The sequence below is a fragment of the Streptomyces sp. NPDC006283 genome (genome assembly GCF_040613325.1).
In the GTDB taxonomy this organism is placed as follows: domain Bacteria; phylum Actinomycetota; class Actinomycetes; order Streptomycetales; family Streptomycetaceae; genus Streptomyces.
Genome location: NZ_JBEXRZ010000015.1, coordinates 1 through 55,180 on the forward strand (window position 1 = coordinate 1; position 55,180 = coordinate 55,180).

Below are 55,180 nucleotides of genomic sequence, written 5' to 3' on the forward strand. Positions count from 1 at the left end.
CTCCGCGTTGCCCTGGCTGATCCTGGCCGCCTACACCCAACTCCGCCTCGCCCGCCCACTCGCAGCCGACCTACGACGCCCCGGACGGCTCCGGCGGCCGGCCGGCGCGGCCGACACCGCTGCCTTGCCGCGAATGCGGCCGGCGTCAGCGCGGGAAGAGCTCAAACGTGACAGCGGGACGGCCTCCGAAGCGCGGTGCCGCCATCTCGGCCATACCGGTGAGGAACGTGCGGCAGTACGCCTCCGGGTCCTGCTCCGTCAGGCCCTCGATGTACAGCCGGTGCTCCAGCAGCGACGCCACCGACCGCTCGAGGCCGGGACCCGCGTCGACGGCGTGCGTGGGGCTCGTCGAGCCGGCGACCGCCACCCAGCGCACCCCGTCCCACGGCTCGAGGCCCTGTTCGGAGACGAGCTCGGGGAAGATCCAGCGGTTTCCCGCGTCGCCGGCCGCGTCGAGGGTCGCCCGTCCGACGGCGCGGTGGTCGGGAGTGTTCCAGGCCGTGCCGCCCCATGTGTCGCGGTGGTTGAGAGTGATGACCAGTTCGGGCCGGTGGCGCCGGATCGCCGCGGCGATGTCCCGTCGCAGCGCCGTGCCGTACTCGATCACACCGTCCCCGTGATCCAGGAAGTCCACCGTGGAGACACCCACGACGGCGGCACTCGCCCGCTGCTCACGCTCGCGCAGCGGTGCGCACTCCGCGGGCGCGATGCCGTCGATCCCGGCCTCGCCACGGGTGGCCAGCAGATACGCGACGTCGCGGCCTTCGTCGGTCCACCCGGCGATGGCGGCCGCACAGCCGTACTCCAGGTCGTCGGGGTGTGCGACGACGGCGAGCGCGCGCTGCCAGTCGGACGGCATCGGTTCGAGTTGTTCGCTCTTCTGATCGGTCATGTCCCGCAGGATACGGATCCATTGATCACGACTCAGAGCTCTTGGCGAGCCAGCGCCAGCAGTCGGTCCACCACCCGCGGCCCGCTCGCCCGCACACCGTCGTGCTCGTACTCGTCGGTGACCCAGGTGCGCAGACCACGGATGCCGCGGGCGGTGCGCAGCGAGTCGTCGGTGTCGACGTACATGTCGTCGTGGTAGACGGCCGCGGCGACCGGTACCTCGTTGGCGGCGAGGCGGACCGGGTCGTACAGCGGCGCCCAGTCGGTGCGGTCGGCGAGCAGCTCCGCCGTCTCGCGCAGCGGCCGCAGGGCGGGGTCCACCTGGAAGTGCCAGGGATGGACGGTCTCCCCGGTGAACATCAACGGCTGGTCGTCCGCGAGGGCCTTGGCGGCGTCGAACTCCGGAAACTGTGCGCGCATCCGCTCGGCGGCCCAGCCCGTGGGTTGCCCGCCCTGCGCGTAGATGGCCTCGTGCAGCACGGCGTACAGCGGGTTCGTGGCGAACGAGAGGATCGGGCGTACGGCTTCCTGGAAGGCGTCGGAGAGTACATGACTGGCGGCGGTGCGCACGAAGGCGTTTTCCAGCAGGTAGTGCAGCTGATGGCTGCCCTCGCCACCGCCGAGCACGATGCCCAGCGACTGGAACGCCTCCACGGTGAGGGTGTAGCCGCCGGGCAGCTGCGCCGGCTGCTCGGCGAGACGTTCGGCGATGCGCCGGGCACGGCCCACGTCCTGCGGGTAGCGGGCGTAGTGGGCCTCGACCTTGCGCCGGATGCGGGGAAAGGCGGCCCGGTAGACGTCGTCGGCGTGGGCGTCGAGGGAGGGCAGCCCGCCGGTGACCAGCACCGTGTGCAGTCCTTCGGGCGCGGTGGAGAGGTAGTGGGTGGCGCAGAAGCCGCCGAAGCTCTGGCCGAGCACGGTCCACGGCGCTCCGCCGGTGAGCCGCTGCCGGATCGCCTCGCAGTCGCGGACGATGCTGTCGGCGCGGAAGAGTGCCAGGTGGTCGGCCTGTGCCTGCGGCCCTCCCCGCAGCGGAAGCGTCTGGCGGTTCTGCGGTGCGGAGCGTCCGGTGCCGCGCTGGTCCAGCAGCAGGACGCGGAAGTCCTGCACCGCCCGCCCCAGCCAGGCCTGCCGGCCGACGAAGCGACGGGCGGCGTTGCCCGGCCCGCCCTCCAGGTAGACCAGCCACGGAAGGTCCGCGTCCGCGTGGGCGGCGGAGGCGACTTCCCGGCCGTACAGCTCGATCTGCTCACCGGCGGGATCGCCGTGGTCGAGCGGGACGGTGAAGTGATGGTCGGTGAGAACGACTCCCGGCTGCCGGTAGCTGGCCACTGCTGCTCCTGTTCCTGTGCGCCCCCGCCCGTCCAGTGGATCACGGCGGACGGACGGGGACGCGGACAGGTGCCGAATCAGTCGGTCGGGAAGTCGTCCGGTGTCCTGATCCGGTCACGGACCCAGACCCCGGCGGGCTTCAGCGACGCGGTCCCGGCCCAGGGGCCGTTGTTGTTGCAGATGCCGCTGTTGAAGACGGCGCCGGACCTGTTGTCGTCGGAGAAGTTCCAGTTGACCCAGCTGATCTTCTTGCTCGCCATCAGATCGAGGTACCGCTGGGCCATCGAGAAGTCGTTGGCTCCCTCGCCGGCGTAGTCCTGGGTGCCGAACTCGGTGACGAACATCGGGATTCTGTCGGCGGCGCGGGAGAGCGTGCTCAGGTACTCGTCCCGGTGCGAGGCCGCGTAGAAGTGGAAGGTGTACATGATGTTGGAGGCGTTGACGGGGCTGTTCACCACCTCGGACTCGTCGGCACCCTCGGAGACACCGAGGGAGGACCATGCGCGCGTGCCGACGAGGACCGGGGTGTCGGGGTCGATGCGGCGGATGACCGGGATGAGCTGCTCCGCGTAGCTCTTGATGCTCGACCAGCTCACCCCGCTGGGCTCGTTGGCGATCTCGTACAACAGGTTCTTCTTGTTGCTGTGGCGCTGGGCGATCTCGGTGAAGAAGGTCTTCGCCCGGGCGAGGTTGTGATGCGGGTCGCCGGGGCTCAGCATGTGCCAGTCGACGATCGCGTACATACCGCGGGCAGTGGCCTGCTCGATGATGGAGTGGACCTTGTCGGTGAAGCCGCGCGGGTCGGTCTCGTAACCGCCCTCCTGCACGTACATCGAGATCCGCAGGACGTCGGCCTGCCAGTCGGTGGCCAGGGCGTCGAGGGAGCCGTTGGTGACGCACTGGCTGTACCACTGGAGGCCGTGGGTGCTCATGCCGCGCAGCTGGACGGGGTTGCCGTACTGGTTGCAGAGCTTGGTGCCGCAGACCTCGAGCTGTCCGTTGACCGCCGCGGGTGTGCCGTCGGTCGTGGGCACTGCATCGACGACGAGGTGGTCCACGTTGGGGCCCCCGGTCGCGGTGGTCGCGGTGGCCCTGATGGTGTTGGTTCCCGCCTTGAGGTCGGCGGTGACGGTGACCGTCGACCAGGAGGTCCAGGAACCGGTGCCGGGAAAGGCGCGGTCGTCGGCGGCGATCCTGCCGTTGACGGTGATGTCCATCGGCCGGTCGGCGGTGGTGCCGTTGGCGAAGCGCAGGGCCAGCCCGGCGCGGCCGGCCTGCGCCGCGTTGACCGTCCACTGGACGTAACTGCCGCTGGCGTTGTCGTAGTTGACGAACCCGCTGCCGGTGAACCCGGTGTGGTTGGACTCGACCAGTCCTCGCGAGACGGCCGCGTGCTCCGCCTCGTGGGTGACGGCTGCGGCGGTCGTCGGCGGTGTGGGGGCGGGGGCCGCCGGGGCGGGGGTTGCTGTGGTGAGGGCAAGAAGCAGGGCGGCGCCGAGGACGCCGACGCTGCCAAGGGGGCGTAGCCAGAACCGTGCCGGTCTCATGGGGGACTCCGTTGGCTGGGCGGAAGGGCCGGATCGGCCGTGGGGACGGCCGATTGATTGGAAGGAAACTTTCCTAACCGAGAGGAATAGCAGGACACCAGGGCGGCGGCAAGGCTCATGACAGAAACAGGAGCCCTGCGAGGGCGAGCGATGTGGTGGCCGGTGGCCGCGTACGGACACCGGGAAACTTCCCGCCCGCCGCCACCGCCGCGCGGCGCTCGGCGCACACCGCCCGAAGGCGGAAGATCCGATGAACTTCGGCGATGCGTAGGGTCGTATTGGGCAGACACGCGCGTTCTTGATGAAAAGGGTGATCTCCATGGCCTTCACGCATGTCCTCGCAGTCGCCCCGGTCAAGGACATCGAGGCCGCGGTGATCTGGTACGAACGACTTCTGGGCCGCCCCGCCGATGCGAGGCCGATGGACGGGCTCGCCGACTGGCACGTCGCACCGTCCGGATGGATCCAGGTCTTCCGTTCGCCGGAACACGCCGGGGGCGCTCTGCTCAACCTCGTGGTCGACGACCTGGAGAAGGCACTGGCCGACCTCGCGGGCCGGGGGATCGCGGCCGGCGATGCTCAGCCGGGCAGCCAGGGAGTGCGATTCGCCGCTGTCCACGACCCCGACGGCAACCGGATCACCCTGATCGAGAACCCCGTGTCCTAGCGCACCTCGACCGTGGGCCCTCGGTACGCGACAGCTCCGGGCCCGGCCCGGAGCGCCGCCGGCACGCCTGCGTCCGCACGTCGGCCACGGACCGTCCGGCCCGTGTGCGCTGCCGCACCCGCGCCTCGAGCGGGCACGCCGCCCGGTCTTGACCGTCTCGCCGGGAAGGCCTAACTTGCGCATGGAAAGCGCTTGCTATCGGGCTGAGGGCCCGCCGTCCCGTCCGAAGGAGCTTCCATGGCGAGCACGGCCGACATGTCCGCCGTCGGGTACGACGGCCTGCCCGGCGGGATCGGCGTCTCTCGGCTGAAGGTGTACGACTGGGAGGCTGCCGACGGCCTGCGCGGCGGCACGCCCCACGTCCATCTGAGCTGCTCGGAGGGGTACGCCGTGACCGGCGGCCGGGGCATGGTGCAGACCCTGACGGCATCCGGGTTCGAGCAGACCGAGCTGACGCCGGGCGCGCTGGTCTGGTTCACGCCGGGGACGATCCACCGGCTGGTCAACGAGGGCGGGCTGACCATCATCGTGCTGATGCAGAACTGCGGTCTGCCGGAAGCGGGCGACGCCGTGCTGACCCTGCCGCCGCCTCTGCTCGCCGACCCCGTCGCCTATCGCGCGGCCGTCACCCTGCCGGAGGCGGGGTCGGAGAAGGAGTTGGAAGCCGCGGCACGTCGGCGTCGTGATCTGGCCCTCGAAGGGTTCGCGGCGCTGCGCAGGGCGAGCGAGGCCGGCGATCCCGAGCCTCTGGCGGCCTTCCACCGAGCCGCCGCGGCGCTGGTGCGGCCGTTCGTCGGCCGGTGGCGCGGACGCTGGCGGGACGGGGCGGTCGCCGCGTCCGCGGCGACCGGCGCACAGCTGGACCGCCTCGAACGCGGCGACGCCGGCCATCTCGCCCACGCGCGGCTCCGGTCCGAGCAACCCGCCGCGCGGGGGCGTTACGGCATGTGCGGCCGGCTCGACGTGTACGACCTCGACTGAGGGGGCGGCTCCCCCGGCCCCTCACTCCCCCGAGGCGATGGAGCGGCGGGGCAGGCGGCGGCGAGGAGCACGACCGCGACGGGGAGGGGGGCTTTCTCATCAGGCCTCCCCGGCGACGCATGCGGGGAGCCTCTGCACGGCCTCCAAGACGCCTTCGACGACGAGCGCGAAGGCGGCAACGAGAACGGCGCCCGCCACGACGGGGACGGTGGGCCGGGACCGAGGGCCTCTTCCCGTTGCGGAACGAGGGGCGGCCCCGCCTCCCGGGGGGGGGATGGGTGACGGGGCCGCGACGGCCCGTTACCGGCCAGGGGGGTGGGCCGGTCGAGCTCGCTCGACCATCGCATGCCCCGTCCGGCGCGGGGTATGCACGAGATTCCGGACGTTCTTTCGGTGCGGTTCAGCGTGCCGCGTGCCCCGTCGAGTGGGGAGTCGGCGGTCGGGCGACCACAGGGAACGGGTGGACCTGGTGTCCCCCGCTCGCCATCATGCGCACTTCTCCCCGTTCGCTGATCTCCGCGCGCACGATCCCCGTGTCGTCCTCGTAGATCGGGTAACCGCCCGCACCGACTCTCTCGGTGCGCCTTACCACGACCACGTCGTCCTCCACTGCCGGTTCCTGGAATACGAGTTCGTAGATTTCCGGACTGTCCATGAGATCCTCCCGGCCGCTCCGCGGGGCCGGGAAAACGCAGGCCGACCACGCCGCGACCTGCTTCCATCGTCCTCCCGTGGCGGACGCCGCGCCTGCTCTGCAGAACCCGAAACCCGTTTGGGTCCAGTGGTCGGCGCATGGAAGGGTGAGGCCCGTGACGGAGACGGCTACGGGCGACGAGCGGCTGCTGTACGGATGCATGGGCCTTGGGGGCAGCTGGGACACCACACCCCACTCCGCGGCGGACGTCGCCGCCGCCGAAGCGGCGGTCGAGGCCGCCCTCGACAGCGGCATCACGACGTTCGACCACGCGGACATCTACCGCCACGGAAAGGCTGAGGCGGTCTTCGGCGAGGTCCTCGCCCGCGCGCCCGGGCTGCGTGAGCGCATCGTCCTGCAGACCAAATGCGGCATCCGGCTCGCCGACGGCGACCGCCCCGGCATGTACGACCTGCGGGGACAGACCGTGATCCGGCGCGTCGAGGAGAGCCTCGGCCGTCTTCGCACCGACTTCGTGGACATCCTGCTGCTGCACCGGCCGGACCCCCTGGCCGACCCGGACGAGCTCGCGGGGGCCCTGACGTCGCTGCACGGCCAGGGCCTGGTGCGCAGCTTCGGTGTGTCGAACATGAGCGCCGCGCAGATCTCGCTCCTGCAGTCCCGGCTCGACCTGCCGCTGGTCGCCAACCAGCTCGAAATGAGCCTCCATCGGCGCGACTGGCTGGAAGCCGGTGTGCTGGTGAACACCCCGCAGGCGGCGTCGGTCGGCTTCCCGCTCGGCACGGTCGAGCACGCCCGGGCGAACAAGATCCGGCTGCAGGCCTGGGGTGCGCTCGCCCAGGGCCGTTTCAGCGGCAATCAGGAGACACCGACCGAGCAGGCGACGGCCCGGCTCGTGGCGGCGCTGGCCGACGCGAAGGGCACCACGCCGGAGACGATCCTGCTGTGGTGGCTTCAGCGGCACCCTGCCGCGATCGCACCGGTCGTCGGCAGCGTCCGGCCGGAACGCATCCGTGCCTGCCGGGACGCCGCCCAGGGGGAACCCCGTCTCAGCCACGAGGAGTGGTACGAGCTCTGGGTCACGGCGCGGGGCGCGGCCCTCCCCTAGGAAGCGGGGGCGCGGCCCTCGCCCGGGCAGCGGGCGCGGCCCCTGCCCCGGGGAGGCGCACCGTCGTTTCGCACATGAGCCAGTGAGGGCCGCGCCGTCGGTCGCATATCCGGGGACGTGGTGTGACGCTGGAGTAATGACCTGGGCTTCTTGGACAACTCGCAATGTGTACACAGGGCGTGGCGGTGCGCTTTCCGAGGAGGCCGGTGTGATGACCGGGAACCTCACCGTGCACACCACATGGGCCGATGGCACTGCGCATGTCGCTCTGCAGTTCACCGGCGCGACCGACTGGTTCACGATGACGGGCAGCCCGACACCATGCCCTTCGGAGGAAGCGAGCCGGGCACTGCACGACGCGGTGGTGCAGGCGGTCCGGAACGGCACCGGTGCGGTCGTCCCCCCTTCGACGGCGTACGAGGGACAGGGGCAATGACGGCGATCAGAGGGTTACCCCGGCGGGCCGGATCAGCCGCCCGGGCAGCGGGGCCGGCCGCTCCTGCCTGATGAACCTGATGAACGCGGCTTCCGCTTCCTCGAAGCCGGAGCCGGGGACTCCACGCGGTCGGCGATGAACCCCTCGTGAGGGAACGAGCTGGGCGGAGTCGGCCACATCACTCTGCCGGCTCCGCCCGTGCATCAGGCTGTGCCGTTGCCGTCGGACAGACGGCTGACCTCGGGCAGGGGGTTGCCGTCGGACGCGGCGCGGGCATCTGCGCCCACCACCTCCGTACGGCCGCCCTGCGGGGGCCCTGACGAACGTCGGGCGTCCGGCGATGCCGCGCCTCGGGCGGCTTCTGCGCGGATCAGGGCGTTGAGTACAGCGAAGGGATCGTTGGGCATGGCGGTTGCCACCTCTCGGGGCAGGGGTCGGCTGCTGTCTGCGGACTGCTCCGGCACCGGCGGACACCGGACGGAGCGGCGCTGTCAGCACCTCAGAACCACACACCTCACGGCAGACAGCCGAGACGGCTCCCCGGGGGCAGGCGGGCCGTGGGGCGGCCGCGACCGGGGGCAGGAGTGCACGGAGCGCGGTCCGGGGCAGGAACAGAGACCGCTGAGGCGACGGGTACGCGGCCCGCCGGCCCGGGCCGATGCCTGCTGCCCCACGTCGGCCGACTCCGCGCACCTCTCCCCCGCCGGATCGGCGGGGGCCTGTGCGGGAACACGCGGAGCGTACTGCTGGGCAGTGGCCGGATCGGCAGCGATCAGCGAGACCAGAACCGTCACCACGACCAGCACAGCGGTGACGGCTGCTCGTGCAACCGGAACCGTCGAACGGTCGCCGGGACGCAGGACTCGGCCGTACGCGGGCGGTCTCATGGGGCACAACCTCCTGAATGTGCCTCCCTTGCCCGCAACGGGCCCGTCGGCGTTGCGCCACGGCGAGAAGTCCCTCCAACGAGGGACACGCATTGGGCCGAACGCGTGCAAAAGATCGAATCGGCCGGGAAATGGAACGCGTGAGGGAGCCCGAGCGTTGGCAGGGTGACACGACGCGGTGCGTGTCACGACGACCGAACGACCTGAACAGAAGCCGAGGTGGCACCAGTGGCAATGTGGGACCGGATCAAGGACCAGGCCAAGACCCTGCAGCAGTCCCAGGGCACCCGGAGCGCGGGCAGCCACGCCCCCGGCGCGCGGCCCGGAGGCGGCTCGCGCGCCCAGCTGGTGAACACATTGAAGTCACAGCTCACCTCCCTGAAGACGGAGTTGAAGAGCGGTGCCTTCAGGGACGCGTCGATGGCCATGTGTGCGCTGGTGGCCGCCGCGGACGGGCATGTGGACGCGAGCGAGCGGCAGCACGTGGAGTCGCTGATCCTCACCAACGACGTCCTGCAGAACTTCCCGTCGGAGCAGCTGCGCGAGCGGTTCAACAAGCACGCCGACCAGCTGTCGGCCAATTTCCACCTGGGCAAGGCAGCGGTGATGCAGGAGGTCGGAAAGGCCGCGAAGAAGCCGACGGAAGCCCGGGCCGTGATCCAGATCGGCATCGTCATCGCCGGCGCCGACGGCTACGTCGAACCGGCCGAGCAGGACGTCATCCGGGAGGCCTGCGCCGTACTGGGCGTCTCCCCCGCGGAGTTCGGCATCTGACCACGCGCCGGGCCGTCGCCGGGAATTGACCGGACCGATCATGCTTTACTCGTCCACGCGGATCCTCTCGGCGGCCCAGCGCAAGTCCGGCCGTGACCGGCGCCGCCGCCGCTGTCTTTACGTGACATGGTGGACATCGGCGGCACCGTGTGGCGGTATCGGTACGACCAGTTCGGCTGGCCCACCAGCTCCGCCGAGCTGTACGGGTCGCGGCCGCTGCGCATCGGCAGTCCGCTCTTCCACTTCGGCATCCTCGTGGTGGTGATCGGCCATGTGATCGGGCTGGTCGTTCCGGAGAGCCACCCGACCGAGTTACCTCAGCGCATGTTCGTTCGGCGAGGGATGAACCTCTGGCAGCCTTTGGGCGTCTGGTACTTCGACGCTCCTGCTCGCGGCGCGCACCGCAGGCAGCAGGCATGAGAATCGTCAATGATCGAGCGAGAGGAACGGAACGCATGGTGACATCCGATCCGATCACCCGTCGGCTGCGGCGACTCTTCGCGGTCCTTGACGCCGACGAAGAAGGCTTCGTGACCTGGGGTAGCTACCAGCGGATCGTGGACAGGTACACGGTCGGCTACGCGTTGGCGAAGAGCGACGCCAGGATCAAGGACCTGCAGAGGGCGTACTGGGCGCAGTGGCTGGGGCTCCTGTCGCAAGCGCCCCCGGGCCTGGATCGTCTGTCCCGAGAGGAGTTCGTCGCGGCGAACCGTGCACTGGCTTACGGCTCGCATGCAGCGCAGCTGCTGGAGGACCTCGCGCAGGCCGTTTTTAATGTCCTGGACGTCGACGGCGACAAGCGGATCAGCAGGGACGAGTTCGCCAGATACCTTGAGTTCTGCGAGATTTCCAGCGCTGACGCCGCGGTCGTCTTCCGTCGGCTGGACCTGGACGGCGACGCATTCATCTCCCAGGGAGAGGTTGCCCGGTCCCTCCGTGCCTTCCACCTGTACAACGACGACCTCAACACGTCGGGCGGCATCTTCCTCGGGCTCTGCTGAACGAGTCCCATCGAACTCGCGACGCATCAGCCTTGCGGGGGTGGGGTCACGGGCCGCGTCGTACTGGCGCCCTCCCCAGGTCACGCCCCCTTCGGTCTTGTGGGCCGCTTCATGTGGCTGCGACCATCCCGGCATGGTCTCGCGAGTAGTCGGAATACCCGAGGTGGACGGCACCGAACAGGTGGCCGTTGTGATCGATGTGATGCGGGCGTTCACCACCGCCGCATGGGCTTTCCACCGCGGGGCAGTCAAGATTGTTCTCGCTGCCGACGAGGACGAGGCACTGGCGATCAAAGCGGGTCACCCGGGCTGGCTTGCGCTCAAGGACGGGGCACCGGTCAGCGGGTTCGACCTGAGCAACTCCCCTGGCCTGATCCAGGAGGCCGATGTGGCCGGCCGCACCGTGATTCAGAAGACCACTGCGGGAACGGTTGGGGCCCTGGCGGTTGTCGAGGCGAAAATGGCGCTGTGCGCCAGTTTCGTCGTGGCCGGCGCGACGGCCCGGGCCCTGGCGGATGCCGGCGCCGACTCGGTGACGTTCGTTGCCACCGGCGAGGACGGCCGTGCCGCCGAGGATCTGGCCTGTGCCGAATACCTGGACCGGCTCCTGGCCGGGGATCGTGTCGACCCCGGCCCCTATCTGCACCGCGCCCGCACCTCCCCAGCCGCGGACGATCTGCGCGGCGGGCGACGCCGCGGTGCTCACCCCGCCGATGTGGCGTTGTGTTTGGAGGTGGACCGGTTCGACTTCGCCATGAAGGTCGGACTCGAGGAAGGGATGTCAGTGCTGCGGCCCCTCCGGCGCCGGTAACCGCGCCCAACCACCGTGCGATGTCTCACCCGAGCCAGCGATGGATGCGAGTGCCCAACGGGTACGTCCCACCGCCGCCCGGCAATGGCCCGGCTCAGGGCAGGGTGAACCCGTGGGTGACCACGTAGGACGTGCCCCGCGGCTGCTCAGCCGGGCGATTCGTCGGGGGTCGGCATCTCGGGGTTGGCCTGCTCGTCGGCGGGCGTCGCACCTTGGGGGCCGGCACCGGCTTCGTCGATGTCGGGCACGTCGTCCGCCTTCTCGTCCGTCCGGCCGGGCTCTCCCGGCGTTCGGTCCTCCGCGTCCCACGGGTCCTCCGCCCCGGCCTGCTGGTCGGGCATGTCGCGCGGCAGCGGCTCGTCGCTGTCCTCGAAGCCCTCCGGCCGGTATTCGTCACTCATCGCGTCTCCCTCGGGTGCGGCTCCGGAACGCTTCGCGGGTACCCAGGTGCGCAGCGCCGACACGGAACGGCGGGTACACGGGCACGGCAGCGCGGCGTGCACGACGGGCAGGACCCCCGGTCGGTGTGAGAGAAAAGAATCATGCGAGCCATCACGGTCAACCGTTACGGCGGCCCCGAGGTCCTGGAGTTCACCGACGTCGCCGATCCGAAGATCGCCCCCGATGCCGTTCTTGTTCGCGTCAAGGCCGCGGGGGTGAATCCGGTCGACTGGAAGATCGTCGCCGGGTATCTCGATCCGATCATGAACGTCCACTTCCCGCTCGTTCCGGGCTGGGACGTGTCGGGTGTCGTCGAGGCGGTCGGGCTCGACGCGACCGAGTTCTCGGTCGGTGACGAGGTCTACGGCTACGTCCGGAAGGACGAGGTGCAGCACGGCACCTTCGCCGAGCTGGTCGCAGCGCCTGTCCGCACCCTGGCCCACAAGCCGGCTTCCCTGGACTGGCGGCAGGCGGCGGGGCTGCCGCTCGCGGGACTCACCGCCCTCCAGTCGCTCGCCCGAATCGGCGTCACGGGGCAGGACACGGTCCTGGTGCACGCCGCGTCCGGCGGCGTGGGCTCGTTCGCCGTTCAGATCGCCGCGGCGCAGGGGGCCCGTGTCATCGGCACGGCCAGCGAACGCAACCACGACTTCCTGCGGTCCCTGGGGGCCGAGCCCGTCGTCTACGGAGACGGTCTGGCCGAACGCGTCCGCGAGTCGGCCCCCGACGGCATCACCGCGGCCGTCGACTACATCGGTGGCGATGCGGTCGAAGTCTCCCAGCAGTTGCTCACCGATCCTTCGCGTGTCGCGTCCATCGTCGACGCCTCCGTGACGCAGCGCGGCGGGCACCATGTGTGGGTCCGGCCCAGTAGCGACGGTCTCGCCGAGCTGGGACGGCTGGCCGACTCGGGTGCGCTCACCGTGAACATCGACCGGGCGCTGCCCCTGGCTGAGGCGGCAGAGGCGTTCCGTGTCAGCCAGAGCGGCCGCACCCGGGGCAAGGTGGTTCTGGAGGTCTGAGCGGGACCGGAAGTGCCCCCGCTTCTATCCTTGGGTCATTGGCGCAATTGGTGATTTCGGCCGGTACGGCCGTCACCCGGGCGGCTGCCGGCATGAGCCCGAGGAGATCTGCCATGACCGAAGCGATCGATGCGACCGAGGCCGACCGGGCCCTCAAGGCCAAGCACCGGAAGATGTGGGCGCTCGGCGACTACCCGGCCCTGGCCGGTGACCTCATCGCCGACCTGGGTACGGCGCTGGTTGGGGCATGCGGAGTGAAGAGCGGCGAACGGGTGCTGGACGTCGCGGCCGGGACGGGCAATGCCGCGATCCCGGCCGCTCTGGCGGGCGCCGATGTCGTGGCGTCCGACCTCACGCCCGAGTTGCTGGAAACCGGTCGGAGCCAGGCCGAGAAGCAGGGCGCCGATCTGCGGTGGCGTGAGGCGGATGCGGAGGCGCTGCCGTTCGGCGACGGCGAGTTCGACACAGTCATGTCCTGCGTCGGCGTCATGTTCGCCCCGCATCATCAGGCCGCCGCCGACGAACTGGTGCGCGTCTGCCGACCGGGCGGAACGATCGGCCTGCTCAACTGGACGCCCGAGGGTTTCATCGGCCGCATGTTCGCCGTGATGAAGCCGTACGCGCCCCCGCCGCCGACGGGCGCGCAGCCTCCGCCTCTGTGGGGGAACGAGGAACACGTCCGCACACTTCTCGGCGACCGGGTGAGCGACGTCGACATGCGTCGGCAGACGGTGAAGGTGGACCACTTCGAGACACCGGAGGACTTCCGGGACTACTTCAAGGCCGTCTACGGTCCGACGATCGCCGCCTACCGGAACATCGCGGACTCCCCGGAACGGACGGCGGAGCTGGACCGGACCCTCGCCGACCTCGCCCGGCAGCAGGGCGACGGGACGGGCAGCCTCGCCATGGAGTGGGAGTACCTCCTGGTGACCGCCCGCCGGAGTGGCTGACCTCCCGCGCGAGGGCGGTACGAGGGGCGGTACACAGCCCCTCGCGGGTGTGCCCGGCGCTGCACGCGGGCGACCCCGCCGCGACGGGGGATGCGCGGCGGGGCCTGACTGGCGTATGCCCCAACCGCGCAGGTCCATGCATCGCCGGGTCCCACAGGTGTGCCATACGCAAAGCGCCGAGCCGCCGAAGCCGGCGCATCGGACTGCGACGAGCCGTCGGGCGCCGTGGCGCTGTCAGCCGCCCGAGGTCTTGCGGACGCAGGCGGCGACGACGTCCCGGAGACTGCCCGTCTGCTTCATCACGTCGCGCTGGAAAGTTGCTCCGTTACCGGCTGCCAGCAGCCAGGCGACGCCCTCCTCCGCCCGGGCCGTGTCGCCCGACGCGTCGAGGGCGTCCCGGACGTGGTCGAGCAGCGCGCGCACGACTTCTCCCGCGGGTCGCGGGCACATCGTGAGCGGGTGGATCAGCTGCTCGTCCAGGCCTGATCGGCCCGCCCGCCATGACGCCAGCCGCAGCAGGCCCACACCGTGCGGTACGGGCGGGGTACCGGCCCGCCATTCACGGGCCGCGGTCTCAACCAGACCCCGGACGAGCGTGGCCACGAGTACCGGCGTCGACGGGTCGAGCCCGACGTCCGCCACGCGGATCTCCACGGTCGGATACGAGTGGGAGAGCCGGGCGTCGAAATAGATCATGCCTTCGTCCCGCAGGGCGCCGGTCCCCACCATCGCGCGCACCTGCTCGTGATACCGGTCGGCGGAACCGAAGAGCTCGACCGGCCCGGCAGAGGGCCAGCGGCCCCAGACACGGCTGCGGTAGCTGCAGTAGCCGCTGTCCCGGCCCTGCCAGAAAGGGGAGTTCGCGCTGAGCGCCACCAGAACCGAGAGCCAGGGTCGGATCCGGTCGAGAACCGCGACGCCCTCCTCGTCCGACTCGACCGACACATGCACATGGCAGCCGCATGTGAGCTGTTCCTGCGTGGTCAGCCCGAACTGCTCCGCCATCCAGCCGTACCGGTCGCCCGCCGCCAGGGACGGACTCACCGGGAGGGGGGACGTCGCGAGCGCCGCGACCGCGGCGCCCAGGCGTTCGGCATGACGGGCGGCCTCTGCGCGCCAGCGAACGATCTCCTCCGTGAGATCGTCCATCGAGCTCTGCGGTCGCGTGGCGAACTCGAGCTGTTCGCGCTGCAGCTCCGACTCGAACACCTCCCGGCAGCCCCCGCCCTCCCGGCCGGCGGCGGCGAGTACCGCCGAGGACAGGGCACGCGGCTCACCCGACTCCGCATCCACGAGGAGAAGCTCCTCTTCGACGCCCACCGTGCGCATCACACCACTCTCCCTGCGACTGTCGAGTCGCGAACTCCGACGCTGGACCTCTTGTGCCCCGTCAGAAGGTGCCGATGCCTGCGTGGTGCGGCGACTCCTCCTATCGTGACGCCATGACGAAGATCGAAGCGGCCCGTACCGCTCTCGTGCTGATCGACCTCATGGACCGGATCGTGGCGTTGCCGCTCGAGCCCCGCAGCGGTGGTCAGGTCGTCGACCACGCGGGCCGCCTGGCCGACGCCTTCCGCGCCGCCGGAGGCACGGTGGTCCTGGTACGGGTCGAGCGCCCCGGCGTGGCCGAGCAGCCGCCGGGCAGCGGCCTCGTCGACGGGCTCACGAAGGAGGGCGACCTCGTGGTCGTGAAGCGCACCATCGGCGCGTTCCAGGGCACCGGACTGCATGAACAGCTTCAGGAACGGTCGGTCACGACGTTGGTGTTGGGCGGGATCGCGACCAATCTGGGCGTGGAGTCCACGGCTCGCGCCGCCGCCGACCAGGGGTACGACCTCTTCTTCGCCGAGGACGCGATGACGGCGTTCACCGCGGAGGAGCACAAGGCCGCGATCACGCTGAACTTCCCCCGGATCGGTGAAGTGGTCGACACGGCGACGGTTGTGGACCACCTCGAGAGATCCGCGGGCGGCCACCAGGGCGGCATTTGAGGTCCGTTTGCACCCGCACCCGGAGCACCGGAGGCTGGGCAGAAATGTCCGTACGGCAAGGAGGCGTGAGTCGTGCCTGAGCAGAACGACGAGGCCAGGGACCCAGGGGCGAAGCACCCGGAGCCGGATTTCCCGCGGCAGGAGCAGCAGCACCCGGGCTGGACCGGCCCCATGGATCCTCCGCCCGATCACGGCGAGGAAAGCTATCGGGGCAGTGGGCTGCTGCGGGATTTGAAGGCCGTACTGACGGGTGGCGACTCCGGAATCGGCCGGGCGGTCGCGCTCGCGTTCGCGCGCGAAGGCGCCGATGTCCTCTTCACCCACCTGCCGGAGGAAGAGGAAGAGGCCGGGCAGACACGGTCGCTGATCGAGGAGGCAGGACGCACAGCCGTGGCCGTGGCCTGCGACATCCGCGAAGAGGAACAGTGCCGGAAGGTGGTGGACCGCGCCGTCGCCGAGTTCGGGCGGATCGACATTCTGGTGAACAACGCCGCCTACCAGATGTCCCAGCCGGACGGCATCGGCGCCATCACCACGGAGCAGTTCGACCGCGTCATGCGCACCAACCTGTACGGCATGTTCTGGCTGTCGAAGATGTCTCTGCCCCACATGCCGAGGGGTGGCTGCGTCATCAATTCGACGTCGGTGCAGGCCTACAAGCCCAGTCCGCACCTCCTCGACTACGCCATGACGAAGGGCGCCATCGTCACCTTCACCCAGGGGCTCGCGCAGATGGTGGCGTCGGACGGGATCCGCGTCAACGCGGTTGCGCCCGGACCCGTTTGGACGCCGCTCATTCCCGCCACGATGCCGGACACGGCCGAGTTCGGGAAGCAGTCGCCGCTCGGCCGCCCCGCACAGCCGGCGGAGATGGCGCCCGCCTATGTGTTCCTCGCCTCTCCGCAGGCGAGCTACATCACCGCCGAGATCGTCAACGCGACGGGCGGGACACCACTGCCCTGAGGCTTCGCATCGACGACCGCCCTTGCCCCGCACCTGGTGTGAGCCGCTTCGGGGGGCGCGCCGGTGCGGGGGCGTCGGCGTCTGCATGTCGGACGGGCACGGCCGCTGACGTGTGCTCAGGCCAGCCGCTGACGTGCGCTCAGGCCCGCGTGCCGGGTCGCCTCTGGTCCAGGGCCTCGGCCGGCGGCCTGAGCGCCGCATAGACGCCGGCGCAGGCCGCGAGCACCATCACGCATCCGGCGAAGACCAGCCCCGCTGTCCGCAACCCCCACCCCTGCGCCAGGGCCCCCACCCCGACCACGGGAAGCGAGATGCCGGTGTAGGCGACGACGAAGAACGCCGAGATCGTGCCGCCGCGGTGCTCCGCCGGTGCCGCGTTGCCGACGAGCGAGAGCGCCGCCCGGAACGCGAGGCCCTGGCCCGTTCCCCCGCAGAGCGCGCCCGCCACGAGGAGGGGGAGCGACTCCGTCAGCAAGGACGTGGCGACCACCAGAAGCCCGACGACGAGCACGCCGCAGCCTGCCGGGAGGGCGCGCCGGGCGCCGACACGTCCACTCAGGGTCTGTCCCGCGATGGAGGCGAGGAACACGGAGAACACCACCGCCCCCGATACAGCGAGGTTGTGCACGTCCAGCGTCCTCGCGACGAAGCTGGGAGCGACGGCCGTGAACAGGCCCAGCAGCGCGAAACCCGCGAATGCCGCCACGGACGCGGGCACGAACACCCCCTTCACCTCGTCCGGCACGGCGACGCCCTGCGGCTTCAGGCGCGCCCACCGCTTCGGCTGCTCCACGGTCTCCGGCAGGACGAGAATGAGCAGGGTCGCCACGGCGAGCAGGGCGAGGTGGACCAGGAACGTCAGCGCGAGGGGCCACACGGCGTACTGTGCGAGGAATCCGGCCAGCAGCGGCCCGCAACCGAGACCGCCCATGTTCGCCGCCGTGGCCGCGAATCCGGCTCGCGCCTTCTGCCCCGGCCCGGCCAGCTCGATGACGGCCGCCGTGGCCGCGCCGCTCAGCAGTCCGGCCGCGAAACCGGAGAACAGCCGGCCGGCGAAGAGCAGGGGCAGGCCGTGCTCCAGAAGGAAGCACGCGGCGCTCGCTGCCGAGAACCCCATCGCGCACAGCAGCACGGGGCGGCGCCCCACTTCGTCGGAGTAGTTGCCCGCCACCAGCAGCACGGTGATGACGGCGACGGCGTACACGGCGAAGACCACCGTCACCATCAGCTCCGAGAAGCCGATCTCCTGCTGGTAGAGCCCGTACAGCGGGGTGGGCAGCGTCGTCCCGGCCATACCGATGGCGAAGACCAGGGCGGCGGCGAAGTAGCCGGGACGTCGGCCTGCGCCACTGCGAACGATCATGCAGGTCAGCCTACGAGCCCGGCCTTGGCCGCGCTCAGCACCGCGCGGGAGCCGCCGCGGCCCCGTGGACGACCAGGCTCCCGCGGGTCACGTCAGCTCAGGACCTCCAGCAGGCGTGCCACCTCCGCGGCAACGGCGTCACGGGCGGGGCCGAGGTACTTGCGGGGGTCCGCGGCATCGGGGTGGGAGTCGAGGTACGTGCGTGCGGCCCGGGTGAACGCCTTGTTGAGGTGCGTGGAGATGTTGACCTTCGTCATGCCCGCCTCGATCGCCTTGATGAGGCCGGCGTCCCCCACACCGGAGGAGCCGTGCAGCACGAGCGGGACGCTGACGGCGTCGCGCAGCCGCGAGATGAGCGCGAAGTCGAGTACCGCGTCCCGGGTGAGCATGGCGTGGGAGCTGCCCACGGCCACGGCAAGCGCGTCGACGGCCGTGGCGTCGACGAACTCCCGTGCCTCGTCGGGGTCGGTGCGCACGCCGGGAGCGTGGGCCCCGTCCTTGCCGCCGACCTCGCCCAGTTCGGCCTCCACGTAGACGTTCCGCGCGTGGCAGTAGGCGGTGATCTCGCGCGTGGCCGCCACGTTCTCGTCGTAGCGGAGCTTCGAGGCGTCGAACATGACCGAGGTGAAGCCGAGTTCGACGGCCTGCCGCACGAGGTCGGCGGACTCGGCGTGGTCGAGGTGGACGGCGACGGGGGCGCTCGACGCGCGTGCGATCGCGAGCGTCGCCAGCCCGATCGGTTCGAGCGCCCCGTGGTAGCGGGCGGTGTTCTCACTGACCTGCAGGATCACGGGCCGTCCCGCGGCCTCCGCACCGGCGACGATGGCCTCGGCGTGCTCGAGCTGCACGACGTTGAACGCCCCGACGCCCGCACCGCCTTCGGCTGCGGAACGGACGATGTCGTCAGTGGGCGAGAGGGGCATGGAGTTCCTCCACGGATACGGTCGTACGGAAACGGTGGTAGGTGCCCGGGTCGATGTCGCCGGCCATGGGACAGGGGACGGCGGCAGCCGACAGCGCCACCGCCTCGCGCAGAACCTCCGGCCACGGCGCTCCTGCCGCGAGCCCGGCGGCGAGCGCCGCGACACATGCGTCCCCGGCCCCGGTGGGGTTGCCGGCGAGTTGTTCGGGCGGCACGGCGCGCCAGGTACCCGCGCCGGTGACCGCGTGGAGGCCGTCGGCACCCGACGAAGCCACGACGGCGCGGGCCCCCAGGACGCGCAGCTCCGCCGCGGCCGCCGCCACGTCCTCGCGGCCGGTCACGGCGGTGAGTTCGGCGGCGTTGGGCTTGACCACGTCCGGGCCGGCGCCGAGGGCGTCGAGCAGGGCGGGGCCACTGGTGTCCACGACGGTGGCGGCGCCCGCCGCCCCTGCCGTCCGGACAAGCGTGGCGTACGCGTCGGGCGGCAGGCCCGGCGGCAGGCTGCCGGAGAGCACGACGACGGCGACACCACGCAGCAGGGACGCGAAGTGTGCCGTGAAGGACTCCCACTCGGCGGGTTCCACCTGGGGGCCGGTCTCGTTGAACACGGTGGCGTCGCCGTCGTCGTGGGAGACGACGGTCAGCGTCCGCCGTGAGTCGCCCGCGATGGGCAGGAGTTCGTCGCGCAGTCCCGCGGTGCGCAGTTCGTCGCGCAGGACAGTGCCGGTCGGTCCACCCGCGAGTCCGGTGACAGCGACCGGATGCCCCCGCGCGGCGAGGACGCGGGCGACGTTGATTCCCTTGCCGCCGGCACGCTCGTAGGTGGAGTCGACGCGGTGCGAAGTGCGGGGCAGGAGGCTGTCGACGCCGTACGTGACGTCGAGGGCCGCATTGAGGGTGACGGTGAGGATCACGGGTTCAGGCCCCCGTCCTGTCGGCCCGCTCCGGTCGGAGCGCACCGTCGGCACCGTCCACCGCGCGCCAGGCGGCGAGGCCCGCGCCCAGGCAGCCGGCCTCGTCACCGAGTGCGGCCCGTACGAGAGCGGGCTGCCGCTGGAACGTCAGGCGCGCGGTCAGCCGGGCACGGACCGGGTCGAGCAGCAGGTCGCCGGCCTCCGCGAGGCCGCCGCCGACCACGATCACCTCTGGGGCGAGCAGCGTCGTGACCGTCGCCAGGGCCGAGGCCAGCGCGTCGGCCGCCCGGTCCCAGACTGCCCGGGCGTCGGCGTCGCCCTGCGCCACCAGCGCGGCGACGGCGGCCGCTCCGTCCGCAGGGCGGCCGGACCGTGCGGTGAAGGCGGCGGCGATCGCGGACGCGGACGCCACCGTCTCCAGGCAGCCCAGGCCGCCGCAGCCGCAGGGATCACCGCCGGGTTGGACGACGACATGGCCGAGCTCGCCCGCGTATCCGTCGGCCCTGACGGGCCGTCCGTCGCAGATGACGGCGGCGGCGATGCCGGTGCCGATGGCGACGAAGAGCACGTTGCGGGCGCCGCGGGCCGCGCCGAGGGAGCATTCGGCGGCCCCGCCGGCGCGGACGTCGTGCCCAAGGGTGACGGGCAGTCGGGTGCGTGCTTCGAGGACGTCGGCCAGGGGAAGGCCGCGCCAGCCGATGTTGGCCGAGTGGACGGCGGTGCGGAGTTCCTCGGCGACGACTCCGGGCACCACGACCCCCGCCCGGTGGACACCTCGTCCCCGGGCGGCGGCCTCGCGGGCGAGCCTCTGCACGGTGGCCGTGATCTCGTCGACCACGGCCTCCGGGCCCAGGGCTCTCGGCGTCGGACGGCGCAGGGTCACCAGGGGGACCAGGCCGCGGTCCAGGAGCGCGCCCTTCATTGCGGTGCCGCCGACGTCGAGGGCGATCACACACCCGGGGTCGTCATGGTCCTCAGGCATGGCTGTTCTCGAGGACGACGGACCGGGTGAGGTTGCGCGGCCGGTCGGGGTTGTGGCCGCGGGACTCCGCGAGCACGACCGCGAGGCGCTGGGCGCGGACGAGGTCGGCGAGCGGGTCCAGGTGACCCGCGGCGTTCTGCGACTCGGCGACGAGCGTGCCGCCGACGCGGGCGACATCGTCCGCGAGGCCCTGCGGAAGCGTGCCGAACGCCCAGGCCACCCGCCCGGGGCCGGTGATGCTGATGGGGCCGTGGCGGTACTCCATGGCCGGGTAGGCCTCGGTCCATGCCCCGGCGGCCTCGCGCATCTTCAGTCCGGCCTCCAGCGCCAGACCGCAGGTCCAACCGGTGCCGAGGAAGGTGAACTGCTCGGCGCCGCACACAGCGGCGTCGAGGGGCTCGGCGACGGCCCGTTCGGCGTCCTGGATCGCCCGGTCGAGGGGGCGCACCCCGCACGGCAGGGCGCCCTCCGCCTCGAGGTGGGCGCGCAGCAGTGCGAGGTTGGCGGTGGCGAAACGCGTCTGGACCACGGACTCCTCGTCCGCGAAGTCCAGTACGGCCACGGCGTCGGCCGCCTCCATGACGGGTGTCGCCGGGTCGGCGGTGATCGCGCCGGTGGGGACGGTGCCCTTCACCCGCCGGAGCAGGTCCAGGACTTCGGTGGTGGTGCCGGACCGGGTGATGGCGAGGATCCGGTCGTAGCCGCGGCCGTGCGGGAACTCGGAGGCGGCGAAGGCGTCGGTCTCGCCGTGCCCGCCGGTCTCGCGCAGGACGGCGTAGGACTGCGCCATGAACCAGGAGGTTCCGCAGCCGATCACGGCGACGCGTTCGCCCCGGCGGGGCAGGGCTGCGGTGTGCTGGGGCAGCGAGCGGGCCGCCTGCCGCCAGACGGCGGGCTGGGAGGCGATCTCGACCGAGGTGCGGGAGGGACCTGTGCTGGACAAAGTGATGAACTCCTCTGGATGGCTCTGACGGTGCGGCGCAGGACCGGTTTACTTCACGGAACCGGCGGTCAGTCCGGACACCACCTGGCGTTCGATGAAGGCGAACAGCACCACCACGGGAACGATCGCTATCACGGAGCCTGCGAACAGGTAGTTCCACTGGACGGTGTAGTTGCCGATGAAGCTGTTGATGCCGACGGTCAGCGGCTGACTCTCGGGAATCGTGGACAGCGTCAGGCCCATGACGAACTCGTTCCACGCGGCGATGAAGGTGAAGATCACCGCGGTCACCACGCCGGGCATGGCCAGGGGCAGGGTGACCCGGAACAGCGCGCCCGCCCGGCCCAGTCCGTCGATCATGGCCGCCTCCTCCAGCTGCACCGGTATGGAGGAGAAGTAGGCGGTGAGGATCCAGATCGCGAACGCCAGGTTGAAGGCGGCGTTGCACAGGATCAGGGTCCATACCGAGTTGAGCATGTCGAGCTGGTAGAACTCGCGGTAGAGGCCGACCAGCAGCGAGGTGGGCTGGAACATCTGGGTGATGAGCACCAGCAGCAGGAACAGCTTCCGGCCACGGTAGGTGACCCGGGCCGTGTAGTAGGCGGCGGGCACCGCGACCAGCAGCACCAGCAGCGTCGATCCGCCGGCCACCAGCAGGGTGACCCGCAGGTTGGAGCCGAGGTTCGAGTCGCGCCAGACGTTGATGAAGTTCGACCAGGCGAACTCGCTGGGCAGATAGGTGGGGTCACGCAGTTCGTTCGCGGGACGGAGCGCGGTGATGACCATCTCCGCGTACGGCAGCAGGAACACGGCGGCGATCAGCCAGGCCACCGAGGCGATGACCACCGTGCGGGGCCGCAGCCGCCTCTTCTGCTTCCGCACGGGCTCTGCCTGTGCCCTTTCGTTGCGGGAGAGCCCGGTGGCCGGGGCGACCGCGGACCCGATCGTCTGCTGGGCCATCAGGCGTCCTCCTCGTTCCAGCGGCTGACCTTCAGGAAGACGGCCACCATGGCGACGACCAGGGCGAAGTTGACGACGGACATGGCCGCGGACTCGCCGATGTCGGAGCTCTTGAGCTGGTACATGAACACGGTGGTGGTCGCGGTGTCGCTGTCGGGGCCGCCCCGGGTCATACCCCAGATGACGGGGAAGGAGTTGAAGACGTTGATCAGGTTGATGACCACGCCGACGAGGAACGCGGGCCGCAGCAGCGGCAGGGTGATCCGGCGGTAGGTCTGCCAGGTGCCGGCGCCGTCGACCCTCGCGGCCTCGTAGACCTCGCCGGGAACGGTCTGGAGACCGGCGAGGAGGGTGTACGTGGTGAAGGGCAGCGAGACGAAGACCGCGACGAACATCATCCAGGGCCATGCCGTCGCCGGATCGCCCAGCCAGTCCTTGGGTCCTTCGATCAGCCCGAGGTCGGTCATGACGGTGTTCAGCACGCCGGCAGTCTGGTTGAGCATCCACTTGAAGCCGATGGCGGTCATCAGCACGGACGCGGCCCAGGGGGCGATCAGCGCCCAGCGGGTCAGCCGCCGGCCGGGGAACTGCTGGTTGAACAGCTGGGCCAGGGCGAGGGACAGCACCATGGTGAGCAGGACGACGCCGAGGGTCCAGACCACCGTGGCGGTGATCACGGAGCCGAGGCCCGGTTCCTCGAACAGTTGCTTGTACTTGTCGAAGCCGGCCGAGCCCCGGACGAAGCCGCTGACGCTGATCTTCAGGAACGAGGTGCGGACCATCTCGTAGACGGGCCAGAGTACGACGAGGACGATGAGCAGGACGGCGGGGCCGATCCACGGCAGCGGTCCGAGCCTGCCGAGACCGGAACGACGGCCCGTCCGGGTGCCCCTGACGGGCCGTCGGCCGCCGGTGGTGGCGGTGTTGGTGGACACGGGTGTGCCTTCCGTATGTCTGCTGCTACTGGTCGGCGACGGCCTGCTCGGCCTTCTTCTGCAGCTCGCCGAGCACGTTCGCCGCGTTCCCGCTCACCGCGGTGCCGCCGCTCTTCTTGATCTCGGCGGAGACGGCGTCCCAGGTGGTGTCCCCGAGCGGGTAGAAGGAGGCCTTGGGCAGCAGCTCGAAGAACGGCTCCAGGTCCTTGTGCTTCCCGCTGCCCGTCATCTCCTCGAGGGTGTCCTCGGTGACCGGCATCAGGTTGTACATCTCGTCGAACTTCAGCGTGTTCTCCTTCGAGTACGCGAAGTCGAGGAACTTCTTGATCTCGTCCTTGTGGCCGCTGTCCTTGAAGGCCATCATCCAGTCGGCGACACCCAGGGTGGAGTCGAGCGAGCCGGACTTGCCGGGGATGGGCGCCACGCCGTAGTCGACCTTGCCGTCCTTGGACATCTGGATCAGAGACGGATGGCCGTTGAGCATGCCGGCCTTGCCGGCGGCGAAGTCGGCGAAGGCGGTCTTCCGGTCGGTGGTCGCGGGGTTGGCGTAGGTGAGACCGGGCTCGACCAGGTTGGACTTCAGCCAGTCGAAGGTCTCGACGTTGGCCTTGCTGTCCAGGGTGTACTTGCCGTCGGCGTCGGTGTAGCCGCCGCCGTTGCCCAGCTCCCAGATCAGGGTCTCGCCCTGCGCCTCCTCGGGTCCGAGAGGCAGTGCGTACGGAGTGATGCCCGGAGTCTTCGCCTTGATCTTCTCCGCGGCCGCCTTCACCTCGTCCCAGGTCTTCGGGGCCTCGGTGATGCCGGCGTCGGCGAGGATCTTCTTGTTGTAGAAGAGCGCGCGCGCCGAGGAGACGAAGGGTATGCCGTACTGGACGCCGTCGACCTCGCCGGCCTGGGCGAAGCTGTCGATGAGGTTGGCCCGGGTCTGCTCGGACAGGACCTCGTCGGCCTTGTAGAGCAGGTCGTCGGAGACCTTGTCGGCGTAGCCGCCGGTCTGCAGGACGTCGGGCAGGTTGCCGCTCTGGATCATCGTCTTGACCTGCGAGTCGATGTCGTTCCAATTGATGACCTGGACATCGATCTTGATCTTCGGGTTGTCGGCCTCGAACCGCTTCGCGACGTCCTTCCAGTAGACCGTGGAGCTGTTCGCCGCCTTGTCGCCGTAGTCGGCCGCGACCAGCTTGAGGGTCACGGTGCCATCCGCCGACGCACCGCCGCCTCCACCGCCGCACGCGGTGAGGGCGAGCGCACCGATCACGCAGGCCGCCGAGAAACCGAGCATTCGCTTGTTCACTGCCTCCACCACCTTCTTGCATGAAGCTGCGCAATCTGCGGGCATTTCAAGCAGTTGCGAGCACCTCTCTTGTCGCGCAGTATTCAGCAGCAATGCGCCCTGGTCCAGGGGTCGTTATGTGAACGTTGCCAAAGTTTGCCTGCGCGAGGCATGCGTGGACCTGATTCATGGGTCACGGATACGATCACCTTCACGCATACGCCTGCCCCTGGCTGGAGCGCGCGCCGCCCCGTCCCATAGCGTGTCGAAAGCGCAGGACGATGCCCGAAGGAGTCCGACACATGTCCAAGCACGAGCGGTGGAGCAAGCTGCTGGAGCTGCTGGCCGAGGAGGGCAGGCTGGACGTCGAGGAGGCCGCGACGACGCTCGAGGTGTCGCCGGCGACCATCCGGCGGGATCTCGACGAGCTCGCCGAGCAGCAGATGCTCGTACGCACCCGGGGCGGAGCCATTGCCCACGGTGTCTCCTACGAACTGCCCCTGCGCTACAAGTCCTCACGGCACGCCTCCGAAAAGCAGCGCATCGCCGCGGCCGTCGCCGAGCTGATCGGCGAAGGAGAGGTCGTGGGTCTCAACGGAGGCACCACCACGACCGAGGTGGCGAGGGCGCTGGCGCTGCGCACGGGCGGCAGCGGTCGGCGGGAGTCATCGGAGACGTCGGGGCCCGCGCTCACCGTCGTCACCAACGCGCTCAACATCGCAGGCGAGCTCGCCGTGCGCCCCCAGATCAAGATCGTCGTCACCGGCGGTGTGGCTCGCCCGCAGACGTACGAGCTGGTCGGACCGCTGACCGTGGGCGTGCTGAACGAGGTCGTGCTGGACGTCGCCGTGCTCGGTGTCGACGGCGTCGACCCGCAGCTGGGCCTGATGACCCACCAGGAGGACGAGGCCAGCATCAGCCGGCTGTTCGCCGAGCGCGCGCGTCGCGTCGTGGTCGTCACCGACTCGTCCAAGATGGGCAAGCGCGCCTTCGCCCGGATCTGCGGACTGGATCGCATCGATGTGCTGGTCACCGACTCCGCCCTCCCCTCCGACATGGCGGCGCGCCTGACGGAAGCGGGCATCAAGGTCATGGCGGTCTGAGCGCTGCGAGGCCTTCGGGAGCGGCTCGAAGCGGCGACGGGAGCCGCCCCCGGACCGAGGAGCAGTCCGGAGGCGGCTGTCGCGGATCACGCTCGCGCGAACGGCATCAGGAGGCGATGGCCATGTCGAAGACATGGATGCTGCCGTTGCCCGGCAGGACCACGAAGTCCACCTGCTTGGTCGCGTCGATCGGGATCGAGTGGGCGAAGACGCGATAGGCGATGCCCGCGTTTCCGTACCCGCTCGGACGGTTGCGGCCGTCGGACGACGCGACCAGCGTCGCGCCGTGGGCGTCGGCGGGGTCGAACGACCAGTTGGGGAAGCCGAACGAACCCTTGGTCGACGTGCCGTCCTTGTAGTGGACGGTGGCACTTCCCGTCGCGCCGCTGCCGACGCCCGAGCCCAGGAAGACGAGCTTGCTGCCCTGACCGCTCAAGGTGACGGCCTGTCCGGCGCTCGACACGTTGTCCTTGGTGCCGCTCGGCACGTCCGGCCAGGTCAGCTTCGCACCGAGGGCGGTCACGGACGCACCGCGGCTCAGTCCGGCCGCCGCGAGCTTCTGCGCGGAGAAGCTGTTGCCCTCCCCGTCGTAGTCGCCCGGCGCGGTGTTGCTCTCGTCGGTGATCGCGACACTGTTGTAGGCGGCCGCGAGGTTCGCCACGGGCTCGCCCGTGCGCTGGGACCGGGTGCCCGTGGCCGACCCGGCGCCGTCACCGCCCTTGTACGTCGCGGTCGCGGTGAACGTCCGGACGGTGAACCCCGGGCGCTCTTCCGGCACCTGGATCCTGAACTCGGTCTCGACGGACCGGCCCTTGGCCAGGGCACCGTCCACGCTGCGCTCGGCGGGCTGCACGGCCCAGCCCACCGGTCCGGCGAACGACACCTTCAAGGACCGCATCCGGTCGGGGCCGGCGTTCTTGACGGTCACCTTGACCGCCGAGATGGCCGGCCCCTCGAGGTCGACCGGCGAAATGGTCACTTCGGTCTTCGCGGCGACGGGCGCCGGTTCCGGTTCGGCCGCGACCGCCTGCGCGGGGACCAGGAGCACCACCCCTGCCGCGGCCGTGGCTCTGAGCGTTCTGATCAGTCGGGCTGGTCTCACTGTCCGTCTCCTTCGCGTGCGGGCTGCTTAGTCAGGCGACCGGGGGCATCTCGGACGTGCGCGAGTCCAGGCCCATCCGCAAATTGACCCAGGAGCCCCGGGTGAAGTCGGGGATCTCGACCGGTCGGCCGCCTGCGGCGAGGGACTTGACGCTGAGCGGCACGGGAGAGCACCACGCGGCCGAGTCGTAGACGTCGATGTCCGGGACCTGGCCGGAACGCATCAGCTGGACGGTGCGCCACTGCAGGACGTAGTCCATGCCGCCGTGGCCGCCGTTGTTGGCCGCGTCGTCACCGATCTTCTCCCACAGCCAGTGGTCGAACTCCTTGCGGTAGGCGTCGAAGTCGCGCCAGGCGTGACCGCTGTGGTCCGGCTCGACGTAGATACGGCCGCCGGTCGTGGAGGTGCCCGCGTAGTCCTCGAAGATGCCGCGGCTGCCGGCGAGGCTGTTGATACGGCTGTACGGGCGCGGCGAGCTGACGTCGTGCTCGGCACGGATGACCCGGCCCTTGGCGGTGTCGATCATGCAGGTGACGAGGTCGCCGTTGACGTAGGTCTCCTTCCACGAGGGGTGCGACTTCGGCACGAAGCGCTCGCGGTAGTCGGCGAGACCCTTCGGCTCGGTGGCGGTGGCCCGCAGCACCGCCATCCGGTCGCCCCGGTTGATGTCCATCGCGGCGGCGATCGGGGCCAGCCCGTGCATGGGGTAGAAGGACGCGGTGCTGCGGGTGTGCCAGAGCCGGCGCCAGGCGTCGGTGTAGTACGTGTCGGAGAACAGCAGCGCGCGCAGGTCGTGCAGGTAGCCGCCGTGGCCGTTGGTGACTTCGCCGAACAGGCCCTCGTGCGCCATCTTGAGCATGGCGAGCTCGTTGCGGCCGTAGCTGCAGTTCTCGGCCAGCATGAGGTGACGGCGCGTGCGCTCGGAGGTGTCGACGAGGTCCCACAGCTCGTCGAGCTCGGTGGCGACGGGCAGTTCGACGATGACGTGCTTGCCCGCCAGCATCGCGGCCCTGCCCTGCTGGTAGTGGAACTCCCAGGGCGTGGCGATGTAGACGAGGTCGATGTCGTCCCGCTTCAGCATCTGCGCGAACGACTCGTCCGAGCCTCCGTACTCCGCGGGGCGCGGCTTGCCCTTGGCGACGAGCCGGTCCGCGGTGCGCTTGGCGCGGTCCGCCCTGATGTCGCAGACGGCGGTGACCGTGCAGCCGGGGACGGCGGACCATCCCTCGGACATGCCCGAGCCCCTGTTGCCGAGACCGATGACGCCGACGCGGACGGTCCGGTACGCGTCGTACGGCACGTTGATCATGGACTTCTGGCCGGGCCGACGTCGCGGCGCGGAGGCCGGCACGGCACCGACTTGGGCGGCCGGGGCAGCCTGGGCCGCGCCGGCACCGGCTGCGAGCGTCGCTCCGGTGGCCAGAGCTCCTCCCAGAAGCAGACGGCGTGATACTGCGGGGATTTCGGGCATGAGGGAACGCTCCTCGGTCCGTGATCGGCATCACTGGCGGTCAAGACTCTGGCGGGATGAACACTGACGTGTCAATAGATGTTCATTAGGACCACATTACGAACAAGAACAAGCATCTCTCGCGAAGGGCCGGGGCGTGGGCACACGCCGCGGATCCGCGCCCCCTGGCACGGGCGTCCGGGGGTGGCGCGGCCCTTGTGACGCTCCCTCAACTTTGTCCAGACACAGGCGAAGTCGCTCCGAAGTGCCATCACTTCCTCATCGCACGTACGAAGTTTGTACTCAGTGATGACGAAGTATGGACACCGTAAGCAAAAGCCTCCTAGGGTGTGCGACGCACTCGTCCGAGCCTCAGGTTTCCGCGAACCGCTCGTCGACCCCCGGATCGAAGATCGTCCGATCGCACGCCCGCGTTGTGGCCACGTTCCACCGTCATGTGCTCCCGCCCAGGGAGCCTGGGAGGATGCATGAATCCACGGCTGCACCACCGACTTCGCAGACGAGTGACCGGCCTCGTCGTCGCCTCGTTCCTTGCCGGCTGTTTCACTTCCGCATCTGCCTCCGCCGCACCGAGCACCGCCGAGGAGCTGCCGCCGCAGGAGCCCGGTGTCACCCTGCGGGTCTTCGACATACAGGCCGCAATGAGCAAGATCTGCGTCCTCAAGCCCGGACAGACCCCGAACGTCGACAAGTTGATGCCCACCGTCGACTGGAGCTCGGCCGACGACTTCGGCATGGGGGACAACTTCGTGTCCCAGGTGACAGCGAACATCGACGTCCCTGAAGACGGCGGCTACACCTTCCGGCTGACCAGCGACGACGGCTCACGCCTGCTCATCGACGACAAGCCGGTCATCGACCACGACGGCCTCCACGGCGCAGAGCCCAAGGACGGCAGCGTCAACCTGACCGCTGGTCATCATGGACTGCGTATCGACCACTTCGACCGGACCGGCGGCCAGCAGATCACCCTGGCCTGGAAACCTCCGGGCGCCTCCGACTTCTCCCTCGTACCGAACTCGGTCCTCAGCACCGACGCCGGCGTCGTACGTGTGACCGCACCAGGCCGCAAGGAGTGTGAGAGCGGCACCGACGCTCCCGGCGACGGCCTGCCCCTCACCGGCGTTCATCCGAACTACGACCTGACCGACCTCCGGCCGGCCGGTTTCGAGCCGCAGATCTCCGCGATGGACTGGCTGCCGGACGGCCGGCTGGCCGTGACCACCTGGGGCGGCTCCGAGAACACCAAGGGCGAGGTCTACCTGCTCGGCAACGTCACGGGAAACACCGGCCCCGGCAAGGTGACGGTCAAGAAGGTGGCGAGCGGCCTCAAGGAACCGATGGGCATCAAAGCCCTCGACGGCAAGCTGTACGTGTCGCAGAAGCACGAGCTGACCGAACTCGACGACACCGACGGCGACGACGTCGTCGATGAGCAGCGGACCGTGGCGACCTGGCCCTTCGGCGGCAACTTCCACGAGTTCGCCTTCGGCCTGCTGTACCGCGACGGATACTTCTACCTCAACCTCTCCGTCGCGATCAACTACGGCGGCGCGACGACCGACCCGCAGCCCGCGAAGAACCGCGGCACCACCATCAAGGTGAACAGGAAGACCGGCAAGGTCTCCTACGTCGCGGGCGGTCTGCGCACCCCCAACGGCATCGGCTGGGGACCCGGCGGCGACATCTTCGTCACCGACAACCAGGGCGGCTGGCTGCCGGCCTCCAAGCTGGTGCGCATCAAGCAGGACCGGTTCTTCAACCACTACACCAACCCGGACGGGCCGTTCGACGCGAATCCGGTCACCGAGCCGGTTCTGTGGCTGCCGCAGAACGAGATCGCGAACTCGCCCAGCACGCCGCTCCACCTCGCCAAGGGCCCGTTCGCCGGTCAGATGCTGTTCGGCGACGTCACCTACGGTGGACTGCAGCGCGCTTTCCTGGAGAAGGTCAAGGGTCGGGACCAGGGCGCGGTCTTCCGGCACATCCAGGGGCTCGAAGCGGGCGTGAGCAGGATCAGCAAGGGCCCCGACGGCGCGATCTACGCCGGTGGTCTGGGTGCCGGCGGAAACTGGGGCCAGGAGGGCAAGCTCACCCACGGCCTGCAGAAACTGACGCCGAACGGCGGCAACGCCTTCGACATCCTGGCGATGCGTGCGAAGCGGAACGGCTTCGAGCTGGAGTACACCCAGCCGCTGTCGCAGGCCACGGCCGACAAGCTGGCCGCCCGTTACCAGGTCAAGCAGTGGCGTTACGTCCCCACGCCCTCCTACGGCGGTCCCAAGGTCGACGAGGAGACCCTCGCCGTACGGTCGGCCCGGCTGTCCGCCGACCGCAAGAAGGTCACGCTCGACATCGTCGGTCTGAAACCGGACCGGGTGGTGCATGTGCGCTCGCCGCGCCCCTTCAGCTCCGCCGACGGCGAGTCGTTGTGGAGCACCGAGGCCTGGTACACGCTGAACGCCATGCCCGGCAAGCAGCCGTCGACCGCGCGGTACGAGGCGGAGGAGGCGGCACTCTCGGGCGGAGCGGGCACCGCCACCGAGCACGCCGGCTTCTCGGGCAGCGGATTCGTCGACGGATACGGGACCGAGGGCGCGACCACCACGTTCGACGTGAGCGTCGAAAAGGCCGGCACGTACGACGTCGGGCTGCGGTACGCCAACGGACCGAACCCGTTCACCGGCACCAAGTCCGTCAGCGTGTACGTCAACGGCGCCAAGGTGAAGCAGTCCGAGCTGCTCAGCACGGGTGCCTGGAACAGCTGGTCCACACGCACCGAGTCGCTGCCCCTGCGCGCCGGAAGGAACACCATCGCCTACCGCTACGACAGCGGCGACACCGGACACGTCAACCTCGACCTGATCAGCGTCCATGCACAAGGCAGCCGCATCGTCCTGTTCGACGGGGCGGACCGGGCGGCCTGGCAGCAGACGGACGGGCGCACCGCGCAATGGCCGCTGACGGACGGGGCGATGGAGGTCTGCTGCGGTGACGTGCGCACCAAGCAGGCGTTCGGCGACTTCAAGCTGCACGTCGAGTTCTGGCTGCCGGAGCTCCCCCCGGACGTCACCGGCCAGGACCGCGCCAACAGCGGGGTGTATCTGCAGGAACGATACGAGATCCAGATCCTGGACTCGTACGGCGACACCACACCTGCCAACAATGAGGCCGCCGCGATCTACCAGCAGAAGGCCGCGGATGTGAATGCCGCCAGGCCGCCGGGTACCTGGCAGACCTACGACATCACGTTCCGCGCGGCACGCTTCGACGACAGCGGCAAGAAGACCGACGACGCCCGGGTCACGGTGGTGTGGAACGGCACGACCGTCCACGACGACGTGGCCGTCACCGGCCCGACCGGTGCGGGCGCACCCGAGGGTCCGACGGCGGGCGCCATCCGTCTGCAGGACCACGGGAACAAGGTGCGGTACCGCAACATCTGGATCGAGCCCCTGAAGTCCTGAAGCGGGGCCAGCGGCGGCCGTCCCGGTCCTCCGGGGCGGCCGCCGTGCTGTGTGCCTGGCGAGCGTGTTCCGGATCACAGCACGTCCCGCCGGTCGGACGGAATGCCGTGACCACCGGAAAGGTTGACCAGCAGCATGCATTAAATGCATGTGCACATACTGTCTGGTACCTCGAGGAGCACCCCTGTGACCGTCACTGTTTCCTCCGCCTCCCGCGCGGCCGAGATCCTGTCCCGGCCCGTCACGCTGAACGGCCTGACCGTCCCGAATCGCATCGTGATGGCGCCGATGACGCGGATGTTCTCCCCGGGCGGCGTTCCCGGCGAGGACGTGGCGTCGTACTACGCCCGTCGCGCCGCCGCGGGTGTGGGCCTGATCGTCACCGAGGGCACCTACGTCGGCCACGAGTCGGCCGGGCAGAGCGACCGCGTGCCGAGGTTCCACGGGGAGGAGCAGCTGGCCGGATGGGCCAAGGTCGCCAACGCCGTTCATGCGGCGGGCGGCACGATCGTGCCGCAGCTGTGGCACATCGGCATGGTGCGCAAGCAGGGCGAGCCGCCCTACGCGGACGCCCCCGCCGTCGGCCCCTCCGGCATCCGCGTGGACGGCACCGAGGGCACGGGGAAGGCGATGACGCAGCGCGACCTGGACGACGTCATCCGCGCCTTCGCCGAGGCCGCCGCGGCCGCCGAGCGCATCGGCTTCGACGGGGTCGAACTGCACGGCGCCCACGGCTACCTTGTCGACCAGTTCCTGTGGGCGGGCACCAACCGCCGCACCGACGCCTACGGTGGTGACGCCGTGGCCCGTACGACGTTCGCGGCCGAGATCGTGGCCGCGGTCCGCGAGGCCGTGTCCCCCGGCTTCCCGGTGATCTTCCGCTATTCGCAGTGGAAGCAGGAGGCCTACGACGCGCGGCTCGCCGAGACCCCGGAGGAGCTGGAGGCGATCCTCGCCCCGCTCGCCGCGGCCGGCGTCGACGCCTTCCACGCCTCCACCCGCCGCTACTGGCTCCCCGAGTTCGAGGGCTCGGACCTGAACCTGGCGGGCTGGACCAAGAAGCTCACCGGCAGGCCCACCATCACCGTCGGCTCGGTCGGCCTCGACGGCGACTTCATCCGCAGCTTCATGGGCGAGGGCGCCCCGGTCCGGGGCATCGACGAGCTCCTCGACCGCCTGGAGCGCGACGAGTTCGACCTGGTCGCGGTCGGCCGCGCCCTGCTCCAGGACCCGGAGTGGGCGGCGAAGGTCCTGGGGAACCGGTTCGAGGACCTGAAGCAGTACGACGCGGCGGCGCTGAAGACGCTGAGCTAGGGTCTCGTCCGGAGCATGCCGGGCAAATCGGTGGACCGTCCGAATCGCTGCTGACGAGGGCCTCCGGTCGCGGAGTGGAGCTGTCCGGGAACCGATCCGGTGATCGCCCTCCTGGAAGGCACCTTCGTGCTCGCCCGCGCATCGCGCTCCACGACCCCGGTCCGCGATGCCGCACCCGCGGCGGCCGCCATCGACAGGGCCGCCGCGGACGGGCCGCCGGTCAGACCGTGAACTCCCTGATCACGGTGTTCCTGAAGACGGCGCTGCCGTCGACGGTGAACAGCGCGAGGCCGGTGTCGACCAAGTAGGGGAACGCCTCCATCGAGTGGGTGTACCGACCGTCGTCGAAGAAGACCTCGACGGTGGTGCGGTCCACCAGGATGCGCAGCCGCACCCGCTTGGCCGCCGCGTCGAAGGGGGTCCTGCTCTCCTGCCACTTCCCGGAGGTGTCCGGGTTGGCGACCTGGCGGCGGTTGACGAACGCGTAGTCGCTGTGGATGCCGGCGTCGATGTGGCGACTGCCGTCCCCCGACCTGCGCAACTGGACGCCGACTCCCAGGAGTTGGTCCCAGGTGACCTCGGTGGTCAGCTCGTAGGCGGTGCCGGAGTACTCCAGAGCCAGCTGCCCCTCGACCTGTACATCACCGAGGTTCACCGTGCGCGACACATGCTGGTCCAGGGCCGCCACCGGACGGGACGCCAGGTGGTACGCGCCGGACGAGCCGCGGTGCAGGGTGATCTCGCGGACGATCGAGTCGGTGCCGTTGAAGCCGTCGGAGTCGATGGTGGGGGTGGTGTTGGGGTAGTCCCAGTTGTTCATCCAGCCCATCGCATAGCGCACCGCCGGGTCGACGGCGCCGGCCGCGGAGCGTTTCTCCCAGGTGACGGCGCCGTACCAGTCGAAGCCGTGGTCGAGCCACTGCGGGTCGGCCGCGTCGGGCACGAAGGTGGTGCCGTCGAACGCGCCGGTCCAGTACGCGTAGGTGTTGGGGAGTCCGGCGGCCTTGCCGTTGGCGCTGACTCCGAGTACCCACTTCGGGGTGCCGTCCGCGGTCTCGAGGCTGAACAGGTCGGGGCATTCCAGGACGCCGATGCCCTCCTTGACGAAGCCTCCGGCGTACCTCCACTCCCTGAGGTTGTCGGAGTGGTAGAAGCCGATCTTGGTGTTCTCGGCGAGCGTCATCACCCAGCGGCCGCGTTCCTCGTCGCGGATCACCTTGGGGTCGCGGAAGTCCCTGACACCCGGGTTGGGGACGACGGGGTCGGTGCCGTCATGCGTGAAGGTGCGACCGCCGTCGGTCGAGTACCAGAGGTACTGCGCCTGCGTGTTGGCGCCCTCCACGGGCTCCTGGGTGGCGAGGACCACGACGGCGCCCGCGCCGAAGCCCGCGGTTCCCTCGGTGTCGACCACCGCGCTGCCGGACCAGACGTCACCGTTCGGTGTCGTGTCCTTCGGCACGGCGATCCCGCGGTCACGGAAGGAGACCAGGTCGGTGCTGGTGGCCAGGCGCCAGGCGGTGCCCGTGGTGGTTCCGCCGGCGAGGTAGTCGGCGTTGTAGAGGTAGTAGTAGTGGTACTCACCGTCGATCCAGATCGGACGCTGGGGGTCGTTCTTCCACTGGTCGGGCACGGTGAAGTGGTACTCGGCACGGTAACTCGCCCCGTCCTTGCCCTTCTTGCACCTCGCCCGGCCCGCCGGCGGGGCCGGGTCCGCCTGCACCGGCGCCACCGGCAGCGCCTGGAGCGCGGCGCCCACCGCACCCATCGCGCCGGCCCGGAACAGCATCCTCCTGTGCATTGAACGCATCGTCGACCATCCCTCTCGTGACAGCGGCTCACGTCGTGGGTCAGGACTGTAGACCTAACTCGTTAAAGGTCAACCCGTGCCGCACGTCTTGACAGTCCGTCGAGGGGTTCACATGATCTGCTGCAACCACTGGCTAACACGAGTTAGGCACCAGATGACCGACTCGAGACTCCCGCGCCGCGCCCTGCTGCGCTACGGCGGCTACGGCGCCGGGGCCGCCGCCCTCGCCGGCACCGCCGCAAGCTGGGCCCGCCTCACGGGCACCGACATACCCGGACGCGACGACGACGCTCTCGTCGTCGCCACCCTGGGCTCCGCCGTCGACCCGGCCGCGCAGCGCGTCCTGAGCGACGGCTTCCGCACCCTGCATCCCGGCATCAAGGTCCGGCTGCTGCCGGTCCAGGCCACCGACTGGTCGGACTTCTTCGCCAAGATCCTCACCCAGATCGCCGCGGGAACGGCCCCCGACGTCGTCTACGTCGCCACGGAGGGCGTCCAGCTCTTCGCGCAGCGGCTCGGCGTCGCCCTCGACGACCGGGTGAAGCGGGACGAGGACGAACTGCGCGAGTACTTCCGCGACGTCCATCCCTCACTGGTCGAGTCGATGATGTACGAGGGGAGCCTCTACCAGCTCCCCGTCGAGTTCAACGCGGCCGACATGTACCTCAACAGCGCCGTGCTCCGGCGGTCGGGAGCTCAGCTCCCCCCGTCGGGCTGGACGCGCGACGACTTCACCGCGCTGCTGCGCGACATGAAGCGCACCGGCGGCAGCGGCTTCACCCCGTACTTCTGGACCAACCGGCTCTGGGGCGGCGTCGTCCCCTGGCTGTTCGCCAACGACACCAACGTCCTCGCCGAGTCCAAGGCCCCGGGCGGCGACTGGCTCTGGAACGCCTTCTACCCGGCCGCCGAGCGACGCGGTCGGGGCGGTGGCTATCGCTGGACCACCCCGCAGGCCACGGCCGGGCGGGTCGAGGAGGTCTACGACTACCTGGCTTCCCTCATCCGCGACCGGCTCTGCTCACGGCCCGAGGGGGGCAGCGGCACCAATCTGGTGGGGGTCTTCTCCACCGGCCGGGTCGGTGTCACCCCCGCGGGCGGCTTCTGGGCGGGCGGGCTGCACACCGCGGGCATGGCACGCACCGGTTACGACGTGCAGTACTTCCCCCGCTGGCGTGCCCAGCGCCACCAGTTCGGGGCGGCGGGCTACGCGGTCCTGCGAACGTCCAAGAAGCAGGACGAGGCCTGGGAGTTCATCAAGTACTCGGTCCGCAAGGACGTACTGACCGAGCTGTTCCAGGCGAACCAGACCACCCCGGCCCGCCGTTCGATGGTCCACTCCGCCCGCTACGAGGACACGGGCCCGGCCAACTGGCGTGTCTTCTACGACACTCTCGACACCTTTCCCACGACCGGACCGATCCCCGCCCCGCCTCAGGTCGCCGAGGTCGAACAGCTGCTGCTCAAGCACACCGGCACCGCGCTGGGTGATCCGCGGGGCGTCCGTCCGGCACTGCGCCGGCTGCAGAACGATCTGGAGAAGGCCATGGAGCGTGCGTCATGACAGTCTCCTCCGCCGCCGGCGCCGCACACACCGAAGGACGGCAGGCCGCCGCCGCACAGGCCTCCCGGCACTCCCGGCGCTCCCGGGCACGTGATCGTGGCTCCCGCGTCCTGGCCGCGTTGTTCCTCGCGCCCACGGTCATCGGCATCCTGGTCTTCACCGTGGTGCCGATCGCCGGGTCGGTGGTCCTCAGCCTCTTCCACTGGGACGTCATCGACACTCCGCGCTTCGCCGGCGCCGCCAACTACCGCGAGGTGTTCACCGACGACACGGTGCTGGTGTCGTTCAGCAACACTCTGCTCTTCATGGTCGTCGCGGTGGCCCTCCAGCTGCTGCTCGCCCTGGTCCTCGCCCTGGCGCTATCCGACCGGCTTCCCGGCTGGCTGCGCTCTGCCTTCCGATCGGCCTTCTTCTTCCCGCTGATCCTGTCCGCCGCGTCCATCTCGGTGGTGATGAAGTACCTGTTCAACCAGGACTTCGGAGTGGTCAACTGGCTGCTCGGACACGTGGGCGTCGACCCTGTGCCGTGGCTGACCTCAGAGCATTCGGCCATGGCGGCCGTCATCCTGGTCTACGTCTGGCAGCAGTTCGGATTCTCGTTCCTGCTCTTCGTCGGGGGCCTCAACAACATCCCCAAGGAGATCCACGAAGCGGCCTCACTCGACGGAGCCTCAGGCCTGCGCAAACATCTCGCCGTCACCCTGCCGCTGCTCTCCCCCACCCTGCTGGTGGCCTCGGTGGTCGGCATCATCAACGCCCTCCAGGTCTTCGAGCAGCCGTACGTGCTGACCGACGGGGGGCCGGGCGACGCCACCCGCACCGTCGTGATGGTCATCTACCAGAGCGCGTTCGAGCAGCTGCGGTTCGGCACCGCGTCCGCGGTGGGTGTGCTGCTCTTCGTCCTGATCATGACGGTCACCGCCCTCCAGTTCCGGCTCAGCCGGCGTTTCGTCCACTACCAGTGAGCGGGTGATCTCCATGAACACAATGAAATACGGCCCGGCCTGGTGGGCGAGAATCGCCGGTCTCACGGCGGCGGCGCTGTTCACCCTCGGCCCGGTGGTGTGGACCGTGTCCACTTCCCTCCGGGCGCCGGCCGAGTCCTTCGACCTGCCGCCGCAGATCATCCCCCTCGCTGCGACCACGGCCGCTTACGAACAGGTCTTCGCACAGATCGACGTCTGGCTGCTCGCCCTCAACTCCACCCTGGTGACCGGTCTGATCGCGGTCGGTCAGATGATCACCGCGGGGCTGGCCGGATACGCCTTCGCCCGGCTGGAGTTCCGCTTCAAGAAGCCGCTGTTCGCCCTGGTCCTCGCGACCATGATGGTGCCGTTGCAGGTCACCATCGTGCCGGTGTTCCTGGTGCTGAAGTCGATGGGGCTGACCGACACACTGCTCGGTCTCATCGTCCCCGCGTGGCCCACCGCGTTCGGGACGTTCCTGATGCGCCAGTACTTCCTCGGAATGCCGAAGGACCTGGGCGAGGCAGCCATGATCGACGGTGCCCGGCCATGGCGGATCTTCCGCTCGGTGTACGCGCCGCTGGCCGCGCCGGGCCTCGCGATCGTCGGCGTGCTGGCGTTCAACTACCACTGGAACGAGTTCTTCCGGCCGTTGATCCTGGAGACCTCCACCCAGAACTTCACCCTGCCGCTCGGGCTGGTCTCCCTCCAGGGCAACCTCGGCACGGGCTCCATCTCCGTGGTCCTCGCCGGAGTGGTGCTGTCCATGATCCCCGCCGTCGCCGTCTTCGTCGTCGGCCAGCGCCCTCTGCGTGAGGGCATCACCTCCGCAGGAGTCAACCGGTGAACCAGGCAGTCCAGATGCCCCAGGCGTATGATGCGCATGCCCCTCGTTTCCGGGTCCGCCCGCCCGCCAACTGGGCCAACGACCCCAACGGGCCCTTCCGTTGGCGCGACCGCTATCACCTCTTCTACCAGCACAACCCCGGCGCCCCCGTACATGCCGACATGCACTGGGGCCACTCCTCCAGCACCGACCTCGCGCACTGGGAGCACCACCCCGTCGCTCTGACGCCGACGCCGGGCGGCGCCGACGAGGCCGGCTGCTGGTCCGGCTGCGTGGTCGACGACGCAGGTGTACCGACCGCCGTCTACACCGGCATCGACCGCAACCACACCGGCCTCGGCGCCATCTGCCTGGCGCGGGCGAACCCGGACGACGAGCGGCTGATCCACTGGGAGCCGCAGCCCGAGCCGGTCCTCTCCGGCCCACCGGACGGTCTCGACGTGGTGATGTTCCGTGACCCGTTCGTCTTCCGGCACGGCGGGCGGCGCCGGGCGCTGGTCGGCGCCGGCCACGCGGACGGCACCCCTTCGGTGCTGTTGTACGACTGCGACGACCTCCGCTCCTGGCGCTTCATGGGCGTCCTGCTCGACGGCCGGGACCCGGTGGCCACCCGGGCGTTCGAAAAGGGAGCCACCGGCTGGGAGTGCCCGCAGCTGTACGAGACACACGGCGACTGCGTCCTGGTGGTGTCCCTGTGGGACGGGAACCCGCAGTCCACCGCCTACCTGACGGGCCGTCTCGAGAGCATCGACGACGGAAGGCCGGCCTTCGTACCGCGCGCCGGAGGCCGCCTCGACCACGGCCGGGACTGCTACGCGCCGGCCGTTCTGCGGGACGAGCCGGCGGACCGCACCCTGCTCTGGGGGTGGTCCTGGGAGGCCCGCGCGCAGCACGCGGTGGACCGGGCAGGCTGGGCCGGGGTGCTGACCGCGCCACGGGTCATGGGCACCCACGCCGACGGGGGGCTGCGCGTCTCCCCGGCTCCGGAGCTGGAACTGCTGCGCGCACAACCACCGTTCGTCAACGCCCCGTCGGACACTCCGCTCCCGCTGCCCGCCGCGTACGACCTGGAGATCGGTGCCCGGGCCCCGGCGTCGGTGACACTGCTGCGCGCCGCCTCCGGAGCCGAACTGACGGTCAGCCTCGACCCCGCCGCCGGCACCGTGGTGCTCGACCGGAGCGACTGGCCGCGCGAGCGGGGCGACGGCTCGGTCGCGGAGTCGGGACCGCTCGTCCTGCGGGCGGAACGCGTCCCCGGGGAGGAGCTCACCGCCCGCATCCTGATCGACGGTTCGCTCCTCGAACTCTTCGTCCAGGACCGCGTCGTGGCCACGGAGCGGATCTACGCACGCACCGACGACACCGCGGAACTCGTGGTGTCCGGCGGGCCCGACCGCGTCACCGGGTGGGCGGTGGTCCCACCGAGGCACGACTGACCACCGGGCACTCCAGCCGCAGCACCTCGGCGGGCGGGCCGCTGCCGGCGCCGATTGCGTCGAGCAGCAGCCTGGTGGCCCACTCGCCCATCGACCGGTGCGGCAGGGCGATCGTGGTCAGCGGCGGGTTGAGGAACTCGGCCATGTGCTCCTGATCGTCGTAGCCGACCAGCGAGAGCTCACCGGGAACATCGATGCCCAGGCTGGTCGCGGCGTGCAGCACGCCCGCCGCGACACGGTCGTTGTAGCAGATGATCCCGGTGGGCCGACGGCCGGGCGCGACCCCTGCCAGCAGCCGCAAGGCCCCCTCGTAGCCGGCGGAGATCTCACCGCCGGTGCGTACGATCCAGTCCTTGCGGGCCAGCAGGCCCGCGCTCCTCAGGGCGTCGCGGAATCCGCGCAGCCGCTCCGCCGACGCGATGTCGTCGAGGCCGCCGACCAGGGCGACCCGGCGGTGCCCGGCATCCAGGAGCAGCCGTGCCGCGGCCCGGCCCCCGGCCCGTTCCGCCGGGATGACGGCGGCCATCGAGCCCTCCTGGGGCAGGCAGTTGGCGAGGACCGCAAAGGTGCGGTCCAGTCCGGCGGGGAGGCGGGCGCGGCGCAGCGTCATGGCCGCGTAGATGATGCCGTCGACCCGTCGGTCGAGGAGTTCGGCGACCGCCGCGTCCTCCTTCGCCGGGTCGCCGGTCGAGTCCACGGTGAGCACGAGGTGCTCGCTGCTCCAGGCGGTCTCCATCGCGCCGCGGAGCAGGGCCCCGGCGAAGGGGGACGAGGCGATGTGGTCGGTGACGAGACCGATCACGGCGGTACGGCTGCGGCGCAGGCCGCGCGCGACGGCGTTGGGCCGGTAACCGAGCTGCTCGGCCGCCGTGCGGATGCGCTGCTGGGTGGCGGCCGAGAGATTGCCTTCCGCCCGGCCGTTGAAGACGAAGGAGACCGCGGTGTGCGAAACGCCGGCGAGACGCGCGACGTCCTTCGACGTCGGCCGCTCCGGCCTGCCCGCGTCCGTGCTCTGGCCCCTGTTCATGCCCTTGCCTGCTCCCGCCCCCGCGCACCGGCTTGATCCTTGCCACCCTATCCGCGCACTCCGGCGTCCTCACGTGTGCGGATCCTTCGAATCCCGGTGCCTGCGGGTGCGCGGGTCGGGGACTCCCGCCGTCGGTGAGGTACGCGCGCGGAGATACTGGCCGTGTCCCGCCGGCCGCGGCCGGTCCCTGCCACCCGCCTCCCCCACCACGGCGCGAACCGTCTGCACCGTGCGAGCCGTATGACGTGCAAGCCGATGAACCGTATGAGAGGAACACTCCGTGATCGTCGTCGCCGGTGAGGCTCTGATCGACCTGGTGCCCCAGGCCGGCGGTGGTACGCCGACGCCGCTGCTGCCTGCCCGCGGCGGCGGCCCGTACAACACCGCCGTCGCGCTCGGGCGCCTGGGTGCGAAGGTCTCCTTCTGCTCCCGGATCTCCACGGACGCCTTCGGCGAGTCGCTGGTCGAGCGGCTGAGCGACGAGAACGTCGACGTCGGCCTGGTCCAGCGCGGCCCCGAGCCGACCACCCTCGCCGTCGCGTCGATCGGCGCGGGCGGCTCTGCGGCGTACAGCTTCTATGTCGAGGGCACCGCGGACCGGCTGTTCCAGGTGCCCGACGAGCTGCCGGCGGCTACCCGGGCGCTGTCGTTCGGAACGTGCTCACTGGTCCTCGAACCGGGAGCGAGCGCCTACGAGGAGCTGATGTGCCGGGAAGCCGGGCGCGGGGTGTTCGTCGCGCTCGACCCGAACGTCCGGACCGGTCTTATCCCCGACGCGGAGGCCTACCGTGCGCGGTTTCTGAGCTGGCTGCCCCATGTCTGTCTGCTGAAGCTCAGCGAGGAGGACGCGCAGTGGCTCGGCCCCGACGTCCGCGGCTGGCTGGACGCCGGGCCGGCGGCGGTCGTGATCACCCATGGCGGAGACGGGTTGACGGTCTTCACCCGGAGCGGGGACGAGCGCTCCGTGCCGGGCGAGAGCGTCGACGTCGCGGACACCATCGGTGCCGGCGACACGGTGAACGCGGCGCTGCTGCACGCCCTGTCCGAACGGGACCTGCTGACGCGAGACGCCCTCGTCGATCTGCCGGGGCAGGACTGGGACGAGGTCCTGCGCTTCGCCGCCCGGGCCGCGGCACTGACCTGCTCGAAGCCGGGAGCGGAGCCGCCGTACGCGGCCGAACTGTAGGGCCCGGCGAGCCGCCCGACGGTGCTTTCGCCAGTCCTGGCCGACTCGTCCGGCCTCGGCCCGACGGTCCCACGTACCCGACCGTCCCCGCCCGTCCCCGACCGTCCCCGCCCGGTCCCCGCCCCTCCTCGCCCGTCCCCGCCCTCCTCGCCCGTCCTCGCCCGTCCTCGCCCGGCGTCCCCCTGCCCCGGGTGACGTGCGTCATTTCCCCTCAGAAGCACCGGCTGTATCTTCGCCCCACTATGTACGTCACCCCGTTTTCTCCCGACCGGGCGGCCCCGCTGTGCATGCCGATCTGTCCCCTCTCATAACGGCGACCGCCACCTGGCTCACCCGCGCCTATCCGCCCGCCGGTGGCGCGATGTCGTCGGCGCTCTGCGACGCGCAGGCGCGTCAGGCCGTCACGGCCGCCGCCCTGCTGCGCTACCCGACGCCGATGGACGCCTCGCTCGTGGCCATGGCCGGCCCCGGCGGCTCCGCCCGGCTCGACCTCCTGAGCAATGCGGACCGCCGCACGCCGGTTCTGCCGGAGCAGCATGCCTGGCGCACGTGGGTGGACGAGGTCGTCGCCAGCTGGGCCGCCTGCCTGCTCAGCAGCGCCGAGCTCGCCTCGGCGACGGTGGCAGGTCTCGCCGACGGCGCGTCCGGCGCCTACCGGCGTCTGGTTTCGCCCGACGAGCGCGACCGGCAGGCGGCCGCGCTCCTGCGCCATCCCGACCTGCTGGCTCCCGTCGCGGCGCTGCACCACGGTCTGCTGCGCGCACGGCTCGGCCTGCCCGTGCCGGACATGGCCTGACCTCTTCGTTCCCGGCGCCTCCCGCGTCACCGCGCCGTCCGTGAGCCTGCGCGGGTGGATCTTGTGCGCTGTCCCCCGCCGCGTGCGCGCGCCGGAGTGGGACACCCGCGTTAATGTCGCCGATGAGGCGAGGCAGCAACGCCCGTGGGGGGATTCTTCGCAGTAGCGAGAGAGGACGCCAGGACATGGGACACGGCGGGAATGTCATCCAGGAGCTGACGGCCGACCACCGCGAGGTCGACCAGATGTTCGCAGAGATCGAAGCCCAGCGCGTCGGAGACCCGCGCCGACGGGAGCTGGCGGACGAGCTGACCAAGGAACTCGTGCGGCACTCCGTCGCGGAGGAGGAGTACCTCTACCCCGCGGTGCGGCGCTACGTCGACGACGGAGACGACCTGGCGGACGAGGAGGTCTCCGACCATGCCGAGATCGAGCGCATGCTGAAGGAGCTCGAGGACTGCCAGTCCGACGATCCCCGTTTCGACACGCTGATCACACAGCTGAAGTCGGCGGTCACCTCGCACGTCGCCGACGAGGAGAAGCGGCTCTTCCCCCTGCTCGCCGAGTCGTGCAACGCGGATCTGCTGATGGAACTCGGCGACAAGGTCCGCCGCGCCAAGGAGTCCGCCCCGACGCGCCCGCACCCCTCTGCTCCGTCCACGCCGCCGGCCAACAAGCTCCTGGCCCCCGGCATGGGCATGGTGGACCGGGTCCGTGACCTCCTCACGGGCCGCGCCCAGGGCTGACCGGCGAGGACGCACCTTCGACCACCGGGCCGGGCCGAACGATTTCGGCCCGGCCCGGTGGTGTGCGCGCGGGTCGCCCGGCCGTCGTCAGACCTGGACGCCGGGGACGCCGTCCTCGACGACGGCCGTCGCACGGGTGGTGATCGGTGCGCCGGGCCGGGTGACGTACGGCAGGACGCGGAAGTCGCTCGTCCACCGCTTGCGGTCGACGCGTACGCGCACATAGCCGCGCTGTCCGTTGAAGAACTTCATGTGCGGGTTGGCGGCGAGGAAGCGCGTGCCCTCGGCCGTCATGTCGGCGCCGTCGCCGCCGCTGGTGATCGACGTACCCACGAACTCGGCTGCCACAGTGGCGGATTCGGGGTCCGCATAGTCGCGTTTGAGGTCCCACGCGTAGTTCTGGTGGCGATCGCCGGTGATGACGACGAGATTGCGCACCCCGCGGTTGTCCGCCTCGGCCAGCAGCCGGTTGCGTTCGGCGACGTAGCCGTCCCAGGGGTCCATCCAGACGGTGGTGCCGGGGCCGGCGTCGTGGTCGGTCTGGCCCATGGGTGCCTGGTTGCCCAGTACGTGCCAGCGGGCGGCGGACCGGCTGAAGCCGTTCAGCACCCAGGTGCGCTGCTCGGTGCCCAGCAGGCTCCGGTCGGGAGCGAAGCGGTCGGCGCAGTCGGCGGAGATACCGTCGCCGCACGGCTGGTCGTCCCGGTACTGCCGGGTGTCCAGCATGGTGAAGTCGGCGAGCCGCCCGTAGGAGAGTCTGCGGTACATCTGGACGTCGGGGCCCTTGGGCAGCTGCGTGTGCCGCAGCGGCGCGTGCTCGTACAGTGCCTGGAACGCGGCTGCCCTGCGCTGTACGAACGCTGTCGGGTCCTGGTCCTTCTCGGGTATCCCGTCGGCCCAGTTGTTCTCCACCTCGTGGTCGTCGAACGTCATGATCCACGGGAAGCGGGCGTGTGCCTGCTGCAGCGGGGCCTCCGACTTGTACAGGCCGTACTGGAGCCGGTAGCGGGCGAGGTCGACGGTCTCCGTGTGGAACTTGGGATCGGTGGCGACCCCGCGCTTGTTGGTCTTGACCCCGTACTCGTAGAGGTAGTCGCCCAGGTGCACCACCAGGTCGAGGTCCTCGTCCGCCATGTGCTCGTAGGCGGTGAAGTAGCCGTCCTGCCAGGCCTGGCAGGAGGCGAAGGCGAAGCTCAGGTCCTTCGGGGTCGTCCACGGCAACGGCGTGGTCCTCGTGCGGCCTACGGTCGAGATGTCGGTGCCCACGCGGAACCGGTAGTAGTACACACGGTTCGGACGGAGCCCGCGTATCTCGGGATGCACGGAGTGGGCCAGTTCGGGCGAGGCCACGACGCTGCCGCTGCGCACCACGCGCCGGAACCGCTCGTCGTCGGCCAACTCGTAGTGCACGCGGACCGGTTTGGCGGGCATGCCGCCCATGCCGTCCTCCGCGAGCGGGTCGGGGGCAAGGCGCGTCCACAGCACCACGCCGTCGGGCTGCGGATCGCCGGAGGCGACGCCGAGCGAGAACGGGTTGCCCTTCATGGCCGGGGCGGCGAAGGCGGAGCCGGAGCCCCACTCACCGGTGCCGAGCATCAGTGCGGCGGCACCTGCACCGCCGAAGCCGAGCAGCTGCCGCCGGGATACGGGACGAGCGCCCACAGGGTCCTCCTTGGCTGTTCGGTGTGAACCGCCAGAAGTCTTTTGTGGGTTGGTGTCACGCGACCGCCCGCGATGTGGCCGGTTCCCGAGAAGTACGTGAACACGACAGCCATCCCCGGCGGGACGCGGGCGCAGGACCCTGACGCCCGCCCGGCGTCAGCCCTTCCGGTCCGTGCCGCCCTGCTGTCCGACGAGGGCGCGCGTGAGTGCCATGAGGCGTTCACGAGCCTCGGCGTCGTAGGCCTGTTCGTGCGCACGGGTGTCGGAGAACTGGTCGAAGTAGCGTCCCGTGACGGACGTCAGCTCCGGATCGGTGAGCAGCCGTACGGTCGGTTCCACCCCTTCGTCGACGGTCGTGACGGGAACGAGGCCGTGGTCGCGGACTCCTTGGGTGTCCATCAGATGAGCCGGGTGGAGGGCGTTCACGGTGACGCCGGTGCCCGCGAGTTCGTGGGCCAGCTCGAACGTCGCCATGATCATCGCGAGCTTGCTGCGGCAGTAGGCGCTCAGCCCCTCGTAGCCCTTCTCCAGCATGACGTCGTCGAAGTCGATGCGCTCCTGCCCGATGGAGGCGACGTTGACGATGCGGGCGGGCGCCGAGGCGCCGAGCAGCGGGAGCAGTGCACGGTTGAGGGCGTACGGCGCGAGGTGGTTGACGGCGAAGCGCAGCTCGTGGCCCTGCGCGCTCAGTTCGCGTCGCAGCGGGTCGACGCCGCCACCGGCGACGGCGTTGTTCACCAGCCCGTCGAGCCGGGGCTCGGTCTCGAGGATCCGGGCGGCCATCGCCTGCACCTGGTCGAGGTCGGAGAGATCCGCGAGGTAGGTGCGCACCTCGATGTCGGGGCCCGCTGCCCGCACTTCGTCCGCGACCGCTCCGAGGCGTACGTGGTCGCGGCCGTGGAGGAGGAGGGTGCCGCCGCGGTGGGCGAGGTCGAGCGCGATCCCGCGGCCCAGGCCCTGCGTCGCGCCGGTGATCAAGGTAGTGGGTCGGTTCATGCCGCCCATCCTGGCGGGCACGGCATCGCGCGGGCAGTGTGTGCTGAGCCTGGTGTCACCACCACCAGCGTCGGCACGCTCCCGGCCATGTGCTCCGGTGCGCGCAACATCCCGTGGTCACGGGCTCGTCGTCTCAGCCGTGCAGAGGCCGGTCGTCCATGTGGGCTCCGTAGTAGTCGCTCTGGCGGGCCATGACGGTGCGCATGCCGGTCCCTCGCGGGAGCCCGTAGACGGTTCCGGGGAAGTCGAGATCCTGCTGCTTGTCCCACAGCTCGTCGTGCCGGTCCGGGGAGAACAGCTCGGCCGGATCACCGGCGGCGATCCACCCGATCGGGACGACCGTCCCCGGCGCCAGCCGGGAGTTGACGTGCAGCACGCTGTTGATCCGCAGCTCGGAGCGGGCTCCGGCCACCGCGCCGGGGAAGATCGACGCGCCTGTCGCCACGAAGACCTCGTCCTCGACGGTCGCACCGTTGACATGCGTGTGCGGACCGACGAGCACCGCGTCCCCCAGGACGGCCGGATGCCGCGCCCGGCCGCGGACCAGTGCATGCTCCATCACCACCACGTCCGCTCCCGTGCGTACTTCGCCGTCCTCCGCGGTGAGCACCGCGCCGTGCAGTACACGTGCCCGCTCCCCCAGGACCACGGCTCCGCACAGGACGGCCGAGGGAGCGACATAGGCGGACGGGGGGACCACGGGGCTCCTGCCCCGGTGTTCGATCAGCATGTCTCCGAGACTAGAGCGTGTCGAACCCTGGCCCGCCGGAGAGGTCCTGGCCGCGGCCGAGGCGTCAACCGGCCGGTGGCACGCCCGGGGCGCGGGAATGCATCACGGCGTCCGAGCGGGGCACTGGGAGCGGATGGGTGCCCTTCTCGCGCTGGCTTCGGCAGTCTGTTACGGCGTCGTCGACTTCGCCGGCGGTCTGCTGTCGCGCCGGGTCCACTTCGCTGTGGTCACCTTTCTCGGTCAGGCCGGCGGCCTGCTCCTCGCGCTGGTCGCCGCGCTCGTCATGCCCGCGGAATCGGTCCGGTCCGTGGACGTGCTGTGGGGCGCGCTGTCCGGTGCCGGCAGCGGGACGGCCATGCTGTTCCTCAACCGGGGTTTGAGCCGTGGGTCGATGAGCGTCGTCGTCCCGATGAGTGCCGTTACAGGTGTGGCTCTCTCCGTTCTGTGCGGGGTGTGGTTCCTGGGAGACCGGCCAACCGCCACCGCTTGGGCGGGCATCTGCCTCACCGTGCCGGCGCTGTGGCTGGTCGCCGGTGGCAGCAGGGGCGCGCGGGACGGCCGAGAGCCGACGCGAACAGGGCGCGGGGCGGCGGACGGTCTGATCGCCAGTCTGGGGGTGGCCCTGCAGTACATCGGGCTCGCCCAGGCGGACGCGGTCAGCGGCTTGTGGCCCGTGGCCGCCGGCCGCCTCGCCGCCGTCGCCCTCCTCGTACCGAACGCATGGCGACACGCTTCCGGTTTCCGCCAAGCAGCGCGGCTCCAGGCGCAGGCGCTCACGATCGGGGCGGGAGCAGCCCTCGGTCTGATCCTCTATCTCTGGGCGGCGCAGCAGCAGATGCTGGCCGTCGCCGTGGTTCTGGCATCTCTCTACCCGGCCATTCCCACGGTCCTCGGGTTTGCGGTGCTGAGCGAAAGGGTCACCCGGTGGCAGGTGACCGGCCTTGTGAGCGCCACGGGTGCGGTCGTCCTTCTCGCTCTGGGCTGACGGTCGCTCGGTACCGGGCCGTACGCCGCACGGTCCGACAGAACCGGTCGACCGGTCGACCGGTTCAAAGCCTGCGGTCATGGCTATAGGAACCTGTAGGCACCGGCGTTACCCTCCGGCGCATGATTTCCACGGTGGTCTGGGGTACCGGCAATGTCGGACGCGCGGCCATCCGTGCGGTGGAGGCCCATCCCTCACTGATCCTCGCGGCGGTCGTCGTCCACAACCCCGACAAGGTCGGCCGCGACGCGGGTGATCTCGCCGGTCTCGGCTGCGGCCTGGGGGTCGCGGCGACCGACGACGTCGAGGCGGTGCTCGCCGCCGGGCCGCGGGCGGTGGTGTACGCGGCCTCCGGCGACATCCGGCCCGACGAGGCGCTCGCCGACGTGGTCAGGGCGATCAGGGCCGGAGCCGTCGTCGTCACCCCTTCGATGTACGCCCTCTACGATCCCCGAGGAGCACCACCGGAGTTGCGGGACCCGGTGCTGGCCGCCGTCGCCGAGGGCGGCGGCTCACTGTTCGTCTCCGGCGTCGACCCCGGTTGGGGCAACGACGTACTTCCGCTGCTGATCAGCGGGCTCGGTACGACCGTCGACACGATTCGCTGCCAGGAGATGTTCGACTACTCCACCTACGACCAGCCCGACTCGGTCCGGTATCTGGTCGGGATGGGCCAGCCGATGGACTACGAGCCGCTGATGCTCGCGCCGTCCGTGCCGACCATGGTGTGGGGCGGGCAGGTCCGGCTGATGGCGAGAGCGCTCGGCGTCGAACTCGACGAGATCAGGGAGACCTTGCAGCGTCGCCCGCTGGATGCCACGGTGCGGACCAGGACGATGGGCGAGTTCAAGGCGGGCACCCAGGGCGCGGTGCGCTTCGAGGTGCAGGGGATCGTCGAGGGCGAACCCCGGATCGTCGTCGAGCACATCACCCGCATCCACCCCTCCTGCGCACCCGACTGGCCCGCGCCGCCCGACGGCAGCGGGGCACACCGGGTGATCATCGAGGGCCGCCCGCGCATCGAGGTCACGGTCGAGGCCACCGACGAGGGCGAGAACCGCTCGGCGGGCGGGAACGCCACCGCGGTGGGCCGGCTGGTGAACGCGATCGACTGGCTCGTGGACGCGGAACCGGGCCTCTATGACGCGCTCGACGTCCCATTGCGCCCCGCAGTCGGCAAGCTGGGAAGGAGACGACGATGAACATCGACATCCCCGAGGGCAGGAACGCGATCGAGTACGTGTGGGGCGAGATGGTCCCCGGCATCGGGACCGCCGCCGCGGACTTCTCACTGGCGGTCTACGCCCACACCACTCTCGGCCTCCGGGAGTTCGAGGCCGCGCGGCTGCGGATCGCCCAGATCAACGGCTGCGCCTTCTGCCTCGACTGGCGGACCGAACGCGACGGCGAGAAGGTCGAGGACGACTTCGCGGATGCCGTGACCCGGTGGCGCACCACTCCCGCATTCGACGACCGCACCCGGTTGGCCGCCGAGTACGCCGAGCGGTACGCCCTGGATCACCACGGCTTCGACGACGCGTTCTGGAGGCGGATGACGGCACACTACAGCCAGGTCGAGATCGTGGAGCTGAGCATGAGTATCGGATCGTGGCTGGCGTTCGGCCGGCTCAACCATGTGCTGGGCCTCGACACCGTGTGCACGCTGCCCGGTCACTGAGGTGATCGGGACGGCTCGGTCGCGCCGGCCGGACACCACCGTCACAGGTCGGTGGCGATGATCTTCTCGATGTTCCGTTCGGCGAGTGCCGTGATGGTGACGAACGGATTGACGCTGGCGTTGCCGGGAATCAGCGAGCCGTCGATGACGTACAGGCCCGGGTGGCCCAGGAGACGGCCGTAGTTGTCGGTGGCCTTGTTCAGCACCGCGCCACCGAGCGGGTGGTAGGTGAGATGGTCACCCCAGATCTTGTGCATGCCGAAGAGGTCGGTCCGGTAGATGGTCCCCTCTTTCGCGTTGATCCGGTCGAAGATGCTCCGTGCGGCGTCGATGGACGGCTGCTTCCAGGGGGCCTGCCAGTTCAGGTCGACCTTTCCGGCGGCTGCGTTCCAGGTGAATGCGGCGCGGTGCGGGTTCTTGGTGATGGACAGGTAGAACGAGGCGTACGTCTCGATCCCGGTGGGCAGTGGTGCGACCTCGGCGAACGCACCGCCGGCCTGCCAGTTGTCGATGCCGGCGGTGGGCATGGACGCCTGGAGCTTGCCGGTCGCGTCCCACATGTGGTTGGCGCGGCCGCACATCACGTTGCCGTTGTCGCCCCAGCCCTTGCCGATCTCACCGTTGAGGCCGGGCAGTACGCCGGTGGCCTTCAGCTTGGTCAGCAGTTTGGACGTGCCGACGCTGCCGGCCGCGAAGAACACCCTGTCCGCGGTCACGGCCTTCGTGGCGGTGGTGTCTCCGCGGGTGTCGATCTGTTCGATGACGACCGTGTAGCGGCCGCCGGCCGCGGGGGCCACCGAGGTGACCTTGTGCAGCGGCGAGACAAAGACGCGGCCCGTCGCTGCGGCCTGGGCGAGGTAGGTCTTGGGCAGCGACTTCTTGCCGTGGTTGTTGCCGAACAGGACTTCGCCCACCAGCGCCGACTTCGGGACGGCTCCGGCCGCTTCCTGCTGCATGTAGTCCCAGTCGTACACGTTGGGCACGAAGACGAAGGGGAAACCCGAGCGCTCGGCGTGCTTCCGGCCGACCCGGGCGTACCGGTAGCAGTCCGCCGCCTCCCACCAGCCCTGGTCGACATGGCGGACCCCGAGGCCGGCGTTGGCGCGCGGGTAGTAGACGCCGTACATCTCGTCGGCGTTCACCGACGGGAGGACGGCTCCGAAGTTCTCCCGTCTCGGGGTCACGGCCATGCCCCCGTTGACCAGGGAGCCGCCGCCGACACCGCGGCCCTGGTAGACCGTGATGCCGCCGAATTCCTCGGCGTCCAGGATTCCGGTGTAGCGGGGCACGTCCTTGTCGAGCGGGAAGCCGAGGAAGTGGCTGAGGGGCTGCTTGGTCCTGGTGCGAAGCCAGAAGGACCGGTGGTCCGGACTCGTGGTGTTGGCGAAGACCTTGCCGTCCGGGCCGGGGGTGTCCCAGGACATCCCCATCTCGGCCATGTGTACGTCGACGCCCGCCATGGCCAGGCGTAAGGCGGCGACGGAGCCGCCGTATCCGGTGCCGATGACCAGGACCGGTACATGCGCCCCGTCGGCGATCGGGGCTGTGGACGCAGAGGACTTCGTCCGGGCCGCGGAGGCGCGACCGGCGAGGATCACGGCCCCGTAAAGAGAACTGGTTCCAGCGATGAATGCGCGGCGCGACAACCCTCTGGAACACGGGTCGTGCACGGTGGGAGGTGTCATGTGATGTCCCTCACTTTTGAGTGAACGGCAACACGTTCTACTGCTGCGCATGCATGAAGTCACGACATACCGGTAAGTAACTTCTGTCCGATCATGCACCTTTGACGGTTGTGCGCGACGCGCGACCGCCGGGTCGCCCTCTCCCACGAAAGGGCGACCCGGCGGTTCGGCTCGGTGCGCTTCGTCGAGTCCCCGGCGGCGCAGGCGTCGGCACGGCTACTCGAACCGCGCGGTGTCCCCCGCCCCTCGGCGCACGATCTCGAGTTCGCCACCGGAGAAGTCGATGACCGTCGTCGGTTCCGTCCCGCAGTCGCCGGAGTCGATCACGGCGTCCACGACATGATCGAGTCGTTCCTTGATCTCCCAGCCCTGTGTCAGCGGCTCCTCCTCGTCGGGCAGGAGCAAGGTGCTGGAGAGCAGCGGCTCACCCAGGTCGGCGAGGAGAGCCTGCACGACCGCGTGGTCGGGGATGCGGACGCCGACCGTCTTCTTCTTGGGGTGCAGCAACTGCCGCGGCACTTCCTTCGTCGCCGGCAGGATGAAGGTGTAACTGCCGGGCGTGGCCGCCTTGATCGCGCGGAAGACGTCGTTGTCGATGTGCACGAACTGGCCCAGCTGCGCGAAGTTCTGGCACACCAGGGTGAAGTGGTGCCGGTCGTCGAGATTGCGGATCGACCGGATCCGGCTGATGCCGTCACGGCTGCCGAGCTGGCATCCCAACGCGTAACACGAGTCGGTGGGGTACGCGACGAGCGCGCCGGACCTGATGCTGTCAGCCACAGTGCTGATGGTGCGCCGCTGAGGATTCTCGGGGTGCACGTCGAAGTACTTCGCCATCCGCCGAGTGTAGGGGCCGGTCACGGACCATCCGCCGCTCGGTAGTCGCAGGCGCGCCGGTGCACCGGAAGCACCGGCCCCACCCCACGACGTCACCGCGGCACGCAGCGAGGGTCAGGAAGCCGCCCGGCAGGACGAATTCGCCGAGGAGTTCGGTCAGTCCTTGCGGGAGGCCACCAGTTCGCTCACGTAGCGGACGCTGCCGCAATCGGCGTCCAGATACTTCGCACGCGCCTCGAGGAACGCCTTGCCCAGGTCCTGCCGACGGTCGTCCTTGACGTTCTCGCGTGCGTCGTTGAGCAGCGTCCGCTCCTCCTCGTCCGCGTGGTGGTTGACGGCGGTGACAAGCTCTTCGAGCTTCTCCTCCCACTCCTCGCTCGTGGTGTCCTCCACCTGGAGCAGCGCGAGCAGCGCTTCGTTGGCTTCCTCGTGCTCGTGCACGCCGTGCTCGACGTCGTCCTCGTCCACGTTCTTGTAGCGCTGCAGAGCGGGGTAGACCTCGTCCTCCTCGGCCGAGGCATGGGCGATGAGCAGCCCGGCGAACTCGCCGAGGGCGGCCGCGCGATCGGCTTCCACGTTGCGCATCGTGCGGAAGAGCTCCTCCATCCTGCGGTGGTCCTGCAGGATCAGCTCGACTACATCGTTGGTGACCGCCGGCATGCCGGCTCCTCTCTGTCGCTGCGTGGTCCGATGGCGTGCGGATACCCAGGCTTCCGCACGTCAGACATACCGGGGCCGACGCGGCGGACGAGGCCGGCAGCGCTATGTGGTCATTGCAGGATCTTTTCCTTCGCCCGCCGGAACTCCTCGTCGGAGATGTCGCCTCTGGCCTTCATCTCCGAGAGCTTCGCGAGTTCCTCCACCCCGCTCCTTCCGCCCGCACCTGCGGCGGTTTCGCGGATGTAGCTGTCGAGCGCCTGCTTCTGGGTCCGGGCCTGATCCTGCTCGCGCTTGCCCATACCCCTGCCCCTGGCGATGAGGTAGACGAAGACGCCGAGGAAGGGGAGGACGATGACGAAGAGCAGCCATGCTGCCTTGGCCCATCCGTTCAGGTCGTCGTCGCGAAAGACGTCGACAATGATCCGGAAGAGCAGAAAGAACCACAGGACCCACAGGAAGAGCAACATCATGGTCCAGAAGGCACCCAGAAGCGGATAGTCGTAGGCCAGGTTCACGTAGCCGTTCACTGCTCTCTCCTGTTCAGTCTTCGAGCGGGCACCGGGGCGGGCCCGAAGCGGCACACCCGGTGCTTGCGCGTCGCGGCCCTGATGGCCATGGACGCGGCACCCGCTTCCTGCCTGCTCGGCATCGGCGCCGCTCCTCCTCGGGCGGGCTGTCCGTGACGTCACGGCGAAGCCCGCGGCGAGCAGTGGATCACCCGAATTGGGTGGTGAAGCCGAAAAGCGCGCCCGGGCGGAACGTGTCCGCGGACCACGCCACCCGCATGACCGGCTGATGGGAGGGTCGGCGTCTCCAGGGTCACGTAGTGAGTCGTTGATCGCCACCCGGGGCCGGGCAGCGGGCGTTCACACCAGGCTTCGCGGGCCGCGGGCGGCTTCGCTCGTGAGCTGCCGGTTCACCGGGACAGGTTTCACCCGTACGTCCCCGCTGACGTGCCGTCGGTTGACGGCACAGGAAGCCTAAGATCCGTCACTGGCGTTGATCGTCGCCTCCCCTGCCCGAAGTGCGGGGGAGTTTCCTGACCGGAGGGGACGGAATGTCGCACAGCTTCGGCAGGACCCGCTGGAAGCGCTTCGTCGTGGTCCTGGGCGCCGGCGTCACAGCCGCCGCGGCTCTCGGTATCGGCATGGCGCAAGGAGCACTGGCTGCGTCGTTCTTCATCTCCGGCCAGAAGTTCCAGGTCGGTGCGGACACGATGCGCGTCCGTGGTCTGAGCATCTACGGCATGGTCGACGTGACCAAGAAGGGCACGCTCGTACCGGTCGCGGTCACGGGCATGCGGTCGGCGAGGATCAGCGGGCTGTGCCAGTCCGTGGTGGTTCCGGTCCCGGTGCTGGGCCCGTACACACTGAGGCTCACCGGCGGAGACCGGGAGACGACCGAGGCGAAGAACTTGTTCATCGACACGACGGACCTGTCGGTCGGGCAGGCGAATCTCGACGACATCGACATCGGAGTGGCGGCGGGTGCGGTCCGTAAGGGGCCGATCAACCCGGAGGACAGGGACTCGCGGTTCTTCGACCCGAACGGTGTCGCGCAGCAGGCGGTTTCGGCGGTCCTGACCGACGTGGAGGCGACCGCGGTCGCGGTGTCTGCCGGCACGATGAATGTCCCCGACCTCCGCCTGCGGCTCAAGCAAGGCAGTCACGAGTGCTTCTGAACTCTCGGCGCACAGCACGCCCCACGCCCGTTCCTCCTGCCCGTGGGGATGTGTTCGATCTCCACGTCGGACGCCGGGGCGTGCGTGCCGCCGCCGCGGACGTCCGGCGAGGATTCCGCGGGTGGAGGCGCGGACGGCCTTTCTGGGCGGGGCTGTTCACCCTCGCGGCCGGCCTGCCCATCATCTACTTCCCCTACGTACACCTGACCGTGGCCGGCATCCCGCTGGCGCTGTCCACCACCGCCGGCGCCGGTGCGCTGATCATCGGGGTTCTGCTCATGGTCCTGGGCATCACCCTCTGGTTCCAGCAGCAGGTGCGCGTGTTCGCCGGGATCGCGACCCTGCTGCTCGTCCTCGTCTCGTTTCCCGTCGCGAACTTCGGGGGCCTGTTTCTGGGACTGATCTGGGGGCTGGTCGGCGGCTCACTGGCGTGTGCCTGGGCCCCGCCGACGGCCGATGCCGAGCCGCCGAACCGCGGCTCCGCGGCCGTCCCGGCAGGGGAAGGCTCAAGTGGAACGTGAGGCCCTGGGCCGGATGCCGCGCCCCGCCACCCCGTCCGCCCCGTCCGCCCCGTCCGCCCCCGGGCCGGAGATCCGTGTGAGCCGCCGGTCGCCGCGGTTGCGCACCAGGATGCCGGCGTTGGCAGCTCTGCCTGCGGCCCTGTTGCTGGGAGCACCGGCAAC

54 protein-coding genes (1 of these 54 cut by a window edge) are annotated in these 55,180 nt (G+C 70.1%); 28 read left to right on the forward strand and 26 right to left on the reverse strand.

Annotated features, from left to right (window positions below; translation table 11 throughout):
* Positions 1-145 precede the first annotated feature (145 nt).
* The 3 genes from ABZ070_RS05505 to ABZ070_RS05515 all read right to left on the reverse strand — a co-directional run bounded on the left by ABZ070_RS05505 (position 146) and on the right by ABZ070_RS05515 (position 3,770).
* Entirely contained in the window at positions 146-892 is a 747-nt protein-coding gene (locus ABZ070_RS05505) for a PIG-L deacetylase family protein (protein WP_356630204.1), read from the reverse strand.
* A gap of 32 nt (positions 893-924) precedes the next feature.
* Positions 925-2,223 carry an alpha/beta fold hydrolase gene (locus tag ABZ070_RS05510; RefSeq protein WP_356630206.1) on the reverse strand — a complete coding sequence of 433 codons (1,299 nt, stop codon included), beginning with the start codon at positions 2,221-2,223 and terminating at the stop codon, positions 925-927.
* Between the two features lie 77 nt (positions 2,224-2,300).
* The gene (locus ABZ070_RS05515) at positions 2,301-3,770 is read right to left on the reverse strand and encodes a cellulase family glycosylhydrolase (RefSeq protein WP_356630208.1); all 1,470 of its coding nucleotides are present in this window, start codon (positions 3,768-3,770) and stop codon (positions 2,301-2,303) included.
* Positions 3,771-4,089: 319 nt separating this feature from the next.
* Here ABZ070_RS05515 and ABZ070_RS05520 point away from each other — a divergent pair, with 319 nt between their 5' ends.
* Positions 4,090-4,437, forward strand: coding sequence for a VOC family protein (locus tag ABZ070_RS05520; RefSeq protein ID WP_356630210.1), 348 nt, complete (start codon positions 4,090-4,092; stop codon positions 4,435-4,437).
* A 237-nt stretch (positions 4,438-4,674) separates the two neighbouring features.
* Positions 4,675-5,418 carry a cupin gene (locus ABZ070_RS05525; protein ID WP_356630212.1) on the forward strand — a complete coding sequence of 248 codons (744 nt, stop codon included), beginning with the start codon at positions 4,675-4,677 and terminating at the stop codon, positions 5,416-5,418.
* Between the two features lie 400 nt (positions 5,419-5,818).
* On the opposite strand, the gene ABZ070_RS05530 is transcribed toward ABZ070_RS05525, so the two are convergent.
* A complete protein-coding gene (locus ABZ070_RS05530) occupies positions 5,819-6,073 on the reverse strand; it encodes a DUF6296 family protein (protein ID WP_356630214.1) in 255 nt (84 codons plus the stop codon).
* Positions 6,074-6,227: 154 nt separating this feature from the next.
* Here ABZ070_RS05530 and ABZ070_RS05535 point away from each other — a divergent pair, with 154 nt between their 5' ends.
* The gene (locus ABZ070_RS05535; RefSeq protein ID WP_356630216.1) at positions 6,228-7,181 is read left to right on the forward strand and encodes an aldo/keto reductase; all 954 of its coding nucleotides are present in this window, start codon (positions 6,228-6,230) and stop codon (positions 7,179-7,181) included.
* A 136-nt stretch (positions 7,182-7,317) separates the two neighbouring features.
* Complete coding sequence (locus tag ABZ070_RS05540) at positions 7,318-7,617, forward strand: hypothetical protein (RefSeq protein ID WP_356630218.1); 300 nt, start codon at positions 7,318-7,320, stop codon at positions 7,615-7,617.
* 203 nt (positions 7,618-7,820) lie between these two features.
* Here the strand turns inward: ABZ070_RS05540 and ABZ070_RS05545 are convergent, their stop codons facing one another.
* On the reverse strand, positions 7,821-8,024 hold the full coding sequence (locus ABZ070_RS05545; RefSeq protein ID WP_356630220.1) for a hypothetical protein: 204 nt from the start codon (positions 8,022-8,024) through the stop codon (positions 7,821-7,823).
* 708 nt (positions 8,025-8,732) lie between these two features.
* Between ABZ070_RS05545 and ABZ070_RS05550 the strand changes: the two genes are divergently transcribed.
* The 4 genes from ABZ070_RS05550 to ABZ070_RS05565 all read left to right on the forward strand — a co-directional run bounded on the left by ABZ070_RS05550 (position 8,733) and on the right by ABZ070_RS05565 (position 11,090).
* Positions 8,733-9,278, forward strand: coding sequence for a tellurite resistance TerB family protein (locus ABZ070_RS05550; protein WP_356630324.1), 546 nt, complete (start codon positions 8,733-8,735; stop codon positions 9,276-9,278).
* A 126-nt stretch (positions 9,279-9,404) separates the two neighbouring features.
* Positions 9,405-9,698 (forward strand): respiratory nitrate reductase subunit gamma, encoded by a 294-nt coding sequence (locus ABZ070_RS05555; protein ID WP_356630222.1) that lies wholly within the window; start codon positions 9,405-9,407, stop codon positions 9,696-9,698.
* 35 nt (positions 9,699-9,733) lie between these two features.
* Positions 9,734-10,279 carry an EF-hand domain-containing protein gene (locus tag ABZ070_RS05560; protein ID WP_356630224.1) on the forward strand — a complete coding sequence of 182 codons (546 nt, stop codon included), beginning with the start codon at positions 9,734-9,736 and terminating at the stop codon, positions 10,277-10,279.
* A gap of 133 nt (positions 10,280-10,412) precedes the next feature.
* Positions 10,413-11,090, forward strand: a complete 678-nt coding sequence (locus ABZ070_RS05565) for a 2-phosphosulfolactate phosphatase (protein ID WP_356630226.1) — start codon at positions 10,413-10,415, stop codon at positions 11,088-11,090.
* Between the two features lie 146 nt (positions 11,091-11,236).
* On the opposite strand, the gene ABZ070_RS05570 is transcribed toward ABZ070_RS05565, so the two are convergent.
* On the reverse strand, positions 11,237-11,491 hold the full coding sequence (locus tag ABZ070_RS05570) for a hypothetical protein (protein WP_356630228.1): 255 nt from the start codon (positions 11,489-11,491) through the stop codon (positions 11,237-11,239).
* A gap of 141 nt (positions 11,492-11,632) precedes the next feature.
* Between ABZ070_RS05570 and ABZ070_RS05575 the strand changes: the two genes are divergently transcribed.
* A complete protein-coding gene (locus ABZ070_RS05575) occupies positions 11,633-12,553 on the forward strand; it encodes an NADP-dependent oxidoreductase (protein ID WP_356630230.1) in 921 nt (306 codons plus the stop codon).
* Between the two features lie 113 nt (positions 12,554-12,666).
* On the forward strand, positions 12,667-13,506 hold the full coding sequence (locus tag ABZ070_RS05580; protein WP_356630232.1) for a class I SAM-dependent methyltransferase: 840 nt from the start codon (positions 12,667-12,669) through the stop codon (positions 13,504-13,506).
* Between the two features lie 234 nt (positions 13,507-13,740).
* On the opposite strand, the gene ABZ070_RS05585 is transcribed toward ABZ070_RS05580, so the two are convergent.
* Positions 13,741-14,835, reverse strand: coding sequence for a glutamate--cysteine ligase (locus ABZ070_RS05585; RefSeq protein ID WP_356630326.1), 1,095 nt, complete (start codon positions 14,833-14,835; stop codon positions 13,741-13,743).
* Positions 14,836-14,948: 113 nt separating this feature from the next.
* Between ABZ070_RS05585 and ABZ070_RS05590 the strand changes: the two genes are divergently transcribed.
* Positions 14,949-15,497 (forward strand): isochorismatase family protein, encoded by a 549-nt coding sequence (locus tag ABZ070_RS05590; RefSeq protein ID WP_356630234.1) that lies wholly within the window; start codon positions 14,949-14,951, stop codon positions 15,495-15,497.
* Positions 15,498-15,569: 72 nt separating this feature from the next.
* Positions 15,570-16,460 (forward strand): SDR family oxidoreductase, encoded by an 891-nt coding sequence (locus ABZ070_RS05595; protein ID WP_356630236.1) that lies wholly within the window; start codon positions 15,570-15,572, stop codon positions 16,458-16,460.
* Positions 16,461-16,599: 139 nt separating this feature from the next.
* Here ABZ070_RS05595 and ABZ070_RS05600 read toward each other — a convergent pair whose 3' ends face one another.
* The 8 genes from ABZ070_RS05600 to ABZ070_RS05635 form a co-directional block, all read right to left on the reverse strand.
* The gene (locus ABZ070_RS05600; RefSeq protein ID WP_356630238.1) at positions 16,600-17,823 is read right to left on the reverse strand and encodes an MFS transporter; all 1,224 of its coding nucleotides are present in this window, start codon (positions 17,821-17,823) and stop codon (positions 16,600-16,602) included.
* A gap of 92 nt (positions 17,824-17,915) precedes the next feature.
* Positions 17,916-18,746: a class II fructose-bisphosphate aldolase gene (locus ABZ070_RS05605; protein WP_356630240.1), complete on the reverse strand. Its 831-nt coding sequence runs from the start codon at positions 18,744-18,746 to the stop codon at positions 17,916-17,918.
* On the reverse strand, positions 18,727-19,659 hold the full coding sequence (locus ABZ070_RS05610; protein WP_356630242.1) for a 1-phosphofructokinase family hexose kinase: 933 nt from the start codon (positions 19,657-19,659) through the stop codon (positions 18,727-18,729). The genes ABZ070_RS05605 and ABZ070_RS05610 overlap by 20 nt, the downstream gene beginning before the upstream one ends.
* A 4-nt stretch (positions 19,660-19,663) precedes the next feature.
* The gene (locus tag ABZ070_RS05615) at positions 19,664-20,641 is read right to left on the reverse strand and encodes an ROK family protein (protein WP_356630244.1); all 978 of its coding nucleotides are present in this window, start codon (positions 20,639-20,641) and stop codon (positions 19,664-19,666) included.
* Entirely contained in the window at positions 20,634-21,584 is a 951-nt protein-coding gene (locus tag ABZ070_RS05620) for a sugar isomerase (RefSeq protein WP_356630246.1), read from the reverse strand. Before ABZ070_RS05620 ends, ABZ070_RS05615 begins: the two co-directional genes overlap by 8 nt.
* 48 nt (positions 21,585-21,632) lie before the next feature.
* A complete protein-coding gene (locus ABZ070_RS05625) occupies positions 21,633-22,544 on the reverse strand; it encodes a carbohydrate ABC transporter permease (RefSeq protein WP_356630248.1) in 912 nt (303 codons plus the stop codon).
* Positions 22,544-23,479 carry a sugar ABC transporter permease gene (locus ABZ070_RS05630; RefSeq protein WP_356630250.1) on the reverse strand — a complete coding sequence of 312 codons (936 nt, stop codon included), beginning with the start codon at positions 23,477-23,479 and terminating at the stop codon, positions 22,544-22,546. The genes ABZ070_RS05625 and ABZ070_RS05630 overlap by 1 nt, the downstream gene beginning before the upstream one ends.
* 25 nt (positions 23,480-23,504) lie before the next feature.
* Positions 23,505-24,761 carry an extracellular solute-binding protein gene (locus ABZ070_RS05635; protein ID WP_356630328.1) on the reverse strand — a complete coding sequence of 419 codons (1,257 nt, stop codon included), beginning with the start codon at positions 24,759-24,761 and terminating at the stop codon, positions 23,505-23,507.
* A gap of 293 nt (positions 24,762-25,054) precedes the next feature.
* Between ABZ070_RS05635 and ABZ070_RS05640 the strand changes: the two genes are divergently transcribed.
* Entirely contained in the window at positions 25,055-25,855 is an 801-nt protein-coding gene (locus ABZ070_RS05640; RefSeq protein ID WP_356630252.1) for a DeoR/GlpR family DNA-binding transcription regulator, read from the forward strand.
* 106 nt (positions 25,856-25,961) lie between these two features.
* Here the strand turns inward: ABZ070_RS05640 and ABZ070_RS05645 are convergent, their stop codons facing one another.
* Positions 25,962-26,957, reverse strand: a complete 996-nt coding sequence (locus ABZ070_RS05645) for an NEW3 domain-containing protein (protein ID WP_356630254.1) — start codon at positions 26,955-26,957, stop codon at positions 25,962-25,964.
* Positions 26,958-26,988: 31 nt separating this feature from the next.
* Complete coding sequence (locus ABZ070_RS05650; protein ID WP_356630256.1) at positions 26,989-28,428, reverse strand: Gfo/Idh/MocA family oxidoreductase; 1,440 nt, start codon at positions 28,426-28,428, stop codon at positions 26,989-26,991.
* A gap of 467 nt (positions 28,429-28,895) precedes the next feature.
* On the opposite strand from ABZ070_RS05650, the gene ABZ070_RS05655 reads away from it, so the two are divergent.
* Together ABZ070_RS05655 and ABZ070_RS05660 are read left to right on the forward strand one after the other, a co-directional pair.
* The gene (locus tag ABZ070_RS05655) at positions 28,896-31,895 is read left to right on the forward strand and encodes a family 16 glycoside hydrolase (protein ID WP_356630258.1); all 3,000 of its coding nucleotides are present in this window, start codon (positions 28,896-28,898) and stop codon (positions 31,893-31,895) included.
* Between the two features lie 186 nt (positions 31,896-32,081).
* The gene (locus tag ABZ070_RS05660; protein ID WP_356630260.1) at positions 32,082-33,209 is read left to right on the forward strand and encodes an NADH:flavin oxidoreductase; all 1,128 of its coding nucleotides are present in this window, start codon (positions 32,082-32,084) and stop codon (positions 33,207-33,209) included.
* Positions 33,210-33,429: 220 nt separating this feature from the next.
* Here the strand turns inward: ABZ070_RS05660 and ABZ070_RS05665 are convergent, their stop codons facing one another.
* Positions 33,430-35,016: a GH32 C-terminal domain-containing protein gene (locus tag ABZ070_RS05665; protein ID WP_356630262.1), complete on the reverse strand. Its 1,587-nt coding sequence runs from the start codon at positions 35,014-35,016 to the stop codon at positions 33,430-33,432.
* A 154-nt stretch (positions 35,017-35,170) separates the two neighbouring features.
* Here ABZ070_RS05665 and ABZ070_RS05670 point away from each other — a divergent pair, with 154 nt between their 5' ends.
* Genes ABZ070_RS05670 through ABZ070_RS05685 form a run of 4 tightly spaced genes read left to right on the forward strand, consistent with a single transcriptional unit; the run spans position 35,171 to position 39,828 of the window.
* On the forward strand, positions 35,171-36,580 hold the full coding sequence (locus ABZ070_RS05670; RefSeq protein WP_356630264.1) for an extracellular solute-binding protein: 1,410 nt from the start codon (positions 35,171-35,173) through the stop codon (positions 36,578-36,580).
* Positions 36,577-37,545, forward strand: a complete 969-nt coding sequence (locus ABZ070_RS05675) for a sugar ABC transporter permease (RefSeq protein ID WP_356630266.1) — start codon at positions 36,577-36,579, stop codon at positions 37,543-37,545. Before ABZ070_RS05670 ends, ABZ070_RS05675 begins: the two co-directional genes overlap by 4 nt.
* Before the next feature lie 22 nt (positions 37,546-37,567).
* The gene (locus ABZ070_RS05680) at positions 37,568-38,392 is read left to right on the forward strand and encodes a carbohydrate ABC transporter permease (RefSeq protein WP_356630330.1); all 825 of its coding nucleotides are present in this window, start codon (positions 37,568-37,570) and stop codon (positions 38,390-38,392) included.
* Between the two features lie 14 nt (positions 38,393-38,406).
* Positions 38,407-39,828 carry a glycoside hydrolase family 32 protein gene (locus ABZ070_RS05685; RefSeq protein ID WP_356630332.1) on the forward strand — a complete coding sequence of 474 codons (1,422 nt, stop codon included), beginning with the start codon at positions 38,407-38,409 and terminating at the stop codon, positions 39,826-39,828.
* Here the strand turns inward: ABZ070_RS05685 and ABZ070_RS05690 are convergent.
* Complete coding sequence (locus ABZ070_RS05690) at positions 39,791-40,855, reverse strand: LacI family DNA-binding transcriptional regulator (protein WP_356630268.1); 1,065 nt, start codon at positions 40,853-40,855, stop codon at positions 39,791-39,793. The genes ABZ070_RS05685 and ABZ070_RS05690 overlap by 38 nt on opposite strands.
* A 280-nt stretch (positions 40,856-41,135) precedes the next feature.
* Here ABZ070_RS05690 and ABZ070_RS05695 point away from each other — a divergent pair, with 280 nt between their 5' ends.
* The 3 genes from ABZ070_RS05695 (at position 41,136) to ABZ070_RS05705 (ending at position 43,583) form a co-directional block, all read left to right on the forward strand.
* Positions 41,136-42,041 carry a carbohydrate kinase gene (locus tag ABZ070_RS05695; RefSeq protein ID WP_356630270.1) on the forward strand — a complete coding sequence of 302 codons (906 nt, stop codon included), beginning with the start codon at positions 41,136-41,138 and terminating at the stop codon, positions 42,039-42,041.
* Between the two features lie 283 nt (positions 42,042-42,324).
* Positions 42,325-42,837 carry a hypothetical protein gene (locus tag ABZ070_RS05700; protein ID WP_356630272.1) on the forward strand — a complete coding sequence of 171 codons (513 nt, stop codon included), beginning with the start codon at positions 42,325-42,327 and terminating at the stop codon, positions 42,835-42,837.
* Between the two features lie 185 nt (positions 42,838-43,022).
* The gene (locus tag ABZ070_RS05705) at positions 43,023-43,583 is read left to right on the forward strand and encodes a hemerythrin domain-containing protein (protein ID WP_356630274.1); all 561 of its coding nucleotides are present in this window, start codon (positions 43,023-43,025) and stop codon (positions 43,581-43,583) included.
* 87 nt (positions 43,584-43,670) lie between these two features.
* Here ABZ070_RS05705 and ABZ070_RS05710 read toward each other — a convergent pair whose 3' ends face one another.
* From ABZ070_RS05710 to ABZ070_RS05720, 3 genes are all read right to left on the reverse strand, one after another.
* Positions 43,671-45,245, reverse strand: a complete 1,575-nt coding sequence (locus ABZ070_RS05710; protein WP_356630276.1) for an alkaline phosphatase D family protein — start codon at positions 45,243-45,245, stop codon at positions 43,671-43,673.
* A 156-nt stretch (positions 45,246-45,401) separates the two neighbouring features.
* The gene (locus tag ABZ070_RS05715; RefSeq protein ID WP_356630278.1) at positions 45,402-46,241 is read right to left on the reverse strand and encodes an SDR family NAD(P)-dependent oxidoreductase; all 840 of its coding nucleotides are present in this window, start codon (positions 46,239-46,241) and stop codon (positions 45,402-45,404) included.
* Between the two features lie 133 nt (positions 46,242-46,374).
* Positions 46,375-46,971, reverse strand: coding sequence for a gamma carbonic anhydrase family protein (locus ABZ070_RS05720; protein WP_356630280.1), 597 nt, complete (start codon positions 46,969-46,971; stop codon positions 46,375-46,377).
* A gap of 133 nt (positions 46,972-47,104) precedes the next feature.
* On the opposite strand from ABZ070_RS05720, the gene ABZ070_RS05725 reads away from it, so the two are divergent.
* From ABZ070_RS05725 to ABZ070_RS05735, 3 genes are all read left to right on the forward strand, one after another.
* Positions 47,105-47,956: an EamA family transporter gene (locus ABZ070_RS05725; protein WP_356630282.1), complete on the forward strand. Its 852-nt coding sequence runs from the start codon at positions 47,105-47,107 to the stop codon at positions 47,954-47,956.
* Positions 47,957-48,078: 122 nt separating this feature from the next.
* The gene (locus tag ABZ070_RS05730; RefSeq protein ID WP_356630284.1) at positions 48,079-49,158 is read left to right on the forward strand and encodes a dihydrodipicolinate reductase; all 1,080 of its coding nucleotides are present in this window, start codon (positions 48,079-48,081) and stop codon (positions 49,156-49,158) included.
* Positions 49,155-49,634 (forward strand): carboxymuconolactone decarboxylase family protein, encoded by a 480-nt coding sequence (locus tag ABZ070_RS05735; RefSeq protein ID WP_356630286.1) that lies wholly within the window; start codon positions 49,155-49,157, stop codon positions 49,632-49,634. The genes ABZ070_RS05730 and ABZ070_RS05735 overlap by 4 nt, the downstream gene beginning before the upstream one ends.
* A 41-nt stretch (positions 49,635-49,675) precedes the next feature.
* Here the strand turns inward: ABZ070_RS05735 and ABZ070_RS05740 are convergent, their stop codons facing one another.
* The 4 genes from ABZ070_RS05740 to ABZ070_RS05755 all read right to left on the reverse strand — a co-directional run bounded on the left by ABZ070_RS05740 (position 49,676) and on the right by ABZ070_RS05755 (position 53,343).
* Entirely contained in the window at positions 49,676-51,319 is a 1,644-nt protein-coding gene (locus tag ABZ070_RS05740; RefSeq protein ID WP_356630288.1) for a GMC oxidoreductase, read from the reverse strand.
* 216 nt (positions 51,320-51,535) lie between these two features.
* Entirely contained in the window at positions 51,536-52,156 is a 621-nt protein-coding gene (locus tag ABZ070_RS05745) for an L-threonylcarbamoyladenylate synthase (RefSeq protein ID WP_356630290.1), read from the reverse strand.
* 156 nt (positions 52,157-52,312) lie between these two features.
* Complete coding sequence (locus ABZ070_RS05750; protein ID WP_356630292.1) at positions 52,313-52,816, reverse strand: hemerythrin domain-containing protein; 504 nt, start codon at positions 52,814-52,816, stop codon at positions 52,313-52,315.
* A 110-nt stretch (positions 52,817-52,926) separates the two neighbouring features.
* Positions 52,927-53,343, reverse strand: coding sequence for an SHOCT domain-containing protein (locus ABZ070_RS05755; protein WP_356630294.1), 417 nt, complete (start codon positions 53,341-53,343; stop codon positions 52,927-52,929).
* Positions 53,344-53,873: 530 nt separating this feature from the next.
* Here ABZ070_RS05755 and ABZ070_RS05760 point away from each other — a divergent pair.
* The 3 genes from ABZ070_RS05760 to ABZ070_RS05770 all read left to right on the forward strand — a co-directional run.
* Positions 53,874-54,497, forward strand: a complete 624-nt coding sequence (locus ABZ070_RS05760; RefSeq protein ID WP_356630296.1) for a DUF6230 family protein — start codon at positions 53,874-53,876, stop codon at positions 54,495-54,497.
* A 50-nt stretch (positions 54,498-54,547) separates the two neighbouring features.
* Positions 54,548-55,018 carry a DUF6114 domain-containing protein gene (locus ABZ070_RS05765; RefSeq protein ID WP_356630298.1) on the forward strand — a complete coding sequence of 157 codons (471 nt, stop codon included), beginning with the start codon at positions 54,548-54,550 and terminating at the stop codon, positions 55,016-55,018.
* Between the two features lie 118 nt (positions 55,019-55,136).
* Positions 55,137-55,180, forward strand: partial view of a hypothetical protein gene (locus ABZ070_RS05770; RefSeq protein ID WP_356630300.1) — the start only. Its footprint extends 526 nt past the window's final position; only the first 44 of its 570 coding nucleotides appear in the window; it begins with the start codon at positions 55,137-55,139; the stop codon falls past the right edge of the window.

Excerpts from the sequence above, each read along its gene's own strand:
- ABZ070_RS05505 (WP_356630204.1), bottom strand. The coding sequence starts at position 892 with ATGACCGATCAGAAGAGCGAACAACTCGAACCGATGCCGTCCGACTGG.
- ABZ070_RS05515 (WP_356630208.1), bottom strand. The coding sequence starts at position 3,770 with ATGAGACCGGCACGGTTCTGGCTACGCCCCCTTGGCAGCGTCGGCGTC.
- ABZ070_RS05520 (WP_356630210.1), top strand. The coding sequence starts at position 4,090 with ATGGCCTTCACGCATGTCCTCGCAGTCGCCCCGGTCAAGGACATCGAG.
- ABZ070_RS05525 (WP_356630212.1), top strand. The coding sequence starts at position 4,675 with ATGGCGAGCACGGCCGACATGTCCGCCGTCGGGTACGACGGCCTGCCC.
- ABZ070_RS05530 (WP_356630214.1), bottom strand. The coding sequence starts at position 6,073 with ATGGACAGTCCGGAAATCTACGAACTCGTATTCCAGGAACCGGCAGTG.
- ABZ070_RS05540 (WP_356630218.1), top strand. The coding sequence starts at position 7,318 with ATGACCTGGGCTTCTTGGACAACTCGCAATGTGTACACAGGGCGTGGC.
- ABZ070_RS05545 (WP_356630220.1), bottom strand. The coding sequence starts at position 8,024 with ATGCCCAACGATCCCTTCGCTGTACTCAACGCCCTGATCCGCGCAGAA.
- ABZ070_RS05555 (WP_356630222.1), top strand. The coding sequence starts at position 9,405 with ATGGTGGACATCGGCGGCACCGTGTGGCGGTATCGGTACGACCAGTTC.
- ABZ070_RS05560 (WP_356630224.1), top strand. The coding sequence starts at position 9,734 with ATGGTGACATCCGATCCGATCACCCGTCGGCTGCGGCGACTCTTCGCG.
- ABZ070_RS05565 (WP_356630226.1), top strand. The coding sequence starts at position 10,413 with ATGGTCTCGCGAGTAGTCGGAATACCCGAGGTGGACGGCACCGAACAG.
- ABZ070_RS05570 (WP_356630228.1), bottom strand. The coding sequence starts at position 11,491 with ATGAGTGACGAATACCGGCCGGAGGGCTTCGAGGACAGCGACGAGCCG.
- ABZ070_RS05575 (WP_356630230.1), top strand. The coding sequence starts at position 11,633 with ATGCGAGCCATCACGGTCAACCGTTACGGCGGCCCCGAGGTCCTGGAG.
- ABZ070_RS05580 (WP_356630232.1), top strand. The coding sequence starts at position 12,667 with ATGACCGAAGCGATCGATGCGACCGAGGCCGACCGGGCCCTCAAGGCC.
- ABZ070_RS05585 (WP_356630326.1), bottom strand. The coding sequence starts at position 14,835 with ATGCGCACGGTGGGCGTCGAAGAGGAGCTTCTCCTCGTGGATGCGGAG.
- ABZ070_RS05590 (WP_356630234.1), top strand. The coding sequence starts at position 14,949 with ATGACGAAGATCGAAGCGGCCCGTACCGCTCTCGTGCTGATCGACCTC.
- ABZ070_RS05600 (WP_356630238.1), bottom strand. The coding sequence starts at position 17,823 with ATGATCGTTCGCAGTGGCGCAGGCCGACGTCCCGGCTACTTCGCCGCC.
- ABZ070_RS05605 (WP_356630240.1), bottom strand. The coding sequence starts at position 18,746 with ATGCCCCTCTCGCCCACTGACGACATCGTCCGTTCCGCAGCCGAAGGC.
- ABZ070_RS05615 (WP_356630244.1), bottom strand. The coding sequence starts at position 20,641 with ATGCCTGAGGACCATGACGACCCCGGGTGTGTGATCGCCCTCGACGTC.
- ABZ070_RS05625 (WP_356630248.1), bottom strand. The coding sequence starts at position 22,544 with ATGGCCCAGCAGACGATCGGGTCCGCGGTCGCCCCGGCCACCGGGCTC.
- ABZ070_RS05635 (WP_356630328.1), bottom strand. The coding sequence starts at position 24,761 with ATGCTCGGTTTCTCGGCGGCCTGCGTGATCGGTGCGCTCGCCCTCACC.
- ABZ070_RS05640 (WP_356630252.1), top strand. The coding sequence starts at position 25,055 with ATGTCCAAGCACGAGCGGTGGAGCAAGCTGCTGGAGCTGCTGGCCGAG.
- ABZ070_RS05650 (WP_356630256.1), bottom strand. The coding sequence starts at position 28,428 with ATGCCCGAAATCCCCGCAGTATCACGCCGTCTGCTTCTGGGAGGAGCT.
- ABZ070_RS05655 (WP_356630258.1), top strand. The coding sequence starts at position 28,896 with ATGAATCCACGGCTGCACCACCGACTTCGCAGACGAGTGACCGGCCTC.
- ABZ070_RS05665 (WP_356630262.1), bottom strand. The coding sequence starts at position 35,016 with ATGCGTTCAATGCACAGGAGGATGCTGTTCCGGGCCGGCGCGATGGGT.
- ABZ070_RS05670 (WP_356630264.1), top strand. The coding sequence starts at position 35,171 with ATGACCGACTCGAGACTCCCGCGCCGCGCCCTGCTGCGCTACGGCGGC.
- ABZ070_RS05675 (WP_356630266.1), top strand. The coding sequence starts at position 36,577 with ATGACAGTCTCCTCCGCCGCCGGCGCCGCACACACCGAAGGACGGCAG.
- ABZ070_RS05680 (WP_356630330.1), top strand. The coding sequence starts at position 37,568 with ATGAAATACGGCCCGGCCTGGTGGGCGAGAATCGCCGGTCTCACGGCG.
- ABZ070_RS05685 (WP_356630332.1), top strand. The coding sequence starts at position 38,407 with ATGCCCCAGGCGTATGATGCGCATGCCCCTCGTTTCCGGGTCCGCCCG.
- ABZ070_RS05690 (WP_356630268.1), bottom strand. The coding sequence starts at position 40,855 with ATGAACAGGGGCCAGAGCACGGACGCGGGCAGGCCGGAGCGGCCGACG.
- ABZ070_RS05705 (WP_356630274.1), top strand. The coding sequence starts at position 43,023 with ATGGGACACGGCGGGAATGTCATCCAGGAGCTGACGGCCGACCACCGC.
- ABZ070_RS05715 (WP_356630278.1), bottom strand. The coding sequence starts at position 46,241 with ATGAACCGACCCACTACCTTGATCACCGGCGCGACGCAGGGCCTGGGC.
- ABZ070_RS05720 (WP_356630280.1), bottom strand. The coding sequence starts at position 46,971 with ATGCTGATCGAACACCGGGGCAGGAGCCCCGTGGTCCCCCCGTCCGCC.
- ABZ070_RS05725 (WP_356630282.1), top strand. The coding sequence starts at position 47,105 with ATGGGTGCCCTTCTCGCGCTGGCTTCGGCAGTCTGTTACGGCGTCGTC.
- ABZ070_RS05730 (WP_356630284.1), top strand. The coding sequence starts at position 48,079 with ATGATTTCCACGGTGGTCTGGGGTACCGGCAATGTCGGACGCGCGGCC.
- ABZ070_RS05735 (WP_356630286.1), top strand. The coding sequence starts at position 49,155 with ATGAACATCGACATCCCCGAGGGCAGGAACGCGATCGAGTACGTGTGG.
- ABZ070_RS05740 (WP_356630288.1), bottom strand. The coding sequence starts at position 51,319 with ATGACACCTCCCACCGTGCACGACCCGTGTTCCAGAGGGTTGTCGCGC.
- ABZ070_RS05745 (WP_356630290.1), bottom strand. The coding sequence starts at position 52,156 with ATGGCGAAGTACTTCGACGTGCACCCCGAGAATCCTCAGCGGCGCACC.
- ABZ070_RS05750 (WP_356630292.1), bottom strand. The coding sequence starts at position 52,816 with ATGCCGGCGGTCACCAACGATGTAGTCGAGCTGATCCTGCAGGACCAC.
- ABZ070_RS05760 (WP_356630296.1), top strand. The coding sequence starts at position 53,874 with ATGTCGCACAGCTTCGGCAGGACCCGCTGGAAGCGCTTCGTCGTGGTC.